Origin of the sequence: Pseudomonas sp. IT-93MI4 (assembly GCF_949767635.1) — a bacterium.
Taxonomy (GTDB): Bacteria; Pseudomonadota; Gammaproteobacteria; order Pseudomonadales; family Pseudomonadaceae; genus Aquipseudomonas; species Aquipseudomonas putida_A.
This window is the reverse complement of record NZ_CATKPP010000056.1, coordinates 1-55845: the sequence shown is the minus strand read 5'-3', so window position 1 is coordinate 55845 and position 55845 is coordinate 1. Positions and strand designations below refer to the sequence as shown.

The following is a 55845-nucleotide window of genomic DNA, read 5'->3' as shown; positions in this document are numbered from 1 at the left end:
GGTCGGCTGTGGGTCTGGTCGCGGGGTGAAGAACTGGTGACCGAGCGTTTCCCCGAGTTCGACACACTGGTCCACGCGTTACCCGACGGCACGGTAATCGACGGCGAAATCGTGGTCTGGAAAAGCACCCATCCGAGCACCGAAGACGCCTTCGATCCGCAATCGAGCGCACCGCCGGCGGTGCAACCGTTCGCGCTGCTGCAGCAGCGCATCGGGCGCAAAACCCTCGACAAGAAAATCCTTGAAGAAGTGCCGGTGGTGGTGCTCGCCTACGATTTGCTGGAGTGGCAGGGCGAAGACTGGCGCAACCGTCCGCAGGCCGAACGACGCGCACAACTGGAGCAGGTCATCGCTCACGGTAACAACCCGGTGTTACTGGCCTCGCCGATTCTCACTGGCAGTGACTGGTTCGACCTCGCCCAGCAGCGCGAAGCCTCACGGCGCCTCGGTGTCGAGGGCATGATGCTCAAGGCCCGCGACGCCCTGTATGGCGTAGGCCGGACCAAGGACATGGGCGTGTGGTGGAAGTGGAAGGTCGACCCATTCAGCGTCGATGCGGTGTTGATTTATGCCCAGCGCGGACATGGCCGGCGCGCCAGTCTGTACAGCGATTACACCTTCGCCGTGTGGGACGGCCCGCCCGAGTCCAGCCAACGAGCGCTGGTGCCGTTCGCCAAGGCCTATTCGGGGCTGACCGACGAGGAAATGCGCCAGGTCGACAGCATCGTGCGCAAGACCACCGTGGCAAAGTTCGGCCCGGTCAGCAGCGTCAAGCCGAGTCTGGTGTTCGAACTGGGTTTCGAAGGCATCGCCCTGTCGCGGCGACACAAGAGCGGCATCGCCGTGCGTTTTCCAAGGATGCTGCGCTGGCGGCAGGACAAGACGGTGGATGAGGCCGACAGCCTGGCGACGCTGCAGGATTTGCTGGCCTGACCCGGTTTCCGGGGACACCGATCACATTTAACTGGATGAACGCCCTGTGGCGAGGGAGCTTGCTCCCGCTCGACTGCGCAGCAGTCGCAAAACGATGGTCTATTTGAAAAATCCAGGGGAGTGCTTCGCCCTCCAGCGGGAGCAAGCTCCCTCGCCACAACGGCTCATCCCAGCACCTAAAAATGCGTGCATCGACCCAAGTTGGTGCAGCCTTCAACAGCCGCCCATTCCCGTGCACCAATCCCTCTCCCTCCTCCCTCCCCCAACCTTTTAAAACACTTGTTCGGGACTCTGGTTCGGAAATTGCTACTTTCTATAGGTCGTACGCGTTCCAGTAACAATAATTCTGCGCCACAAGCGCTCATATTGGTTCTTAGGGATTGAATAATGAAAAAAGCATTGCTGACCCTTTCTGCACTGGCGTTGTGCATGGCTGCCGGCTCCGCGCTGGCGAAGGAATACAAAGAGCTGCGTTTTGGCGTTGATCCTTCCTACGCACCGTTCGAGTCGAAAGCGGCCGACGGCAGCCTGGTGGGCTTCGACATCGACCTGGGCAACGCGATCTGCGCCGAGCTGAAGGTCAAGTGCAAATGGGTTGAAAGCGACTTCGACGGCATGATTCCGGGCCTCAACGCCAACAAATTCGACGGTGTGATCTCGTCGATGACCGTGACCCCGGCCCGTGAAAAGGCGATCGACTTCTCCAGCGAGCTGTTCTCCGGCCCGACTTCCTACGTGTTCAAGAAGGGTTCCGGCCTGAGCGATGACGTCGCGTCCCTCAAGGGCAAGTCCGTCGGTTACGAGCAAGGCACCATCCAGGAAGCCTACGCCAAGGCCGTACTGGAGAAGGCCGGGGTGAAAATCCAGGCGTACGCCAACCAGGATCAGGTCTACGCCGACCTGAAAAACGGCCGTCTCGATGCCTCGATCCAGGACATGCTGCAAGCCGAACTGGGCTTTTTGAAGTCGCCTGATGGCGCCAACTACGAAGTCAGCAAGCCGGTCGACAGTGAATTGCTGCCAGCCAAAACCGCTGTCGGTATTAAGAAAGGTAACAAAGAGCTGAAGGCACTTTTAGATAAAGGTATCAAAGCGTTACACGATGACGGCAAATACGCCGAGATTCAAAAGAAACACTTTGGCGATCTGAATCTGTACAGCGGTAAATAATGCCCTGGCGCCCATCACTCGATGGGCGCCTTTTCCATCCGCTCAGGTTGCTGATTTATGTTCGAAAACCTCTTACAAAATCTGGGGCTCTCCGCCTTCAGCCTCAAGGGCTTCGGTCCGTTGCTGTTGGAAGGCACCTGGATGACCATCAAATTGTCCGCGTTATCGCTGCTGGTGGCCGTGTTGCTCGGTCTCTTGGGCGCCAGTGCCAAACTGTCGAAATCCAAACTGCTGCGCCTGCCTGCCCAGCTTTACACCACGCTGATTCGCGGGGTGCCGGATCTGGTGCTGATGCTGCTGATTTTCTACAGCCTGCAGACCTGGCTGACCGCCCTGACCGACGTCATGGAGTGGGACTACATCGAGATCGACTCTTTCACCGCCGGGGTGATCACTCTGGGCTTCATCTATGGCGCGTATTTCACCGAAACCTTCCGTGGGGCAATCCTCGCCGTACCACGCGGTCAGGTCGAAGCGGCCACCGCTTATGGCCTCAAGCGCGGCCAGCGTTTTCGCTTCGTGGTGTTCCCGCAAATGATGCGCTTCGCCCTGCCGGGCATCGGCAACAACTGGATGGTGATGCTCAAGGCCACCGCGCTGGTGTCGATCATCGGCTTGGCCGATCTGGTCAAAGCCGCGCAGGACGCCGGTAAAAGCACCTATCAACTGTTCTACTTCCTGGTACTCGCCGCCTTGATCTATCTGCTGATCACCAGTGCATCCAACGTCATCCTGCGCTGGCTTGAGCGTCGCTACGCCGCCGGTGCCCGGGAGGCCGTACGATGATCGAACTCCTGCAGGAATACTGGAAACCCTTCCTTTATACCGACGGTACCAACATCACCGGTCTGGCGATGACCCTGTGGCTGCTCAGCGCCTCGATCTTCATTGGCTTTCTGGTGTCGATCCCGTTGTCGATCGCCCGTGTGTCTTCGCATTTCTATGTGCGCTGGCCGGTGCAGTTCTACACCTACCTGTTCCGTGGCACGCCGCTCTACATCCAGTTGCTGATCTGCTACACCGGGATCTACAGCCTGGCCGCCGTGCGCGCGCAGCCGTTGCTCGACAGTTTCTTTCGCGATGCGATGAACTGCACGATCCTCGCGTTCGCCCTGAACACCTGCGCCTACACCACGGAGATTTTCGCCGGGGCGATCCGCAGCATGAACCATGGCGAAGTCGAAGCGGCCAAGGCCTACGGCCTGACCGGCTGGAAGCTGTACGCCTACGTGATCATGCCCTCGGCGCTGCGTCGCTCGTTGCCGTATTACAGCAACGAAGTGATCCTGATGCTGCACTCGACCACCGTGGCCTTCACCGCGACCATCCCCGACATCCTGAAAGTTGCGCGGGACGCCAACTCGGCGACCTACCTGACCTTCCAGTCGTTCGGCATCGCCGCGCTGATCTACCTGACCATCACCTTCGCGCTGGTCGGCCTGTTCCGCCTCGCCGAACGCCGATGGCTGGCATTCCTCGGGCCGACCCACTAGGAAAACCTGTAATGCGACACCAGATCCATGACCTGTTGGCCCCGGTGCCGGGGACCGCACGACAGATCCACAGCTTCCACTTCGGCCCGGAGCAGGCCCAAGGCAAGATCTACATCCAGTCCTCGCTGCATGCCGACGAAATGCCCGGCATGCTCGTGGCCTGGCACCTCAAGCAGCGACTGGCGGAGCTGGAAGCCGCCGGGCGCCTGCGCAGCCAGATTGTGCTGGTGCCGGTGGCCAACCCGGTCGGCCTCGAACAAGTGCTGATGGACGTGCCGCTGGGCCGGTACGAGATGGAGAGCGGGCAGAATTTCAATCGCTGGTTCGTCGACCTCAGCGAAGAAATCGGCAACGACATCGAGGGCAAACTGGGCGACGACCCGCAGCGTAACCTTGAGCTGATCCGCGCCAGCCTGCGCAACGCCCTCGCCCGTCAAACGCCCGGCACACAACTGCAATCCCAGCGCCTGACCTTGCAACGGCTAGCGTGCGATGCCGACATGGTGCTGGATCTGCACTGCGATTTCGAATCCGTGGTTCATCTCTACACCACGCCCGAAGCGTGGCCGCAGGTCGAGCCGCTGGCGCGTTACATCGAAGCTCAGGCCAGTCTGCTGGCCACCGATTCCGGCGGCCAGTCATTCGACGAATGCTTCACCCTGTTGTGGTGGCAACTGCAGGAGCGCTTTGGCGAACACTTCGAGATTCCGCTGGGCAGCTTTTCGGTGACCGTGGAATTGCGCGGCCAGGGTGACGTCAATCACCCAATGGCCAGTCGTGACTGCCAGGCCTTGATCGATTACCTGATCCAGTTCGACGCGATCGTCGGCGAGACCAAGCCGCAGCCGCCCCTGCCGTTCCCCGCCACGCCGCTGGCCGGCGTCGAACCGGTGACCACGCCGGTGGGCGGCTTGCTGGTGTACACCGCCACGGCCGGGCAATACCTGCAAGCCGGGCAACAGATTGCCGAAATCATCGACCCGATCCACGACCGGGTCACCCCCATTCATTGCACTGCCGCCGGCCTGCTGTACGCCCGCTCGCTGCGGCGCATGGCTACTGCCGGCATGGTGATCGCCCACGTGGCGGGCGCCGAAGCCTATCGCAGCGGCTATCTACTTTCGCCTTGAGGATGTCTGTCCCATGTACAAATTGACTGTTGAAGGTCTGCACAAAAGCTATGGCGACCATCAGGTACTCAAAGGCGTTTCGCTCAAGGCCAAAACCGGCGACGTGATCAGCCTGATCGGCGCCAGCGGCTCGGGTAAAAGCACCTTTTTGCGCTGCATCAACTTCCTCGAACAACCCAACGACGGCGCCATGAGCCTCGATGGCCAAGCGATCCGCATGGTCACCGACCGCCACGGCATGCACGTCGCCGACCCGAATGAACTGCAACGCCTGCGCACGCGACTGGCCATGGTGTTCCAGCATTTCAACCTGTGGAGCCACATGACCGTGCTGGAAAACATCACCATGGCCCCGCGCCGGGTGCTGGGTTGCAGCAAGCAGGAAGCTGAAGACCGCGCCCGCCGCTACCTGGACAAGGTCGGCCTGCCGGCGCGTGTTGCCGATCAGTACCCGGCGTTTCTCTCTGGCGGCCAGCAACAGCGGGTGGCGATTGCCCGGGCGCTGGCGATGGAGCCGGAAGTGATGCTGTTCGACGAACCGACCTCGGCACTCGACCCGGAGCTGGTGGGTGAGGTGTTGCGGGTGATTCAGGGTCTGGCTGAAGAAGGTCGGACGATGATCATGGTGACCCATGAAATGAGCTTCGCCCGCAAAGTCTCCAGCCAGGTGTTGTTTTTGCATCAAGGGCTGGTGGAAGAAGAAGGCGCGCCGGAAGACGTGCTGGGCAATCCGCGCAGCGAACGGCTGAAGCAGTTCCTCAGCGGGAACCTCAAGTAACAGACGCAGATAATAACCTGTGGGAGCGGGCTTGCTCGCGAAAGCGGTGTGTCAGTCAAAACTGTTCTAACTGGCACACCGCTTTCGCGAGCAAGCCCGCTCCCACAATGGTGTAGGTAATCGCACAAAATTAAACTTGTCCCGCAACGGCGCGGTCACTGAAGGAACACTTTCAGAGCGCACGCCGCCGGTATGCCCACCTCCACCGACTTCGCAAAACTCTGGTTCAGCGCACGCAACTGGAAGCCGTTCGCCTTTCAAAAGCAGGTGTGGGCCGCCGTCAAACAAGGTCAGTCGGGGTTGCTCCATGCCAGCACCGGCGCCGGTAAAACCTATGCGGTGTGGTTCGCCGCGCTCAACCGCTTCGCCCGCATCAAACCCAGCGTTGCAGACAGCAAAAAACGCAAAACGCCAGCCGAACCACTGACCGTGCTGTGGATCACGCCGATGCGCGCTCTCGCGGCCGACACCGCGCGCGCCTTGCAAGCGCCGGTCAGCGATTTGCAGATTCCGTGGAGCATCGGTCTGCGCACCGGCGACACCAGCAGCGCCGAACGTGCGCGTCAGGGCCGGCGCCTGCCGACCACGCTGATCACCACCCCGGAAAGCCTGACCCTGCTGCTTGCCCGAGCCGACGCCAGGACTGCGTTGTCGAGCCTGCGGATGATCGTTGTCGATGAATGGCACGAACTGCTCGGCAACAAACGCGGCGTGCAGCTGCAACTGGCCCTCGCCCGTCTGCGCCATTGGCAACCCGAGCTGATCGTCTGGGGCGTTTCTGCCACCCTCGGTAATCAGGCCCACGCCGAACAGGTGCTGATCCCACAGGGCGGCGGGATCAGCGTGCAGGGCCAGAGCGAAAAATCACTCAAGGTCGACACCTTGATCCCTCCGGCCATCGAGCGGTTTCCGTGGGCCGGGCACATCGGTCTGAAGATGCTGCCGCAGGTTGTTGCCGAACTGGACGCCTGCGCCAGCAGCCTGGTCTTCACCAACACCCGCGCGCAGTCGGAAATCTGGTATCAGGCGTTGCTCGAAGCGCGGCCGGACTGGGCCGGGCTGATCGCGCTGCACCACAGTTCACTGTCCCGCGAGACCCGCGACTGGGTCGAGCAAGCGTTGAAGGACGGCAAGCTGAAAGCCGTGGTCTGCACCTCGAGCCTGGATCTGGGCGTGGACTTTTTACCGGTGGAACGGGTGCTGCAAATCGGCTCGGCCAAAGGCGTAGCGCGGCTGATGCAACGCGCCGGGCGCTCCGGTCACGCGCCGGGGCGCACCTCGCGAGTGACGCTGGTGCCGACCCACAGCCTGGAACTGATCGAAGCCGCCGCCGCAGGCGATGCCGTGGCGCAACGACTCATCGAACCGCGCCTGTCGCCGCACAAACCGCTGGATGTGCTGGTGCAGCATCTGGTCAGCATGGCGCTGGGCGGTGGCTTTATTCCCGAAGAGCTGTACGAAGAAGTGCGTGGTGCCTGGGCTTATCGTGATCTGACACGGGCAGATTGGGCCTGGGCGCTGGCTTTCGTACGTCATGGCGGGCTTTCTCTGACGGCCTATCCGGATTACCGCCGGGTCGAACCGGATGAACACGGCGTCTGGCGCGTGCCCGATGCGCGATTGGCGCGCCGTCATCGCATGAGCATCGGCACCATCGTCAGCGACGCGAGCATTAATCTGAAATTCTGGAGCAAGGGTGGCGGCGGCAAGCAGTTAGGCAGTGTCGAGGAAGGCTTTATCGCGCGGCTGAAACCGGGCGATGGCTTTCTGTTTGCTGGGCGCCTGCTGGAGTTGGTGCGCGTGGAAAACATGACCGCGTACGTCAAACGCAGCACCGCGAAAAAAGCCGCCGTGCCGCGCTGGAATGGCGGGCGGATGCCGCTTTCCAACGAACTGGCCGCCGCCGTGGTCAGCCGCTTCACGGCGGCAGCACGGGGCGAGTTCGTCGGCCCGGAAATGCAGGCGCTGCAACCGTTGCTGCAAACCCAGGCGCACTGGTCGGGTCTGCCCACCTCCAACAGTCTGTTGGCCGAAGCGCTGAAATCCCGTGAAGGCTGGCACCTTTTCCTTTATCCGTTTGCCGGGCGCCAGGTGCATCTGGGGCTCGCCAGCCTGTTGGCGTGGCGCGTCAGTCAGCGCCAGCCACTGACGTTCTCGATTGCGGTGAATGATTACGGGCTGGAGTTGCTCAGCGCCACGCCGGTCGATTGGTTCGAACAATTCGATACGGCGCTGCTCAGCCCCGAGCATCTGATGCGCGACGTGCTGGCCAGCCTCAATGCCGGGGAGTTGGCGTTGCGGCGTTTTCGCGAGATCGCGCGGATCGCCGGGCTGGTGTTCGCCGGTTATCCCGGCGCGCCAAAAAGTACCCGTCAGGTGCAGGCCTCCAGCGGATTGTTCTTCGAGGTGTTCAAGCAATACGACGCCGACAATCTGCTGCTGGCCCAGGCCGGGGAAGAAGTCCTGCGCGAAGAATTGGATATTCGTCGTCTGGAACAGACATTGGAGCGGATCAACCGGATGAAACTGGACATGCACCTGATCAAACGTCCTACACCGCTAGGCTTTCCGTTGCTGGTGGAGCGCATGCGCGAAAGCATGAGTTCGGAAAAACTCGCTGACCGCATCCGGCGCATGGTCGGCGATCTGGAGAAATCCGCCGACAAGGGTCACGCCTCATGAGTGCAGCGTATCCAGTGCGCCTGGCCGGTGAAGAACTCTGGCTGCTGCCGGAAAAGGCCCTGTATTGGCCGGCGCAGCAAGCACTGCTGATCGCCGATGTGCATTTCGGCAAGGCCGCGGCCTATCGCAGCCTCGGCCAGCCGGTGCCACAGGGCACCACGACGGCGAACATCGAAGTGCTCGACCGCTTGCTGGCCAGACTGCCCTGTCGGCAATTGATTTTCCTCGGTGACTTTCTGCACGGCCCCGGTTCGCATGCGGCGGGCACGCTGAATGCATTGGCCGAATGGCGTGCACGGCACGCGGATCTGCCGATGACGCTGATTCGCGGCAACCACGACAAACGTGCCGGGGATCCACCGACGGCGCTGAATATCCGCGTGGTTCCGGAACCGATGCTGCTCGGGCCGTTTGCCCTGCAACACGAACCCGACCCCCATCCCGAACGACACGTGCTGGCCGGGCATGTGCATCCGGTCTATCGGCTCAACGGCAAGGGGCGGCAGCGTTTGCGGCTGGCATGTTTTCGACTGGGTGAGCGATTGAGCCTGCTGCCGGCCTTTGGTGCCTTTACCGGTGGTTATCAGGTCGAGAAAGACGCTCAGTGCAGGATTTTCGTCATCGGCGACAACGAAATATGGCCCGTCAGTTGAGGTCTTGGGCAAACCTCAGCTGACTGGCCATTCATAGAGTAGCGACTCAGGCCACTGGCGCGGGTGGCGGCTCGTCCGGCAGCGTCGGCTCGCCGGGTTCGGTCGGTTGTTCGTTAGGGGTGTCGGGATCAGGCTGACCGGGAATGCCGCCTGCCATATGGAAAGCCGGGTGTGCCAACAATGACCAGGCCAAAACGCCAACCTGATTGGGCTCAAGCCTTGCCAGTTGGGCGGTGATATGCGGATCGATCTTCATGCAACCTCCTCGGCGAAGGCCCGCTTTGCCAGAAGCAAAAACGGGCAGTACACCCCATAGAGTGTCTGCCCGCCAAAGAATTCCCGCGAACTGCCGGATGGATCAGGTACGCGGCAGGGTCACGCCACGCTGGCCCTGATATTTGCCGCCGCGATCCTTGTACGAAACTTCGCATTGCTCGTCGGATTCGAGGAACAGCATCTGCGCCACGCCTTCGTTGGCGTAGATTTTCGCCGGCAGGTTGGTGGTGTTGGAGAATTCCAGGGTCACGTGGCCTTCCCACTCAGGCTCGAGCGGGGTGACGTTGACGATGATGCCGCAACGCGCGTAGGTGCTTTTGCCCAGGCAGATGGTCAATACATTGCGCGGAATGCGGAAGTATTCGACGGTGCTGGCCAAGGCGAAGGAGTTCGGCGGGATGATGCAGACGTCGCTGTGGATGTCGACAAAGCTGCCGGCGTCGAAGTTTTTCGGATCGACGATCGCCGAATTGATGTTGGTGAACACCTTGAAATGGTTGGTGCAGCGCACATCATAGCCGTAGCTCGACACACCGTAGGAGATCACACGGCTGTCGTCGCTGCCGCGCACCTGGCGCTCGACGAAAGGCTCGATCATGCCGTGTTCCTGCGCCATGCGGCGAATCCACTTGTCCGATTTGATGCTCATGGCGGGTGTCCTGAATAGCGAGGTGGAAAAAATCTGTCCGGCATCTTACCGGGCGCGCCGCCGGGTTCAAAGTCCGCGCTGCAATTCTCGCCGAACACCCTGGAAATACAGGCCCTGGCGACGAACCGTCACACCGTCGATCCCTAAAACAGAGAAACCTTCGCAAGAAACATTGGCACGTTCCGGAAAAAGGGTTAAGGTGGCGCCACTGTGTTGCTTGTGTCACTGAGAATCTCTACACGATATGTTGAATTTCGATCCAACCATCTACAAGAATTTTTCCTGCTCTTTGCACTCAGTCTCGGCCAGGGTTCTTCCTGAGTCGCAGTTATCTTTGTTCAAGGAGTTACACCATGTCTAATCGCCAAACCGGTACCGTTAAGTGGTTCAACGATGAAAAAGGCTTCGGCTTCATCACTCCACAATCCGGTGACGACCTGTTCGTTCACTTCAAAGCTATCCAATCCGACGGCTTCAAAAGCCTGAAAGAAGGCCAACAGGTTTCTTTCATCGCTACCCGCGGTCAGAAAGGCATGCAAGCTGAAGAAGTACAAGTTATCTAACTTGTAGCTTCTTTAGAAAAGAGCCCCGCCCTCAAAGCGGGGCTTTTTTGTGGGCGTGTGTTTTTTAACGGCCACAAAAAAGCAGCCCTCACGGCTGCTTTTTTTCGACTTGCTTTACCAGGCCACGCCAAACCCTGCGGTGTAGCGGGTTTTGTTCAAGTCCGCATCCTTGGTACCACTGATGATGTCGCGTTCAGCCTTGAGGTTGAGCGAGGCCCAGTCGGTGACCTTGTAGCGCAAGCCCATCTCGGCATCGAGCGCATAGTTGGCTACGTCAGACAGCGGCTTGCCCAGTTCGCCATTGGTGAAGAACTCGACTTTTTTGCCGATCAGGTAACGGTTGTAATCCCACTTCATGGCGACCGAATAGAAGTTGTCCTTGCCGCCATCGCTGTACTCGTAATCGGTGCGGTTGAGCAGCGAACCGAGCGAGAACGCGCCCAGCTCGTCGTCCCAGAACTGGTAACCCGGACCGGTACCGACCACACGCTGACGCGACAGCTCTTCAACGTAGTCGCGCTTGTAGTTCAGGCGCCCCTGCCAGAACCATTTGTCGGTGAGGAAGCGGTCAAGTGCGTATTCGGCGCGCCAGTTATTGGTGGTGACCTGCTCGTCCTGCACTTCGCGGTTGTATTCGCCCTCGGCGGTGTGCCGCCAGCGGCCATGACGCGCGGTGGTCTTGAAGTCGATGTCGTAATCGTCGGTGTCCTTTTCCGCCCGTTGATAATCCATCGCCAGGCCTATATTGCCTTTCCATACCAGATCCTCGACCACCGGTTTGGGTTTGAGAATCTGCTGAATGCTCGCCAGCTCGACGGTCTTCGGCGCCTCACCGTTGGCCAGGGTGACCTTGCCGTCATCGGCAGCGGTCAGCGACTTGGCTTTTTCACCGTTGTAGGCGTCCTGTTTGACCAGCAGTTCCTGATCGCTTTGCAGGGTCTTGACCTCTTTCCAGTCGATGCTGACCGCACCCGCATACTGGGTCTGAATCAGCAATTTGCCGCCATCGAAAACGGAGATCTTACCGCTCAGCTTGTCACCGTTCTTTAACCAGACGGTATCGGCAAGCAGCGGCGTGGAGGCACTGAAGACAGCAAGGCACAGCAGGGTTCTGGACAACATAAGCGGATCAAGGGCTCAAGTTTGCGAAAAAAGGTCGGCATTATCCGTAGGAATAAGACCCTGACAAGGACTGACCGAGCGATTTCCATTGAGTTCATTTCTCATCTGGCCAACGAGCGATTACGCTTGAGCCCATCGATACGACTATTGTTCAGGAACCGCGCAGGTGAAAGAGCCGAATCATCCCGAGGAAAGCGAAGCGCAAATCCGACGCACGGCGCTTTATTCCACCCTTGCCCAAGTGCCTGAGGGCAAGGTGGTCAGCTATGGTCAGTTAGCTGAACTCGCAGGGTTGGGGCGCGCCGCCCGCTGGGTCGGTCGGACCCTGAGCCAATTGCCCGGCGATACCAAACTGCCGTGGCACCGGGTATTGGGTGCCGGCGGTCGGATCAGCCTGCCGCCGGGCAGCCCTTCGGGGGACGAACAACGGGCACGATTGCGTTCTGAAGGCGTCACCGTCCTGAACAATCGTGTGGATATTCAGCGCCATGGCTGGCGTCCGGTAGAGCACAGCGGTTAGAGTGCGCGCTTTGTTTTCGCAATCTTGAGGCAGACTTCAGCCCATGCCCCGTAAAACCTGGCGCGCCGCGCTCGCCGCCTATGCCAGTCCCTCGACGCTCGTGCTGTTGTTGCTCGGTTTTGCTGCCGGCCTGCCGTACATGCTGGTGTTTTCGACGCTTTCCGTCTGGCTGCGTGAGGCCGGCGTTGCCCGTGAAACCATCGGCTACGCCAGCCTGATCGGTCTGGCGTACGCCTTCAAATGGGTCTGGTCACCGCTGCTCGACCAATGGCGCCTGCCTTTATTGGGCAAGCTGGGCCGCCGCCGTTCGTGGCTGGTGCTCTCGCAGACGCTGGTGATTCTGGGCCTGATCGGCATGGGCTTCTGTGATCCACAGAAACACCTGTCCTGGCTGATCGCCATTGCCGTTATCGTCGCTTTCGCTTCCGCCACCCAGGACATTGCGGTAGACGCCTATCGCCTGGAAATCGCCGACGACAGCCGCCAGGCCGCGCTGGCCGCCAGTTACATGTCCGGCTATCGCGTCGCCGCCCTGCTGGCCACCGCGGGCGCACTGTTCTTCGCCGAAGGCTTCGGCTCCACCGGCTTCAACTATCAACATTCGGCCTGGACCGGCACCTACGCGCTGTTCGGCGTGTTGATGGTGCCTGCCCTGCTGACTTCGCTGCTGATGCGCGAGCCGCCAGTGCCACTGCGCACGCAGCTGCAGGCCGGCCGCTACAGCTTCGCGCATCAACTGGCCTCGGTATTCGTACTGATCGTGTTGCTGGTGTCGGTTCCGGCGATGTTCACCCAGCTCTACAACACCGATTTCGCCAGCGTATTGTTCGGCCAGATGAGTCCGCTCGACCTGCTGCTCGAAGACCGCGCTTTCCTGCGCGCGATCCTCTATACCCTGCTCACCGGCCTGTGCCTGTCGACCATGGGCCGTCGCGGCCTGGCGCCGGTGCTGACCCCGGTCAACGACTTCATCCTGCGCTACCGCTGGCAGGCGTTGCTGCTGCTCGGACTGATCGCCACCTACCGGATGTCCGACACGGTGATGGGCGTAATGGCCAACGTGTTCTACATCGACCAGGGCTTCACCAAGGATCAGATCGCCAGCGTCAGCAAGATCTTTGGCCTGATCATGACCCTGGTCGGCGCCGGTATGGGCGGCCTGCTGATTGTGCGCTTCGGTATCCTGCCGATCCTGTTCATCGGTGGCGCGGCTTCGGCGGCAACCAATCTGCTGTTCGTGATGCTCGCCGACATGGGGCCGAACCTGAAGATGCTGGTGGTCACCATTTCCCTCGACAACTTCAGTTCAGGGCTTGCGACCTCGGCGTTCGTCGCCTACCTGTCGAGCCTGACCAACCTCAAGTTTTCGGCCACCCAGTACGCCCTGCTCAGTTCGATCATGCTGTTGCTGCCGCGGCTGATGGGCGGCTATTCCGGGGTAATGGTCGAGAAGTTCGGTTACCACAGCTTCTTCATGATCACCGCACTGCTCGGCGTGCCGACCCTCCTGTTGATCGCCCTGCACTGGTTCCAGGAAAATCGCCGTGCGGGCCCGACGCCAACGCCCGAGCCTGCACCGACCTCCGTCGTCGAAGAGTCGTAGGACATTTCAGCTGCGGCGGGAGGATTCCCGCCGTTGCGCCTCACCGCCGAGCGCAATCCTGTACGTCGGCAAATCTCGCCGGTACACTGCTCCGTCATTTCCAGTCATAGCAACCGACAACGGCCAACCATGCGCACCAGTCAATTTTTGCTCGCCACACAGAAAGAAACGCCTTCCGATGCGGTCGTCGTCAGCCACCAGCTGATGCTGCGCGCCGGCATGATTCGCAAACTCGCCTCGGGCCTGTACACCTGGCTGCCGATGGGCTTACGGGTAATGCGCAAGGTTGAAGCCATCGTTCGCGAAGAAATGAACGCTGCCGGTTCTCTCGAAGTGTTGATGCCGAGCACCCAACCGGCCGAGCTGTGGCAGGAATCGGGGCGCTGGGAAGAATACGGCCCTGAGCTGCTGCGCATCAAAGACCGCCACGGTCGCGACTTCTGCGCGGGCCCGACCCACGAAGAAGTGATCACCGATCTGATGCGCAACGAGTTGAGCAGCTACAAGCAGCTGCCGATCAACCTGTACCAGATCCAGACCAAATTCCGTGACGAAATCCGCCCACGCTTCGGCTTGATGCGCGGCCGTGAATTCATCATGAAGGACGCCTACTCGTTCCACGCCGATCAGGCTTCGCTGCAGGTCACCTACGACCGCATGCATCAGGCGTACTGCAACGTGTTCACCCGTCTGGGCCTGAAATTCCGTCCGGTTGAAGCCGACAACGGCTCGATCGGTGGCGCTGGCTCCCACGAGTTCCACGTACTGGCCGAGTCCGGCGAAGACGATATCGTCTTCAGCAACGGCTCCGACTACGCGGCGAACATCGAGAAAGCCGAAGCCGTGCCACGGGAAACCTCGCGTCCAGCGCCGGCCGAAGAGCTGCGCCTGGTCGACACTCCAGACACCAAGACCATTGCCGCGCTGGTGGAAAAATTCAATCTGCCGATTGAAAAGACCATCAAGACCCTGATCGTCCATGCCGAAGAGCCAGGCAAGCTGATTGCCCTGATCATCCGTGGCGACCACGAGCTGAACGAAATCAAGGCTGCCAACCAGCCAGGCGTGGCCAGCCCGCTGGTCATGGCTTCCGATGCCGAGCTGCGTGACGCCATTGGCGCCGGCGCCGGTTCCCTCGGCCCGCTGAACCTGCCGCTGCCGATCATCATCGACCGCTCGGTCGAACTGATGAGCGACTTCGGCATCGGTGCGAACATCGACGACAAGCACTACTTCGGCGTGAACTGGGAGCGCGATCTGCCGGTTCCAACCGTTGCCGACCTGCGTAACGTCGTGGCCGGTGACCCAAGCCCGGACGGCAAAGGCACCCTCGAAATCAAGCGCGGCATCGAAGTCGGGCACATCTTCCAGTTGGGCAACAAGTACAGCAAGGCGATGAAGTGCGAAGTGCTGGGCGAGAACGGCAAACCGGTTACCCTGGAAATGGGTTGCTACGGTATCGGCGTATCCCGCGTGGTCGCTGCCGCCATCGAGCAGAACAACGACGACAAAGGCATCATCTGGAGCGACACCCTGGCGCCGTTCCAGATCGCTCTGGTACCGCTGCGTTATGAAACCGAGCAGGTGCGCGAAGCCACTGACAAGCTGTATGCAGAACTGACTGCAGCCGGTTTCGAAGTGTTGCTGGACGATCGCGACAAGAAAACCAGCCCGGGCATCAAGTTCGCGGACATGGAGCTGATCGGCATTCCTCACCGGATCGTGGTCAGTGACCGCGGCCTCGCCGAAGGCAACCTGGAATACAAGAGCCGCACCGAAGCCGAAGCGCAAGCGCTGCCGGTTGCCGATGTGCTGTCCTTCCTTCAGGCCCGTATCCGCCGCTGAATCCAGATAGAGACCTCATGTTCAAGCGAAACACCTTGGGCCTCGGTGGTGCCGCCTTGTGCGGCGCCCTGCTGGTCAGCGGCTGTGCCAATCAGATGTCACAGCGCAGCGAGCACGAAGAGCGGGTCGAGCGCAAACTGCTCGATCACAGCCTGCAGATCGATGTCGGTGAGCCTAAGGTGCTCGAACTGCCGCAGCGTCGCGTGAAAATCAACGAACAGAAGACCTTCGAAGTCACCGAGTTTGAGGTCACCCGTCGTTACGACCGCTACACGCCTTATCAGCCCTGGCGCGAAATCTACGAGATTCCGCTGGGTGCAGTGGCCGTGGTCGCCGGTATCGGCGCCAATGTGGTCAACGTGTTCGCCCTGGGCAATCTGCCGGACAGCGTGACCAAGGACTGGCTGAACTACGGCATCGCCGGGGTCAACCCGTTCATGAACGTGCAGTCCCACGGTCGTGCGCAACAGAACCTGGCCGGTATCGATGAAGTCCAGCGCGACAAGCGCACGGAGTATTCGAGCCTGCCGTGGAGCGAGCGTCCGGTGCAGGTCAAGGCCGGCAAGCAGACCTTCGACATGACCACTGACCGCAACGGCGTGCTGCGCCTGAACCTGCTGGACAGTCCGTTCGCCGAAAATGACCTGAATCATATCGGCAAGCTGCAGATCAGCGTCGAAGACGGCAAGGATGACGTGCACAGCGACTCATCCCTGGCGATCAGCAGCCATTTGCGCAGCAAGTTGCTCGAAGCGCACGGGTTGATTTACGACGATCTGGAAGACGACGAAGTGAGCCAGTGGGTTCACCGGGTCAAACGTCTGTCGGAACTGGGTCTGGAAGAAGAAGCCAGCGAGCTGGAGCAAAGCCTGATCGAACTGACGCGCAACGATCCTGAGTTGCAGGCGGAATTTCTCAAGTCGCTGACCAAGGATGCGGGGCGTCTGGTCGCTGATCCTGGACCGAATTAAGCCTGAAAAGCTTCGCGAGCAAGCCCGCTCCCACATTTGATCGAGTTCCTTCAGATGGAATGCAATCAAATGTGGGAGCGGGCTTGCTCGCGAAAGCGGCATCAGCAACACCACAGGCATTAGCGCTCAAACAACTCCATCTGCTCAAACCCGCCGCGCAAATCCTCCAGCCTCACCCCTACCCCCAACAACCGCACCGGTTTCCCACCCCGGTTGAACGCCTGCGTCAGCATCAACTGATAACTGCCCAGATCGCGCCCTGCCCCGGCTTGCTCCAGTGTGGTCTGGGTAAAGTCATGGAACTTCACTTTGACGAACGGCTTGCCCGGGCGATAACTGCTGTCGATCCGCTCCATGCGGGTTTTCAGGGTTTCCAGCAGCTCCGGCAGCTTGTCGAGGCAACTGCGCAGATCCGGCAGATCGACGTCGTAGGTGTTTTCCACACTGATTGACTGACGGCGGCTGTCGTTGTGCACCAACCGGTCATCAATCCCACGGGCCAGACTCCAGAGTCGCTCACCGAAACTGCCGAATTCGCGCACCAGCGCCAACTTGTCCCACTCGCGCAGTTGCAGGCAATCGACGATGCCGAGCTTGCCCAGTTTGTCGGCAGTGACCTTGCCGACGCCGTGCAACTTGCTCACCGGCAAGCCACTGACGAAATCCTCGACCTGGTCCGGAGTAATCACGAACAACCCGTTGGGCTTCTTCCAGTCGCTGGCGATTTTGGCCAGAAACTTGTTCGGGGCCACGCCTGCAGACACGGTGATGTGCAACTGATTGGAGACCCGCCGGCGGATATCCTGCGCGATGCGCGTGGCGCTGCCTCCAAAATGCGCGCTGTCGGAGACGTCGAGGTAGGCCTCGTCCAGCGACAGCGGTTCGATCAGGTCGGTGTAATCGCGAAAGATGGTGTGGATTTCCTTCGAGGCTTCGCGATAGGCATCCATGCGCGGCTTGACGATGGTCAGGTCGGGGCACAGCTTCAAGGCATGCCCGGACGACATTGCCGAACGCACGCCGTACGCCCGCGCTTCATAGTTGCAGGTGGCGATCACCCCCCGCCGATCCGCCGACCCGCCCACCGCCAGCGGTTTGCCGGCCAGGTTCGGGTCGTCGCGCATCTCGATGGCGGCGTAGAAACAGTCACAGTCGACGTGGATGATTTTTCGCTGGGTCATGACAGAAAAGGAAACATGGCGAGCCGGAAACGCAGTATCTCACTGACACCTGTATATAGCACCAGTGGTCTGAATGTTCTTTTCAGCCTGTGGGAAAACCACGATGAATTTATTTTCTCAATCGAGAATCACCGACCGATAGAGCTGAAAGCCTTGCCCCGCCTGCCCTGCGCGCCCGTCTCCTGCACTGGAAAAAGCGCTAACCGATTGAACAGGAACAGATTTATCCAGATTCAAGGTTGACACCCCGGCGATCCTCTGTAGAATGCCGACACACAGACGCGGGATGGAGCAGTCTGGTAGCTCGTCGGGCTCATAACCCGAAGGTCGTCGGTTCAAATCCGGCTCCCGCAACCAAACATCAAAAAAGGCTACTCGAAAGAGTGGCCTTTTTTGTGTCTGTCTGTTTTTCAGACCAGCCTCTGCATCACGCACATCGGGGCGAACAGGAATTCGTTGCATTTCCGAAACTTACCGCGCCGCTGCGACCGTTTGACGCAAATTCACACTTATTTGACCCTTTACGGGATTAGCGGTTGACACCTCGCCGTTCGCCTGTAGAATGCCGCCACACAGACGCGGGATGGAGCAGTCTGGTAGCTCGTCGGGCTCATAACCCGAAGGTCGTCGGTTCAAATCCGGCTCCCGCAACCAAACATCAAAAAAGGCTGCTCGAAAGAGTGGCCTTTTTTGTATCTGTGGAAAAAGTCCTTTCGCAACAATGATCTGTCACGCTGCAGTGAAACGCTCAGGATCATCAGACCGACCGAGTTGCGACTATGCTTGAGTCGCAGGCAAGACGTCTGCAATCCATGACCCGCCCTCGCCGATCCCGGATGAGAGGCGTAGTATTTTGTGATTATTTTTTTCTACAGGGATTGGTAACTTGGCTGGATACCTCCATCCTGTCGCGCACAATCCAAGAGGTGATTGATGCGCGCCAACTCGTCTGATTCACAAGACACCGTCACAGCAGAACATCCGATCAAACCCGAGCGCCTGCGCTTGCTGGATCGGTTGAGCAAATATCGCCAGCCGATCGGTCTGGCGGTCACGTTGCTGCTGTTTGCCATTGCGCTGATTGCCTGTCGCCACCTGCTGAGCGAGCTCGATCTGTATGCCCTGCATGACTCGATCCTGGCGGTGCCGAAACCGGCCCTGCTCGGCGCAGTGGCTGCTACGGTGGTCGGCTTCATCATATTGCTGGGCTATGAATGGTCGGCCAGCCGCTATGCCGGCGTGACACTGCCGCCGCGCACTTTGGCGCTGGGCGGCTTCACCGCATTTGCGATTGGCAACGCCATCGGCCTGTCGCTGCTGTCCGGCGGCTCGGTGCGCTACCGTTTATATGCACGCCACGGGCTGGGCGCCTCCGAAGTCGCGCACATGACGCTGTTCGCCAGCCTGTCGCTGGGTTGCGCCCTGCCACCGCTGGCGGCTCTCGCGACCCTGAGCGACCTGCCCGCCGCCTCCGCCGCACTGGGCCTGTCAGAAGGCCTGCTCGGCACGATCGCCATGGTGGTGCTGGGTCTGGGCGCGATTCTGGCGATCGGCATCTATCGCCGCCGTCTGCCGGAGCAACCGTACCGCGACAACCTGCTGGTCAGGGCCGGTCGCCGGACGCTGCGCCTGCCGGGCCGACGCCTGACCTTCCTGCAACTGATCATCACCGCCCTCGACGTCGCCGCAGCGGCCACCGTGCTTTATCTGCTGCTGCCGGAAGCCCCGCCGTTCGGCGCCTTCCTGCTGGTGTACCTGCTGGCCCTGGCCGCCGGCGTCCTCAGCCACGTACCGGGGGGTGTCGGGGTCTTCGAAGCGATCCTGCTCGCCGCGTTTGCAGACACTCTCGGTGCCGCACCGCTGGCCGCCGCCCTGCTGCTTTATCGTCTGATCTACGTCGTGCTACCGCTGCTGGTGGCCTGCCTGTTTTTGCTGATCAACGAAGGCCAGCGCCTGTTCCAGACCCAGACCATGCGCGCCGCATCCGGTCTGGCCGCGCCGATTCTGGCGGTGCTGGTGTTTCTGTCCGGCGTGGTGCTGCTGTTTTCCGGCGCGACCCCGGAGATCGACACCCGTCTCGAACACATCGGTTTTCTGATTCCGCATCGTCTGGTTGACGCCTCGCACTTCGGCGCCAGCCTGATCGGCGTACTGTGCCTGATGCTGGCGCAGGGCCTGCGCCGGCGCCTGTCGGCGGCGTGGATGCTGACCACCATTCTGTTGCTGGTCGGCGCCCTGCTCTCGCTGCTCAAAGGCTTCGACTGGGAAGAAGCCACGCTGATGACACTCACCGCCGCGTTGCTGGGAGTGTTCCGTCGTTCGTTCTATCGCCCGAGCCGCCTGACCGAACTGCCGTTCTCGCCGCTGTATCTGGTGGCCAGCCTCTGCGTCCTCGGCGCCTCGACCTGGTTGCTGCTGTTCGCCTATCAGGACGTGCCTTACAGCCATCAACTGTGGTGGCAGTTCACCCTCGACGCAGACGCCCCGCGCGGCTTGCGTTCGTTGCTCGGCGCCGCCGTGCTGTTACTGGTGATCGCGCTGACCTGGCTGCTGCGCACCGCGCGCCCGGTGATCCACCTGCCGACCCCGGACGAACTGGATCGCGCCGCGAAAATCCTGATGGCTTCGTCGCAACCCGATGGCGGCCTCGCGCTGACCGGTGACAAGGCGTTGCTGTTTCACCAGAACGACGAAGCCTTCCTGATGTACGCCCGCCGTGGCCGCAGCCTGGTGGCGCTGTACGACCCGATCGGCCCCGGCCAGCAACGCGCCGAGATGATCTGGCAGTTCCGCGACCTGTGCGACATCCATCACGCTCGCCCGGTGTTCTATCAGGTACGTGCGGAAAACCTGCCGTACTACATGGACATCGGCCTGACCGCGATCAAGCTCGGCGAAGAGGCCCGGGTCGATCTGCAGCGCTTTGACCTGGAAGCCAAGGGCAAAGAGATGAAGGACCTGCGCTACACCTGGAACCGTGGTACCCGCGATGGTCTGTCGCTGGAAATCCATGAGCCGGGCCAGGCGCCGATGGACGAGTTGAAAGTGATTTCCGATGCGTGGCTGACCGGCAAGAATGTGCGCGAGAAAGGTTTCTCCCTCGGTCGGTTCAGCGACGATTACCTGAAGCATTTCCGTATTGCGGTGATTCGCTTTGAAGGTCGCCCGGTGGCGTTCGCCAACCTGCTCGAGACTTTCAGCCATGACCTGGCCAGTCTGGACCTGATGCGCTCGCACCCGGACGCCCCCAAGCTGACCATGGAATTCCTGATGGTCGGCCTGATTCAACACTATAAGAGTCACGGATACGCGCGCTTCAGCCTGGGCATGGTGCCGTTGTCGGGGTTGCAACCCCGGCGTGGTGCACCGCTGACCCAGCGTCTGGGTTCGATGGTCTTCCGCCGTGGTGAGCAGCTGTACAACTTCCAAGGCTTGCGCCGCTTCAAAGACAAGTTCCAGCCTGACTGGGAACCCCGTTATATGGCAGTGCCCGCCGGACTCGATCCGCTGGTGGCGCTGGCCGATACTGCTGCCCTGATCGCGGGCGGCTTGACTGGATTGGTGAAACGCTGATGATTCAACGCTCCCTGAAGTACATCCTGGCCGCACTGATCGTGCTGGCCGTGATTGCCGGCGGCGGTTACTGGTACCTCAAACGCCCGGCACCGCAACCGACTCTGCAACCACTGACGGCCGCCGACGGCACGGTAATGACCCGCGTCATTCCCGGCACCCAGCCCAAGGCTCAGGTGCTGGTCGCGGTCAATGACGACCAGAAGCTGACCGACAACCAACTGAGCACCCTGAGCCGCAGCGCCTCGGCGCAGATCGTTCAAGTGATTCTGCCCAAGGACTGCCTGCAACAGAGCCGCGCCCTGCAGACCGGCCTGCGCGAACTGAACGGCCCGGCCACGCTGGTCAGCGGTATCGGCCCTGGCGCCGTGCTGGCCTGGCGCTGGTTGTCCGAGCAGAAGGACGACAAGGCCCAGGCGATCTCGGTTGACCTGGCGCTGGAAAAACCCGGTTGCACTCACCTGCTGCCGAAAGCCGCGGCTCATGGCCACTGGCTGGTGGCATGGAACGACAACCCGGACGACACCAGCGCCGGTTTCGTGCGCGATCAACCGAACGCCGAAACCAGCATCAGCGACTACGACATCAACCTGCCGCAAGTGCTGAACAACGAGCTGCGCAAGATCCTCGTCGGCGGCGACAAGGCCAACGGCGGTCTGGCAATCCCGGTGGTGGAAGTGCCGGCCGGTCAGGCCAAGGACACCGTGACCCTGTTCCTCTCCGGTGACGGCGGCTGGCGCGACCTCGACCGCGACGTAGCGGGCGAGATGGCCAAGATTGGCTACCCGGTGGTCGGCATCGACACCCTGCGCTACTACTGGCAGCACAAGAGCCCCGAGCAAAGCGCGCTGGACCTGACCGAACTGATGCAACACTACCGGCAGAAATGGGGCACCAAACGCTTCATCCTGACCGGTTACTCGTTCGGTGCCGACGTCCTGCCAGCGATCTACAACCGCCTGCCGGACACCGAGCAGCAACGCGTCGACGCCATCATCCTGCTGGCCTTCGCCCGCACCGGCAGCTTCGAAATCGAAGTCGAAGGCTGGCTCGGCAACGCCGGCAAAGAAGCCGCCACCGGCCCGGAAATGGCCAAGCTGCCAGCGGCCAAAGTAGTGTGCATCTACGGCGCCGAAGAAACCGACGAAAGCGGCTGCACCGACAAGACGGCAGTCGGCGAAGCAGTGAAACTGCCTGGCGGCCACCACTTCGACGAGAACTACCCGGCGCTGGCCAAGCGTCTGGTGGACTTGATCGAGAAGCGTCAGAGCAAGGATCAGCCGGCAGAGTGATCTGAGCCGGCCAAACAAAAAGCCCCCGCAGCCTTACGCTTGCGGGGGCTTTTTACATTCCAGCCGCCACCAAAATCCCCTGTGGGAGCGAGCCTGCTCGCGAAGCGATGAGTCATTTAACAGACTCGTCGACTGACACTACGCCTTCGCGAGCAGGCTCGCTCCCACAGGGAATCTTGTGCCAGATGTTTAGTTTCGTTTACTTCCAGTTTCGCAATATCAGATGACGCCCACAGACCTTGTAGGCAAACTCCGAAACTCGTGTTCGGGCGCTTTGCGGCTCTATTGCGCTGTTTTTTGACGAGATACTCTCCGGACGTCGCTGACCCATTCAGCGATCGGGTGTGGTAACCCGGAGAACCCAGCGCAAGAGCCCGCTCATCGAGTAATGGCGGCTGTGCGTGGGACGCTTTCGAGCGTGCCGGTTTCCTTGGTTCCCGGTTTACCACCCTGCGTACAGTTGCCTCCCTTTCGTGTGGTAACGAAAGTCGCGGCACTTCGAACCAAGGAGTAACACGATGACCGAAACTGATCTGCACGGACCCGCAAACGTTAAAACCATTGGCTGCACCCCCTTCCTCTACCACTCGGATCAAGCGCTCTTCAATGTCCGCTCTGGCATCCCGATTCTCGATGCATTGTCCCAATCTTCCGACCTGTTATCCCTCGCAAAATCCTTCACCGAAGACGCTGTCTTCACCAGAAACACTGACCGCCACGCCTGGGCTGCGCATTACCTGACGGTGATGGGCAAAGCCTTGATTGATGACGTGATACAGACACTGATGCCGCGAACTGCGCGCACGAAGACCGAGTCTGAAGCAGAGATACCTGAATGCTCGTAGAGGTTTGAAGATCAAAAGATCGCAGCCTTCGGCAGCTCCTACATGGAATGCGAAACCTGTAGGAGCTGCCGAAGGCTGCGATCTTTTGATCTGAAGTTGCCGCCCACAAAAAAGCCCCCGCCAGCCACAAGGCTGACGGGGGCTTTCCAGTTAGGGCGCAGCTACATCTCCACCTGAGTCCCCAGTTCAATCACCCGGTTCAGCGGCAGATTGAAGAACCGCAAGTTGCCGTTGGCATTCTTCAACATGAACGCAAACAGCGCCTCGCGCCAGCGGGCCATGCCTTCGAGTTTCGAGGCGATCACCGTTTCGCGGCTGAGGAAGTAAGTGGTGCGCATCGGGCTGAAGTCCAGTTCATCCAGATGGCACAGTTTCAGCGCCTGAGGCACATCCGGCTCGTCGGTAAAGCCGAAGTGCAGGATCACCCGGAAGAAGCCTTCGCCGTGGGCCTCGACTTCGAAGCGGCGCGATGGCGGTACGCGCGGGATGTCTTCGTAGACCACGGTCAGGAGCACCACTTGCTCATGCAGTACCTGGTTGTGCAGCAGGTTGTGCAACAGCGCGTGCGGCACGGCGTCGGAGCGCGCAGTGAGGAACACCGCGGTGCCCTGCACGCGGTGCGGTGGTTGCACGCGGATGCTGCTGATGAAGATCGGCAGCGGCAACGCGCCTTCGTCGAGGCGTTCGACCAGCAATTGCTTGCCGCGCTTCCAGGTGGTCATCAGCACGAACAGCGCAATACCGGCGATCACCGGAAATGCACCGCCCTGCACGATCTTCGGCACGTTGGCGGCGAAATACAGACCGTCCACCAGCAGGAAACCGATCAGCACCGGCACCGCGAGGACCGGCGGCCATTTCCACAGCAGCAGCATGACGGCCGACACCAGAATGGTGGTCATCAGCATCGTACCGGTCACTGCCACGCCGTAGGCCGAAGCCAGGGCGCCAGAGGATTCAAAGCCGAGTACCAGCAGCACTACGCCAACCATCAGCGCCCAGTTCACCGCGCCAATGTAAATCTGGCCCTGCTCATCGCTGGAAGTGTGCTGGATGTACATACGCGGGATGTAGCCGAGCTGGATCGCCTGACGGGTCAGGGAGAACGCGCCGGAAATCACCGCTTGCGAGGCGATTACCGTGGCCAGGGTCGACAGCCCCACCAGCGGAATCAGCGCCCAGCTCGGCGCCAGCAGGTAGAACGGGTTACGTGCCGCTTCCGGGTTTTCCAGCAGCAGTGCGCCCTGACCGAAGTAGTTCAGCACCAGCGCCGGCAGCACCAGCAGGAACCACGCACGGGCAATCGGCTTGCGCCCGAAGTGGCCCATGTCGGCGTACAGCGCTTCGGCACCGGTCAGCGCCAGTACCACCGCGCCGAGGATCGCCACGCCCATGCCGGCGTGCACCATGAAGAAACGCACCGCCCAGACCGGATTCAACGCATGCAGCACTTCCGGGTAATGGCTGATGCCATACACCCCGAGGGCGCCGAGCACCAGGAACCAGGTGACCATGATCGGCCCGAACAGAATGCCGATCCGCGCCGTACCGTGGCTCTGGATCAGAAACAAGCCGACCAGAACCACCAGCGACAGCGGCACCACCCAGTGGTCGATGCCGTCGAACGCCAGGCCCAGGCCTTCGATCGCCGACAGCACGGAAATCGCTGGGGTGATCATGCTGTCGCCGTAAAACAACGCCGCGCCGATCAGTCCGCAAACCACCAGCAACGAACGCAACCTCTTGCGCTTGCCCGCCGCACGGCGTGCCAGTGCGGTGAGCGCCATGATGCCACCCTCGCCCTGGTTGTCGGCGCGCAGGACGAACATCATGTATTTGATCGAAACGACCCAGATCAGCGACCAGAAGATCAACGACAGAATACCCAGTACCCCATCGTGATTGACGGGCACGCCATACGCGCCGGAAAACACTTCTTTGAGGGTGTACAACGGGCTCGTGCCGATGTCGCCGTAAACTACCCCGACTGCCGCGACCAGCATGCTCAGCGGTTTTGCAGCCGAATGCTCGGCGCCCGCCGCCTGACTACTTGCCTGACCCATCCAACACTCCTGATTCTCGAACCGGCTTCTTTGAATGAAGCACTATGCTTTGTGGTGCAGCATGCGCTGTTTTACCTGTTGTTACAGACGTTTTGTTGACTGTAAAAAATTGGTAAAGCTCAACGGCGCGAAGCATAGCGCAGCACTCGTCGTATTTCCCTGCATAAAGCTGGTCAAGTGCGTTGCTCATCGCTAGAATTGCGCACTTTTTGATCAGAGGCGCACCCTAAGCGCCCATCCGTCGGCTTTCCCACACGGCAAGCGACGTCACAAAACACCGAGGTTAGACATGTCCACCACTCCTGCGCCGGCCAATCCAAAGGTTGGCTTCGTATCTCTGGGTTGCCCGAAAGCACTGGTCGACTCCGAGCGCATCCTGACCCAGCTGCGCATGGAAGGCTATGACGTGGTGTCCACCTACCAGGACGCCGACGTGGTGGTGGTCAACACCTGCGGTTTCATCGACTCGGCCAAAGCTGAATCGCTGGAAGTGATCGGTGAAGCGATCAAGGAAAACGGCAAGGTGATCGTCACCGGTTGCATGGGCGTGGAAGAAGGCAACATCCGCGACGTACACCCGAGCGTGCTGGCCGTGACCGGTCCGCAGCAGTACGAGCAAGTGGTCAACGCGGTGCACGAAGTGGTGCCGCCGCGTCAGGATCACAACCCGCTGATCGACCTGGTGCCGCCGCAAGGCATCAAGCTGACTCCGCGTCACTACGCCTACCTGAAGATTTCCGAAGGCTGCAACCACAGCTGCAGCTTCTGCATCATCCCGTCGATGCGCGGCAAACTGGTCAGCCGTCCGGTGGGTGATGTACTCGACGAAGCCCAGCGTCTGGTCAAATCCGGCGTCAAAGAGCTGCTGGTGATCTCGCAAGACACCAGCGCCTACGGCGTCGACGTGAAATACCGCACCGGCTTCTGGAACGGCGCGCCGGTGAAAACCCGCATGACCGAACTCTGCGAGGCGCTGAGCACCTTGGGCGTGTGGGTGCGTCTGCACTACGTTTACCCGTACCCGCACGTTGACGAGCTGATCCCGCTGATGGCCGCCGGCAAGATCCTGCCGTACCTGGACATTCCGTTCCAGCACGCCAGCCCGAAAGTGCTGAAGGCGATGAAACGCCCGGCGTTCGAAGACAAGACCCTGGCGCGGATCAAGAACTGGCGCGAGATCTGCCCGGATCTGATCATCCGTTCGACCTTCATCGTCGGCTTCCCGGGCGAAACCGAAGAAGACTTCCAGTACCTGCTGAACTGGCTGACCGAAGCCCAGCTCGACCGCGTCGGCTGCTTCCAGTATTCGCCGGTCGATGGCGCCCCTGCCAATGATCTGGACCTTGAAGTGGTACCGGACGACGTCAAGCAGGACCGTTGGGAGCGCTTCATGGCGCACCAGCAGGCGATCAGCTCGGCCCGTTTGCAAATGCGCATCGGCCGCGAGATCGAAGTGCTGGTGGACGAAGTCGACGAACAAGGCGCCGTCGGCCGCTGCTTCTTCGATGCCCCGGAAATCGACGGTAACGTATTCATCGACAACGGCAGCAACCTCAAGCCGGGCGACAAGGTCTGGTGCAAGGTGACTGACGCTGACGAATACGACCTGTGGGCTGAGCAGATCTAAGCACCACAAAATACCTGTGGGAGCGGGCTTGCTCGCGAAGGCGGTGTATCAGTCAATGGATATGCCGACGGATACACTGCTTTCGCGAGCAAGCCCGCTCCCACAGGGGATAGTCGTGTCATCAAAAGCCTCGCTCTTTTTTACGAGATGCGGGGCTTTTTTACGGCTATCGTTTACCGGGGGAAGGACTCCCTTGAAACGAACAAGAGGCCATCGGGCATGCGTCAGCATTCGGTCATTCACACGCCGAAACTCAGCGATTATCAGGAACTGACCCGGGTCTGGGAGGCCTCGGTTCGCGCGACCCATGATTTTCTGCCGGACAGCTACATCGAGTTGCTGCGCAATCTGGTGCTCACCCGTTATCTGGACGCGGTGATGCTGATTTGCACCAGGGATCATCAGCAACGCATCACCGGATTCGCCGGGGTGGCGGCGGGCAAGATCGAAATGCTGTTCATCGATCCCGAGTATCGTGGCCAAGGCTTGGGCAAGAAACTGCTCAACTACGCCATGCAACATTTGAATGCCGATGAACTCGACGTCAACGAACAGAACCCGCAGGCGCTGGGGTTTTACTTCAAGCAGGGTTTTGAAGTGATCGGCCGCTCGGAGGTGGATGGCATGGGCCAGCCGTACCCGTTGCTGCATATGCGCCTGCGGCAGACCCAGCAGCGCTCAAGTAACGGCTGACACATCGTAGAACCCTGTGGGAGCTGGCTTGCCAGCGATGCAGGCGACTCGGTCTGACAGATGCACCGAGGTGATGCCATCGCTGGCAAGCCAGCTCCCACAGGAATTGCGAACCCCTGCAAATGGAACCGGGCTTAACCGGCGCCAGGCAGGTACAATGCCCACCCCTTTTTTGTTACGGCCCTGTCATGACTGACCCGATTCGCCTCTCCAAACGCCTCATCGAACTGGTCGGTTGCTCCCGCCGGGAGGCCGAGCTGTTCATTGAGGGCGGCTGGGTCACCGTGGACGGCGAAGTGATCGACGAACCGCAATTCAAGGTCGGCGACCAAAAGGTCGAGCTCGACAAGGACGCTCAGGCCACCGCGCCGGAGCCGGTCACGATTCTGCTCAACGTGCCGGCCGGCATGGATATCGACACCGCCATGCAGTCGCTCAGCGCCGACACCCTCAGCGACGAGCACCGCTACGGCAAACGCCCGCTGCGCGGGCACTTCCTGCGCCTGACGGCCAGCGCCGATTTGCAACCCAAGGCCAGCGGCCTGCTGGTGTTTACGCAGGACTGGAAAGTGCTGCGCAAACTGACTGCCGATGCCGCCAAGATCGAGCAGGAATACGTGGTCGAAGTCGAAGGCGACATGGTTGCCCACGGCCTCAATCGCCTGCAGCACGGCCTGACTCACAAGGGCAAGGAGCTGCCGCCGGTCAAGGCCAGCTGGCAGAACGAAAACCGCCTGCGCTTCGCCATGAAGAACCCGCAGCCGGGGATCATCGCGCAGTTCTGCGAAGCGGTTGGCCTGAAGGTCGTCGGCATCCGTCGCATCCGCATCGGCGGCGTGTCGATTGGCAAGGTTCCGGTGGGCCAATGGCGCTACCTGTCCGGCAAAGAGAAGTTCTAAGGCTTCCACTGCTGCCACACATTCCGGCAGCGCGCCTGCGTGCTGCCCACAACGATTATCAGGATTACCCACATGATTCATAACGACGTACTGCGCAGCGTGCGCTACATGCTCGACATCAGCGACAAGAAAGTCATCGAGATCATCAAGCTCGGCGGTCTGGACGTGGAGCTCAAAGACGTCGTCGCGTACCTCGACAAGAAAGAAGAAGACGAAGAAGGCTTCGTGCGCTGCCCGGACGAAGTCATGGCGCACTTCCTCGACGGTCTGGTGGTGTTCAAGCGCGGCAAGGACGAAAGCCGTCCGCCGCAGCCGATCGAAGTGCCAGTGACCAACAACATCATCCTGAAGAAGCTGCGCGTGGCCTTCGAACTCAAGGAAGACGACATGCACGCGATACTCAAGGCTGCCGAGTTCCCGGTGTCCAAGCCTGAGCTGAGCGCACTGTTCCGCAAGGTCGGCCACACCAACTACCGCGCGTGCGGCGACCAGTTGCTGCGCAACTTCCTCAAGGGCCTGACCCTGCGCGTTCGCGGCTGATAACTAAACGTGACTTACAGCATCTCACCCATCGGCTTCGTGCGCTCCTGTTTCAAGGAGAAGTTCGCCATCCCGCGCCAGCCGCAACTGGCTCCCGCCGCCCGTGGCGTGCTGGAACTGGTGGCGCCGTTCGATCAGGGAGACGCCGTGCAAGGGCTGGAGCAGGTCAGCCACGTCTGGCTGTTGTTCCTGTTTCATCAGGCGCTGGAAGAAAAGCCGCGTCTGAAGGTGCGGCCACCGCGTCTGGGCGGCAACAAGTCGATGGGCGTGTTCGCCACCCGGGCAACGCACCGGCCCAATGGCATCGGGCAGTCAGTGGTGAAGCTGGACAAGGTCGAGGCCAATCGCCTGTTTATCTCGGGGATCGACTTGCTCGATGGCACACCGATTCTCGACATCAAACCCTATGTACCTTACGCCGACATCATCGCTGACGCCTCCAACAGCATCGCCAGCGCCGCGCCACAGCTGATTGACGTGCGGTGGACGGACGCCGCACTGCAACAGGCGCACGGCCATGCTCAGCGCCTCGGCGAGCCTTTGGTCGAGTTGATCGAGCAGTGTCTGGCGCAAAATCCGCGTCCGGCGTATCAGACGCCGACACCAGAGCGCGAATACGGTGCGCAGTTCTGGGATCTGGACGTGCGCTGGCATTACCCGACGCCGGAGCAGATCCGGGTACTGGAAGTCATCCCCGCCAACACCTGAACCCCGGAAACGCAAAAGCCCGCGCTGCCTTCTCAGGCAACGCGGGCTTTTCTGTGTAGCACGAAACCATTGTGGGAGCGGGCTTGCTCGCGAAAGCGGTGCGCCATTCAACATTGACGTCGACTGACAGCCCCCCTTCGCGAGCAAGCCCGCTCCCACAGGTATTACGGGTTACTTCTCGACGAACGCACGCTCGATCAAGTAGTCACCCGGCTCGCGCATACGTGCTGAGATCTTCAGGCCGAAGCTGTCGAGCACTTCGCTGGTCTCGTCGAGCATGCTCGGGCTGCCGCAGATCATCGCGCGGTCGTCCTGCGGGTTGATCGGTGGCAGACCGATGTCGCTGAACAGCTTGCCGCTACGCATCAGGTCGGTAAGACGACCCTGGTTCTCGAACGGCTCGCGGGTCACGGTCGGGTAGTAGATCAGCTTGTCACGCAGCGCTTCACCGAAGAACTCGTTCTGCGGCAGGTGCTCGGTGATGAATTCGCGGTAGGCGACTTCGTTGACGTAACGCACGCCGTGCACCAGGATCACTTTTTCAAAGCGCTCGTAGGTTTCCGGGTCCTGGATCACGCTCATGAACGGCGCCAGACCGGTGCCGGTGCTCAGCAGATACAGATGCTTGCCCGGGTTCAGGTCGTCGAGCACCAGGGTGCCGGTAGGCTTCTTCGAGATGATGATCTCGTCGCCTTCCTTGAGGTGCTGCAACTGCGAGGTCAGCGGACCATCCTGCACCTTGATGCTGAAGAACTCGAGATGCTCTTCCCAGTTCGGGCTGGCGATCGAGTAAGCGCGCATAAGCGGGCGGCCGTTGGGCTGTTGCAGGCCGATCATCACGAACTGACCGTTCTCGAAGCGCAGGCCCGGATCACGGGTGCACTTAAAGCTGAACAGAGTGTCGTTCCAGTGATGAACACTGAGGACACGCTCGTGGTTCATGTTGCTCATGTACGTGGGACTCCTGGATATTGGGTCTGCGCTCGCCTTTGCGGCCAACAGTGCGCAATTGCATCGCATTCTAATAGCGACGACAATATCTGTTAACTGGATTATTAAGATAAGGGTTATCGGTTATATCGATATGCGATTTACTCTTCGTCAACTGCAAGTCTTCGTCGCCGTCGCCCAGCAGGAGAGCGTATCCCGTGCTGCGGGTCTGCTCAACCTCTCGCAATCGGCGGCAAGCACCTCGATCACCGAACTGGAGCGCCAGTCCAGCTGCCAGCTGTTCGATCGCGCCGGCAAACGGCTGAGCCTCAACGCCCTCGGCAAACAGCTGCTGCCGCAAGCGGTGGCCCTGCTTGATCAATCCAAGGAAATCGAAGACCTGCTCAACGGCAAATCCGGTTTCGGCTCACTGTCGGTGGGTGCCACCCTGACCATCGGCAATTACCTGGCGACCCTGTTGATCGGCGGTTTCATGCAACGCCATCCGGAGAGCCAAGTGAAGCTGCATGTACAGAACACTGCCAATATCGTGCATCAAGTCGCTCATTACGAAATTGATCTGGGTCTAATCGAAGGCGACTGCAGCCATCCGGACATCGAAGTGCAGAGCTGGGTGGAAGATGAACTGGTGGTGTTTTGCGCGCCGCAGCACCCACTGGCCAAACGTGGCAGCGCGACCATGGAAGAGTTGACGCACGAGGCGTGGATCCTGCGTGAACAGGGTTCCGGCACGCGCCTGACCTTTGATCAGGCCATGCGTCACCATCGCAGTGCGCTGAATATCCGCCTGGAGCTGGAGCACACCGAAGCGATCAAACGCGCGGTGGAATCAGGGTTGGGGATTGGCTGTATTTCGCGGCTGGCGCTGCGTGATGCGTTTCGACGCGGCAGCCTGGTGGCTGTGGAAACCCCGGATCTGGATCTGGCCCGGCAGTTCTACTTCATCTGGCACAAGCAGAAATACCAGACCTCTGCCATGCGCGAGTTTCTCGAGCTGTGCCGCGCTTTCACCGCCGGGGTGCAGCGCAGCGACGAGATCGTCTTGCCGAGTATCGCTTAAAGCAGAATCACCGCCCACACCAGGGCAATCATGCTCAGGGCCACGAATTGCGCGGCACTGCCCATGTCTTTGGCGTTCTTCGACAGCGGGTGCAGTTCCAGAGAGATGCGATCGATGGCCGCTTCCACCGCCGAATTCAGCAACTCGACGATCAGCGCCAGCAGGCACACAGCGATCAGCAGTGCCTGTTCGACGCGACTGACATTCAGGAAGAACGTCAGCGGAATCAGCACCACATTGAGCAGCACCAGTTGGCGAAATGCGGCTTCGCCGGTGAAGGCTGCGCGCAGGCCGTCCAGCGAGTAACCGGAAGCGTTGAGGATGCGTTTCAGGCCGGTCTGGCCCTTGAAAGGTGACATAACGTAAAAACCAACCAGAAAGGAGTGGGAAAGCTAGAGCAACAAAAGTCAAAAAAGCGTGAAGGCGCCAGCTTTTACTGGCTCGGAATTGACTCAAGTTGTTGCAGAAGTAATGCCGCCTGCGTCCGGGTGCGCACATTCAACTTGCGAAAGATCGCCGTGACGTGGGCCTTGATGGTCGCTTCGGACACGCTCAACTCGTAGGCAATCTGCTTGTTCAGCAGGCCTTCACAGACCATGGTCAGTACGCGGAACTGCTGCGGGGTGAGACTGGCCAGGCCGTCGCTGGCGGCTTTGGCTTCATCGGAGACACTGACGGCTTCGAACGCCTGCGGGGGCCAGAACACATCGCCATCGAGCACCTTGCGCACGGCTTGCTGAATCACGTTCAGGTCGCTGGACTTGGGAATGAAGCCGCTGGCGCCAAACTCGCGGGACTTGACCATGACCGAAGCTTCTTCCTGCGCCGAAACCATGACCACCGGAATCTGCGGGTACTGCCCGCGCAGCATGACCAGACCGGAAAAACCGAAAGCGCCGGGCATGTTCAGGTCCAGCAGGACCAGATCCCAGTCGGATTTTTCGGTCAGGCGCGCTTCCAGCTCGGCGATGCTCGCCACCTCCACCAGTCGCACATCCGGGCCAAGGCCCAGGGTCACCGCTTGATGCAGCGCGCTACGAAACAGAGGGTGATCATCGGCAATCAGGATGTCGTATGTGGCCATTGTTCAAATGATCCTGTTTTTTGATGGCAGACCCGACGCATTCGGGCCTCGCCAAAGCAACTCGAGATACCGCCGCACAGCGCTATCCACAGGGGCACGTTCAACGCCAATCACGAGCAAACACGGCGTTTCAAACCCTGGCCGCACCCCAATCGGCGCCAAGCATGCCCAGCGTAGCCGGGGTGGTCAAGCAGCACGGCCGCCGCTGGGTGAAGTATGGGCCACTATCGGGCCAACACGGCTTGCGGCTTTCGTATATAAGGCAACAGCTCGGCGTGGGCCGGGGTCGACTCGTTGAGCGGCAACTGTTGTTTGGCGCCCAGATAATGCTGGCTGAACACGTCGAAGTAAGCGTCCAGTGCCGACGCTGCGTCGCTGTCCCCGGCCAGTTCCAGGCACAACGCCGCGACTTCGGCGGTGCACAGGTGTTCGCTGCGGGTGGAACGGCGCAGGCGATAGCGCGAGAGTCTGTCGGGCAGCAGGCTGAGAATCGGCAAGCGGTCAAAATACGGACTCTTGCGGAAGATCTTGCGCGCTTCGGTCCAGGTCGCATCCAGCAGAATGAACAGCGGACGTTTGCCGTTATCGAGAGCGACAGTGTTGGTCACCCGTGCCGGTTCGACGTATTCGCCGGGAAATACCAGATACGGCTGCCATTGCGGATCATTGAGCAGCGCCAGCATCTGCGGGTCGGGTTCGGTGCGCGACCAGATGAAGGCATGGTTGTCACGCACCACATCGGCAATCAGCCAGCCGGTGTTGCTGGGTTTGAAGACTTCCTTGCCGGTCATGATCAGACACACGCCGGAGCGGGTTTCGACGGTCGGCCGCCAGGCGCACAGGCAGTGGCTGATGATCACCCGGCAGTCGCGGCAACGCTCGGAGCGAAAACCACGGGCCTGAATCGGCTTGATACCTTCGTCCTCGCGCTGGTCACGCAAGCGGGCTACGGCGTTGGGGGCATGATGGATCACGGGCAACGCCTTATGGCAGGAAAACTCGACACACACAGCACTCGGCAAGGCAATAAAGGCCGGCAGTTTACCAGAGCGACGAGCGCAAACCTGTACCGTCCCGACCGGCTCCCCTATAATCCGGCGCCACTGAACGCACAGCCACGGGGCTGGTCGAACCACCAGTCACTGAATCAGGAGAGTTTCATGCTGCGCCTTATCGTTCCTACCGCGGCCATCGCACTGGCGTTGTCCTTCAGCGCACAAGCGGCGTCCTTGAAAGAGCAGAATCTGAACCGCGAACTGCGCAACATCGCTGAACAAAGCAGCGTCGGCACGCCGCGGGCGATCAATGAAGACATTCTCGATCAGGGCTACACCGTTGAGGGCGTTACCCTGATCAACCACCTGAGCGTCCAGGCCAGCCACGCCGAAAAGATGCGCGCTGACCCAAAAGCCGTGTATTTCCAGCTGGGTGCTTCGGTGTGCAATAACCCGTCGTACCGCAAGCTGATGGCCAAGGGTGCGATCATGCGTTACGACTTCAGTGAATATAAAACCAACAAGGCCATCGGCTCGGCCAGCTACCAGGATTCCGATTGCCCGAAAGCTGCCCCGGCGAAGAAGAAGTAATCATCGGGTATTGGCGCGCCGTTGTTCATCTTCGGCGCGCAATTCGGCCACCAGGGCCTGCAAGTAGCGAGAACGTCGTTCTCCACCTGCCAACCGACGGCAGCACTCCTCTTCGAGACTTACTTGATTGGTCTCGGCTGATGCTTTCAGCATCCGATACAACTGCGTATCGATTTCCAGAACCACTCTGGCCATCTCTCCCGCCTCCATGCCTGCTACCCGCGAATCCTTGAAAAGCGCGCACCCTGCGTACGGTTGCCGACTCAAAGCTGTCGTACAGTGCCTGTAGGTTAGTAAATCAGAGTGATTGCTCTACGGCGTACGTTCGGACGAGTGGTGAATATTCATTGCCAGCCAGCCCGCAACGGTTGCCAGGAAAGCCTGCGCGGCGTAAAGATCAACTCAGCGCAATGGCTCGCAAGGGTCTAGATTCAAAGTATTCCCGATCACCTGTTCACGGCAGAAAAAGGAGCTGCCGAGTGTGTGTGTTTTTGCAGCGCGGCACTGACGCCGCACGTCAGGGCCACCCGCTCTGTGCAGAAGGAGACGTTGAATGCCTTACCAACCGAATGACCTGCTCAGCCGACATTTTCAGGAAAGCGGCCCCGACCTCATCAGCAAGGTCGAAGAACAGCTCAAGCAGATTTCCTCCGACAGCCCGAACCTGCCGATTTATCGCGACATGATCCTGACCGTGCTGCGCATGGCCCAAGAGGATCACAACCGCTGGAACGCCAAGATCACCCTGCAGGCCCTGCGTGAACTGGAGCAGGCGTTCCGGGTGCTGGAACAATTCAAGGGACGACGCAAAGTCACGGTATTCGGCTCGGCGCGCACGCCGGTCGAGCACCCCCTGTATGCAATGGCGCGTGAACTCGGCGCGGCCCTGACGCGATCAGACATGATGGTCATCACCGGTGCGGGTGGCGGGATCATGGCCGCCGCGCACGAAGGCGCCGGGCGTGACCACAGCCTCGGGTTCAACATCACCCTGCCCTTCGAGCAGCATGCCAACCCGACTGTGGACGGCACCGGCAATCTGCTGCCGTTCCATTTTTTCTTCACCCGCAAACTGTTCTTCGTCAAGGAAGCCGATGCGCTGGTGCTGTGCCCTGGCGGGTTCGGCACCCTGGACGAGGCACTGGAAGTACTGACGCTGATCCAGACCGGCAAAAGCCCGTTGGTGCCAGTGGTGCTGCTCGATGTGCCGGGCGGAACATTCTGGCAAGGCGCCCTGGATTTCATTCGCCAGCAACTCGAAGAAAACCACTACATCCTGCCCACCGACCTGAAACTGATGCGTCTGGTCTATAACGTCGATGAGGCGGTGGAGCAGATCAACCAGTTCTACAGCAACTTCCACTCCAGTCGCTGGCTCAAGCGTCAGTTCGTGATTCGTATGCATCACAAGCTCAGTGACGTGGCGATGGCGCATATGCAGGAGGCTTTCGCCGATCTGTGCCTGAGTGACCAGTTCCATCAACACGCTTACAGCGGCGAGGAACATGACGAAGCGCAGTACAGCCACCTGGTGCGGTTGGCTTTCGCGTTCAATGCCCGAAATCATGGCCGTCTCAGGGAACTGGTGGATTACATCAACCTCCCCGAAAACTGGGCTCACACCCAACCCCAGACCGCCCAACGTGCACGTGAGCCATCAAAGGTAATTTGAAGGCAAAAAAAAACGGCCCGCTATTTTCATAGCGGGCCGTTTCTATTTAAACCGATTTAATCGTCCATCCCTCTGCCGCTGAACAAGCGGTTGATCATCTCCATCGAAAAACCCCGATAGGCGAGGAAGCGGCCTTGTTTGGCGCGCTCCTTGGCGTCAATCGGCAAGTGTCCCGAGAACTTGCGTTGCCACGTCTCGCGAAGCTGCTCCTGCCAGTCGATACCGCTTTCACGCAGGGCGAGTTCGATATCGGCGCGTTGCAAACCACGCTGACCCAGCTCTTCGCGAATGCGCAAGGGGCCATAGCCGGAGCGGGCACGGTAGGAAACAAAGCTTTCAAGGTAACGGGCTTCGGAAAGCAGTCCCTCTTCCGTCAACCGGTCGAGGGCTGTTTCGATCATTTCCGCCTCAGCGCCGCGCTGACGCAGTTTACGCGTCAGTTCGACTCGACCGTGCTCGCGTCGAGCGAGCAGGTCCATGGCGGTTCGCCGCACCGCGACGAGGGTATCGAGTACAGCGGTGGTCATCGCTGCGATCAGATATCAGCGTCAGCCAGGTCGTCTTCGGTCTCTTTGACCGCAGAAGCCTTGGAGTCGGCGATCACCGCTGGCGACAGCAGTTTGTCACGCAGCTGCTTCTCGAGCTTGGCAGCGACTTCCGGGTTGTCTGCCAGGAACTTGGCCGAGTTGGCCTTGCCCTGACCGATCTTGGTGCCTTCATAGGCATACCAGGCGCCGGATTTCTCGACGAAACCATGCAGCACGCCCAGGTCGATCATCTCGCCATTGAGGTAGATGCCCTTGCCGTAAAGAATCTGGAACTCAGCCTGACGGAACGGCGAAGCCACCTTGTTCTTCACAACCTTGACGCGGGTTTCGCTGCCGACCACTTCGTCGCCTTCCTTCACCGCGCCGGTACGGCGGATGTCGAGACGAACCGAGGCGTAGAACTTCAGCGCGTTACCACCGGTGGTGGTTTCCGGGCTGCCGAACATCACGCCGATCTTCATGCGGATCTGGTTGATGAAGATCACCAGGCAGTTGGCGTTCTTGATGTTACCGGTGATTTTACGCAGCGCCTGGGACATCAGACGGGCTTGCAGGCCCACGTGCATGTCACCCATTTCGCCTTCGATTTCAGCCTTCGGTACCAGTGCCGCCACGGAGTCGACGATGATCACGTCAACCGCGTTGGAACGCACCAGCATGTCGGTGATTTCCAGTGCCTGTTCGCCAGTGTCCGGCTGGGACACCAGCAGGTCGTCGACGTTGACGCCCAGCTTGCCGGCGTATTCAGGGTCGAGGGCGTGTTCGGCGTCGACGAAAGCGCAGGTCGCGCCGGCTTTTTGAGCCTGGGCGATCACGGACAGTGTCAGTGTGGTTTTACCGGAAGATTCAGGACCGTAGATTTCAACGATACGGCCTTTTGGCAGACCGCCGATGCCGAGTGCGATGTCCAGACCCAGAGAGCCGGTGGAGATAGCCGGGATCGCCTGACGGTCCTGATCGCCCATACGCATTACGGCACCCTTGCCGAATTGACGTTCGATCTGACCCAGGGCCGCAGCCAAGGCTTTCTTCTTGTTGTCGTCCATTAAAGTCCTCACGTAATCAATAAGGCCTGACGGCCAACACCTGTATAAGTAGCCAGTATTATTCCACAGCGTTCGCGGATCGCCTACCCCTGATTTTCGATTTCTCGTGCCGCTAGTCGCAACAGCCCCTCTAGCGCGGCCTTCACCGTTTGTCGGCGGACTTCATCGCGGTTGCCGGGGAAGTGCTGAACCTCACTGGAAACCGCATCGCCCACGCCCCAGGCCAGCCACACCGTGCCCACCGGTTTGTTCGGTGTACCGCCATCGGGCCCCGCCACGCCGCTGACCGCCACGGCAAACCGCGCCAGACTGTGCTTCTGCGCACCACGCACCATCGCCTCGACGACTTCGCGACTGACCGCACCCACCGTGCCGAACAATTCGGTGGGGACATTCAGCTGCCGGGTCTTCTGCCGGTTGGAGTAGGTCACGTAACCGGCCTCGAACCACGCCGAGCTCCCCGGAATCCGCGTGATCGCTTCAGCAATCCCGCCACCGGTACACGACTCGGCCGTGGTGACGTGGGCGTTGAGCAACTGCAAACGTCGGCCGAGCTCGGCAGCCAGTTGAGTGATCTCTTTCACGGTGCGCTCCGGATCGGATGGAATGACTACCACCGTACACGACCCGGTTGCGCTTTCAATACACAGACTCATTCAAAATGTTCGGGCGCCAGCGCTCTGACATAGGCCTGACAGGCCTGCAAGGCAATCAGTCCGCGGTCGCCGGTGTCGGTGATGGCGATAATTCGTTGAGCATGCGCCGGGTCAAGTCGGGCGCGTACGGCTGCATGATCCACGCCGCCGGCGCCGGCGGTGGCTGGCACCCCGCAGCCTTGGGCAGCATCGCCGGCGTCGATGAGGACTGACAGGCGCAGATCAGCAGTGGCAAGACGATCGCGCAGGCGATCCTGATCACGTTGGGCATCACTGAGTGCTCGATAGTGGGTTTGTTCACTGGTCGCGAGGCGTTGCTCAAGGGCCAGACGCTTATCCTGCTCGATCTGCTGCGCGCTGGCTGCGGCCACATTCAGCTGATTGAGAGTGTCGGCGTTTAACCGCGCCTGCTCCGCGAGTTGTCGCCCGTAACGCCAGTCCTGAAACTGCCAGGCCAGCGCAGCGCCTCCCAAGGTCAGCAACAAAAAGCCGGTTAAACGCCAGGCGACGGACATAGCACCGCCCTCGCCCGCGCCCAGATGTCGAGCCGATCCTGCAGGCCATTCAACCCGCCGTTGATTCGGCGGGTGATGCTGTTGAACTGGTCGCGATCGGCCAGATCGTTCAGGCCGTTCTGTTCCCAGAACCATGCCGCCGATTCCGCTGCCCATTGCGGTTGCTCAAGCAATTCCGGCAAGGACAGCAAGCGCTCGTCGCCAAACAGGCCGAGGCTGCACTGCCGATAGTTGCTGCGCCCGGTGATCTGGATCAGCCCGCGACCGCGGTACTTCTGCCCGTCGCCGTCGGCCTCGGGCGTGTTGCCCAGACGTAACGCCAGCGTGCCGGTGTCATATTTGCTCAGGTACTGGTTGTTGCCCAGTTCGCGCACGTATTGCAGTTGCCCCGACTCATGGCCGACTTGCGCCAGGAACGCGGCGATGCGTTTGGGCGAGTCGATATGGCGGCGAGTCATTGCGTTGTTGAGTGCAGAAACAAAAACGCCCGCTTGGCTGCGGGCGTTGGGCATGATGGTTTTAAGGTTGTCTTCAGTTATTTGCATGATGCGTGATCCTCCCTGGAAGCTCCGATTGAATCATGGTTGGCGGACAACGCCCCCCAGCCATTTTTTTGCCAGAGTTGTCAGGGTGTTGTTCGGGGCCGCGACCTCGGGGGCCGTGAACACCCAGCCGAGAGTGCCGAAGTTGGCGTTCCAGTCGATTTGCGGTGTCGGTGTCACGTCGGTGATGTCGACCCACAGCAGTTCCGGATGGAACATATCGGCCATGTTGCCGTCAGTCGAGAACAGTTCGGCCACAGTGTTGTTGACGATGCGTGCGTAGGTTTTCATCAGGCGTACTCATAGATAATCACTGCACCGGGGGCACCGGAAGCCCCCGGTCTGCCAGATTGACTGGGGGCGTTGGCAATGCCGCCCGCCCCGGAACCGAACCCGGAACCAGGGGCCGCGATTGCTCCCTGCGCACTGCTGGCAACACCACCATTGCCCAAGGGCGAGTTGGCACCATGTCCGGCCAGGGTCGACGCATTGATGGAAATACCTGTCGAACCGGCAGAACCCGCCATGCTGACGATGTTCCCGCCTTTCGCAGCTTGGCCGGGATACCCACCAACATACAGACCGGTCCCTGGGAAGCTGGTGTAACCCAACGAGGTCGAACCAGCACCGCCAGGCGCTGAAACCAACGATCCCAAGGAGCTGGTTCCGCCCGTTCCAGCGTCGGATGCGATCAAACCTGCGGCGCCACCAACGCCCACCGTGACGATCTGACTGGCTCCAACCGTTGCGGCCGAAAGCCAGGCTTCCGCGTAACTACCAGAGGCCCCTCCACCTGCAAGCGAATACTGGGAAGCAGTTGTCCCAACAATGCCTGCACTCCCGCCCCCTCCGCCGACAACTTTCACCAACACATTCTTCATCCCCACCGTCGGCACATAAGTGCCAGACGAGGTGAACGTCCTCACACTCAACAACCGCCCACTGGCACCACTGCCACCGCCGGCATACACCAGCACCCAACTTTCCAACGCCGCGCTGTACACCACCGAACAAACACTGCCGCCGACAATCTCGGCAGGCCGCAATGCACTCGATGCAAGATTTACCAGCGGCTTGGGCATCAACCCGTTCGGTGCAAAGGTACTCGCTCCGGTATTGGCATTACCGGCGGTAAAGCGCAGCGCCAAGCCGTCCTTCAATGCGGTGACGGGAGGCACATAATTGGCCATGTATAGATTGGCGGCGCCGATGTCAGTGGCATGTTTGTCTTCACCTGCCTGACTGAGTTTTTGCACCGCTTGCAACAATTGGGTTGCATCGGCTTCGCTTGGCTCAAGGCCGGCGGATTTGACGACGTTCAACAACTCATCGGTGACGCTGTTGCCCCAGGTCGCCGGGATCAACGATCCGGGCAATCCCGCGACAACATCTTCATTGACGAACTTGCCGTTCACCAGCCCGACGCTGGGAACACTTTTTGGATAATCCATGTATGTTTCCTCTACGGCTCAAACCGCATTTGCCAACCAACGCGGCGCTACAGGCCGATGCTCACTGAAAGGAAAAAAAGAACCCTGCGGCCAATCGCGCAATTCGCGGCGATAGGTTTGCAGCTCGGCATATTGCTCGCTGGTCAGCGTCGTGCCACCACCGTCTTCAAGCTCATCACGATCACGTGCAACCAGACCATCGGTGGCAGCCAGTTGTGCTGTACGCCAGCTACGTTCAGCATCTGCCGCTTCTTCTGCCGAATAAGGTGGTGGATCAACCAGAGTCGGATAACCGTTATCCGCGTGCACACCGACCACTTTTGCACTCACCGCCAGTTGCTGCAGCAGTGAGATCCAATAGGTCTGGGGAATTTCAATGACGTCATCCGGAATATCCGATGAGTTGATAGCGGGAACATAAACCCCACGGGTGCTGGCGCTGAACAAGACATTGAACGGATTCATTTAATAACCCTTTGCGAAGAAGTTGATACCCCAGCCTGCAGACACTTCGCCGCTGTAGCTTCGAACTTTCAGACGGCACCCCTGCTTCGACGCAGAGTTCGCGTACATGACGACCATCGCTCCATCGCCTCCTACGTGCATGGCGATGATCGAAGAAAACGCGGTAGGGAAAGAGATCGGAAAGACGACGTTGACATCGCCATTGGCATCCGTCGTGCCAACACCCCATTGATCGATATTGCCGCTGGCATAACGCTGGTAGCCAATGTTGCCGTACACACCGGAGTGCGCCGACGCATATCGATCACTCACCGAGCCGCCATAGAGGCGCCACTGTCCCGTGAGTTTGATCAGGTAGGCAGTGTCACCAATACCCAACTTGAGCGGGCCGGATGTGCCATTACAGGTGAGAAGCCCATCGTTACCGGAAGGATTAACGGTCAACACGCCGGTACCTGCGTTGATTACGTGAATGGTGCTCGCATGGGCCACACCATTGGTAGACGGCAGCGTCGCAGTCAGCGCACTGGCACTGGAGAAACTCGCGACACCGCCAATATTCGCAGCGTTCAATACCGTGCTGGCGGCGTAAGAAGCAAAACCGGAGAACTGTAGTCCCGCCCGCGTAACAAACTCGGTGGTCGCCATCGACTGATCATTGGAGAACTGCGGTGCAGTCAAAAACAACTTGTTGCTGCGCAATGCGGTTAACACCTGATCATCTTTCGCTTCCGTCGGAGCGGTGCCGCCAGCATTGATGACGTTCAACAACTCTTGGGTAACGCTGTTGCCCCATTTCGCCGGAATCAACGAGCCCGGCTTGCCGGTCAGCGGGTCTTCATCGACAAACCGGCCGTTGACCAAGCCGGCACTCGGGACACTGTTTGGGTAGTCCACGGTACTTCTCCTTGTGTGTGAATCAGGTGTTTACTGCTGATCCGGGCGCAACCGGCCAGGTGATTTCATCGGGAAAACCCGCCTGTTTTTCGATGCGGTTCAGCTCTACGCTGTAAAGCTTCCACTCGATCAGCAGCAGTTGTTCGTCATGGCTGGCATCGCCGATGTCTTCGGCGTATTGCAGCGGCGCGATGCGCAGGACGGCGTCGCGCAGCAGTGCGTCGCGCTGGTCGAGGCATTGTTGTCTGACGCTCGCCAAACGAGCCTGCTCATCCAGCACCCAGGCGTTGTCGCGCCAGATGTGGAATTCACCTGGCCATGGTTGCGCGGTCAGGGTTTCAGGCAACTCACCCAGCTCGGTCCAGATCTGTTGCGCGCCGCCGTCCTTGCAATAAACCATGCCACGGCGGTCTATCAACTCACGGGGAACACTGTTAACCAAGGTCCACACTCGGCCGCTCTCAGGCGCCGGCAACTGGAAAGAAAGTTGAATCGCATTACTCGGCAGTTGAACACCAAGACCCGGTGTGACATCGAACTCGACAGGGCCTGTCAAACAGCCCAAGTGATCAATCAGATAATTAAACATGGGCACCTCAGATAAGTTTGATCCGACCCGGATAGGCAATATTTCGAGGGCGCGTGATACCGCCATGGTTCAGCAAATCAGCGTCCGAGATTGGCGTAACCGGCGCTGCAGGTGTGATGTATTTAACAGTGGAGCCCACGTAATCGGTGTAGTTACCCATATCAAAGCCCAACTGAGGTTTTTGGGAGTTGATATGTGTTGCGAACAAAATGTTGTCGCCCATTCCATTGTCGCCCTGAACTAAAGAGCCTTTTTGCCAAGAGCCAGGTGCACGTCCCGGGTCGATCAATCCGCCTTCAGCGAGTACCCGTAAAAATTCACCGCGAGCCTCTGGTAAACGGAAGTTCGTGGCACCATCTCCAGGCGTCCACGCACCACCACGATCAGCTTCGGAACGCAGCATTCCGGACTGTTGCGCGTGATCCCAAAGCCACGGCCACTCTGCGCGACTGAGTAACGAACCGTTCAAAGCGGCATAGCCACCCGGTAATACTGCCAGCGCAGTTTCAAAGACAATGTGCCCCAGTGAAGAGCCGTCGAAACGACCGACCGGCCACCAGTTACCCGCGCCATCACTGCGCAGATGCCACCAGTCACCTGCGCCCATCAACACCAGAAATGGATACCCCGAGGTGTTCAGGTGGGTATGGAATTTGATTGAGTCACCACTTGAAACTTGAACAACCAGACGACTACCGCTGTTATCCAGCCGCCGGACAATAACGTCTCGCACCCCCAGACCCGCATTGGCTGACGGCAGGCTGACACTGAGTGCGCCAGCACCGGCATCAATGAGGACCAGGCCTAGCTCTTCGCTGGTCAACAACCGGGATGAGTTGACCCGTGTGATGGACGAACGCATGGGGCTGGCCTTGCCGATAATCGACTGAATTGCCTTGAACAGCTGCCCGGTATCCGCCTCGGACGGCACCAACCCGCCACCGTAAATCACACTCAGGATCTCCTGAGTCACGCTGTTGCCCCACACCGCCGGAATCAACGACCCCGGTGTGCCGGCGACCGGGTTTTCATCTACGAAGCGGCCATCGACCAGGCCAACGCTGGGGACGCTTTTTGGATAATCCATAGGTTTCTCGTTCCTCTGAAATAACAAATGAACCGCGTCGTGGCGATCGCGAGTACGAGCCAGCGGCGGTCTGTTTTCTGAAAATAAAAAGCCCACGGTGAAGTGGGCTTGGGTGAAGCAGAACGAAAGCGTTACGACTAGAGATTCTGGCTGCTGAGCAGTTCGCGAATCGCCGCCAACGCGTCATCGCTCGCACTTCGCGCCAGATCGAGATTGCCTTTGGCCGCATGCGCGCGGATCTGGCTTTTGGCCTTCAGGCGCAAGGTGCGCAGGGTCAGCAGATGATCGGTGAGTTGGTCGGCCTTGCTCAGGATCTGCTCGGCTGCCTGTTTGGCAGTTCGACCTTTGACTACCCACGCAGCGACCGACAATGGCACCTCTTTTTTCGGATAGCCGGCGTCTTGATAAACCTGAGCGTCGGCAGCAGCCTGGGCGTACTCCATGGCTTTGAGCGGGTCGCCGGCCAAAACGGTGCGGGCACTGTCGGCGGCCGCGTCGACCTTGGAACACAGCTGTTCGGCTACCTGAAGTTCCAGCTCGGCAACTCTGGACGGATTCAGCTGCCATTTTTCTCCATCCCAATCATGGGCACTGGACGGCTGGGCCGGGCGCAAGCCTTCCTCGAACTGATGCAGCTCTTGAATGATGATCATCGGATCAGCTCCCAGGAAAGATTGATATTCACCGCCGCTGAAAAATTGATCGCAACACCGTTGGCGTAGTCGCTTGGGAGGAGATTTTTGATGCCCATGCTGAACAGCAATTCGTCACTTGAACCGTTATCGGCACCAAAAGCGTGTTCGGCTTGATAGGTCTGCCACAAGGAACGCAACATGCTGTGGTCGAAGCTGGCGGTCAGTGTCGACACGGTTGTGTCACTCACCTCGTTGTTGGTAATAACCCGTACCGTCTCACCCGCAATGGCCCAACCATCCCAATTGCTCGACGCGGCAGCCTTTGGATTGAGAAAACAGTAGTTGGCACCCAGCCATCCGGGTGTAGCAAAATTCACGGCTGTGACGAGCGTCGGATGCGGCGTCGCATTGCCCACCACCAGCCGCGCGGCACGGGCATGCGGGTCAAGTGGCAGGTACACCACGCCATTACCGCTGATTGTTTGCGTCCACGACAAACGACCGCGGTTATAAATCGGTCGGACAATCGGCACCGAGCCAGGGCCTGCTGTCACCACCCATGCCAGACAAATATCCAGCGGCGTCGACTGAAAACCGCCTCCCGCCGCACCATTGATCGTGCCCTTCAAGCCTTCGGGCGTAGCGTCATAGATGATGCCGCGCTGCGTGTAAAAGGTCAGCACGCCGGCAACCACTTGCGCACGCAAAAAGTAATTAGAGTTAGGCAACAGATCAACACTGCTCCAGGCTTGTGTCGTAAATGTGCGCGGACGAGCCAACTGACCAGTCAGCACTTCCTGACCGAGGCTGATCAGCACACCCGCCGGAATCGAGATCCGTCCGCCACTGGTGGCAACCGCTGCCGGAGTGATCGCCAGACGACCGTCCGGCGTCGCCACCGTCGCGGTCGGCAACGACCCGATCGGCAACGCCGAATCCAGATTCCAGCCCTTGGCCGAAACGTTCTGAATCGCTTGCAACAACTGATCGTATTTCTTCTCGTCCGGGGTCAGATCCCCGGCCTTGATCACGTTGAGAATCTCCTGCGTGACTCCGTTACCCCAGTCAGCTGGGATCAGCGATCCCGGTGTCCCCGTCAGCGGGTTTTCATCAATAAACTTGCCATTCACCAGACCGGCGCTAGGCACACTTTTCGGATAATCCATCCCGTCATTCCTCCCTAGTCATAATTGATGTGCACTTTGGTATGCGCCGGCGCACTGCGGTGGATCAGGCACTCCAGCGCCGAGCCCGGGTTGACGCCGAAGCGCTCGCCCCAGTAACTCGCGCCATAGCGGCGACCAAGCAGCAGGCGGCCGCCGGTGTTGAGGGTCCACATGAATTGCGCTTCCCAGGTGCCCCAGTGTGCCGCGCCGAAACGCGCGCGGCCCATGCGCGGGGCTTCGTGTTCGGTGATGCTGGCGTTGGGGTAGCCCTGGCTTTTGGCGATGTCGAGGTAGTAACCGACAGCCTGACTGCCGACCGCGAGCAAGCGTCGGCGCACGGCGAGGCGGCGGTCGTCGAACAGCGGTGTGGCGCCCAGGCACGGGTCGGGCAGCTCCATCACCCGTTCCCAGTCCGGCACCAATTCGCTGACGCCCGCCGGGTCCATCTCGTTGAGCAGGTCGGCGGCGCGGGCGTCGAGGCGCGCCAGCTCGACGGCGACGCCTTGCAGCACTTCCTCGAGTTCCGGGACGCGTTCCGGGTCCCACGCCGGGCCGCTCGGCAGCAAGGCGCGCAGCTGCGCCTGATATTGCGCGGCGGTTCTTATGCCCCCCATACGCAACCTCCGAAGGTCAGCAGTTCGCTTTGCCCGGCAGGCACGTCAGCGGCCGGCGCGGTCAGCGTGTGGTCGTACTCACCGCCAGCGCTGCTGATGGCTTCGCGGATATGGCTGATCAGCAGCGGCACACCCAGATCGGCCTCGCGGTTGTGCAGGTCGCGCAGTTGCGCTTCAACGGCGGCGCGCACAGCAGTGGTGTCCGGGTTGACGCTCTTGAAGCGATACACCACCGGCACCTGAATCGGCCGCTGCACGTGTACTTCCGCCGTCACCGGGCGCAGCGGCTCGATGTACTCCTGAACCTCCGCCAATTGCTCATCGTTGGGCACCGGTTGCGGGTCTTCGTCACGCATGATGAACACCGTCACTGTGCCTGGCCCGAGCAGGCCGCCACGGCACCAGGCCCGCGTCACACCCGGCACTTCCAGCGCCCAGGTCTCGTAGTCGCTGGCGGAACCGCCGTGCGGAATGACCCGATAAGAACGGATCACCCGCGAGCGCAACGACTCCAGGCTTTCTCGCGCCACGCCACCACTGAGGCCGGGCGCGAGCACCACAAAACTGTTGCCGACTACACCGGCGATCGGCTGCACCGGGTTCAGCGCCAGACCGGCGTCGGCATTACCGAGGCTGCCAGCGTCGAGCGCAGCAATCGTGGTGGTGTTGCTGCCATTGACGGTGGTGCGCGCGGTGGTGACTTTATAGGTACGGCCATCGCTCGCTTGCAGCAGCGTGTCGACATCCAGCACCGCACCGGCGGTCGCGGTAAAACTGACGCTGCCGGTGGCGACTTGCGCCGGTTTGCGTGGCTGGTTCAGGCGCAGCGCGGCGATGCGTTCCAGGGTCGATTCGTCGGCTTTGTCCGGCAGGATCTGCTCGGCAATCCAGTCGAGATAACCGTACAGACCATAAGCCGCGCCACCAAGTGTGCGGGCCAGCACTTGCGCATCGGACTGGCGCAGCGAATCGCCGGCCAGGTCGCTTTGGGTGCGCTTGATCAGCACCGGCAGCGAAGGGGTTTCAAACGGCATAGATCACCTGCCAACTGTTATCGGGGTTGATGTCCAGACGTTCGCCATCGGCCAGGGTCAGGACCGTGCGCAGGCTCAGGCGCTGGGCGTCGAGGCGTTCGCTGATGATGTCGATGGCGCTGCAGTGGCCGTCGTCCATCAGCCATTGCAAGGCTTCGCGGGCATAGAACTCGGCGTCCATCTGGGTCTGTCGGGTCAGCTTGACCCGACGCAACAGCCACAGCCGCGAACCGATGCGATCGTCGGCGACGGTGGGAAAGCTGTCGCCCCACCAGCCGAAGCGCTCCTCGTCGTCGAGGGCGTCGTCATCGGCGGCGCGGCGCCAGGTGAACAGGCTGATGAGCACGGCGCGGGTCAGTGCGGCGTGGAGGTTCTGGCTGACAAGCATTATTTGCCTCCTGCCGGCGCACCGGTCTGGCCGCTGCCGGCCTGCACGCCGACGTGCACGTGTTTGATCTGGCTGATGCCGCCAGCGAGTTGGTCGCCGGTGGAAACGATCTTGCCGGTCTGGTTGATCACCGGCGTGTCGAAGTTCACCGCGCTGCTGGCGCGGATGTTCAGGGTGGCGGTTTCGATGTCGATGATCCGCCCGCGCTTGAAGTGAATTTTGTCGCCCTCGTCGGTGTAGATCGCCACTTCGCCAGAGGCCAGTGACTGCAAGCGATAGCGGCGGTCGGCGACCACCAGGGCGATGGCGTGAGACCGGTCACCGCCGAGAAACGTGACGATGCCTTCGGCGCCGGCCAGCGGGTTGCTGGTGAAACCGTAGGGTTCGAAATGCTCCAGGTCGTCGTTCACTTCACCGGCGGTGAGGCGCATTTGCAGCGATTGCAGCTTGGATGCCGAATGGGCGAGCACGACAGTGCCGCGCGCCAGCAGGCGTGTCAGTAGGCTCATGAATTGTCCTTCAAAAGATGGGCACGACGCGGTCAACTGTAGGAGTGAGCCTGCTCGCGATGGCGTCAGTGCAGTCGACCTTTCAGTGGCCGGTCTACCGCTATCGCGAGCAGGCTCACTCCTACAGGGGCGGTGTCAGGCCTAAGATTTTTTCGGGGGGATGGGGTCGGGATCGAAGGTATGCGGTGGCGCCACTTGCAGCGTGGTCACCGAGCCCTGCGCCGAGAGCGAATACGTGACTTTGGAGATCAGCATGTCGCCGTCAAAGCCGAGCACCGGATCCGTGACCTTCACCAGCGTATTGTGACGCCACAGATCGCCATTGGACTGACGCCAGCCCTGCACCTGATAGGTGGTGGTCTGCGCCCGGCCCATGCGGGTGGCGCTTTCCCATTGGGCGCGTTGCTGGGCCAACTCGAACGTCAGCGCGGTGCCCTCGTTGATGATCGTGGTGCGGCGGCGCTTGAAGCTCAGATCAGCCGCGCTGGATTGAACCTCGCTGACGGCCGCCCCGCTCTTCTTGTCCGAGCCTTTCTGCTGACCGATCACTCGGTATTCAGAAAACACCTGGCTCTGATCCATCGGCGCGTTCGCCGACAGAATGTTCTTGCCCAACTCCAGCGCGTCACTGGCCCGACCACCACTACCGGGCTTGGCCAGCACCAGCCGGCCCTGCTCGTCATCGGTGGAAAACACCCGGAACAGCGAGAGCAATCGGTCGATCGACTGGAACACCGTTTCGCCCGGCACGATGGTGTGTTTGGCGAGCCGCGCGGTCTCGGGAATTTCGTTGACCACGTACAGCGAGTATTCCGCCGCCAGAGCCTGGACGATGCTCAGCAGCGGTTGCTCCTGCCATTGGTTCGGCCGGTTGGTGGCTGCGCAATCGACCAGATCCTGAGTCTTGGAGCTACCCTCGATGCTCAGGCTGATCTGGCGTCCGTCGTAACTGATCGGGGCCTTGAACACGTAGCCAGTGAGCACCAGGTCCTGGCCAATTTTCACTTCGCACGGGTCACCCGGTTTAATCCGTTGATCCACCGTCTGCCCCGGCCACTGCCAGGTGATGTCGAGTTTGAAGGTGCGAAACTGGCGCTCAAGATCGGCGGTGATTTCCACGCTTTTCCAGCCGCCGTATTCCATGTTGTTGACGGTCAGCGTGACATGGTTATCCATCTCGCTCATGGCTCACTCCCTGGACACTTTTACGTCGTTGGGAGAAAAGCCCGGATGGTTCATCGCGTTGCTCTGCGTCACTTGAGTCACCCGTGTGGCATCGGCAAATTGCTTGTAGGCCACCACCAGCGCCGGCAGGCTTTCCTGAAACGATTTGGTGACCTGGCGCACACCGGATGACGCCACTGCCTTGAGATGCGCAATCAGCGCTTCCTTCACATCGTTAATTGCCTGGTGATGTTTGGGATCGGCCTTGTCCAGCATCGGGTCAATTGCCACCCCGACCGCCTTCTGCAGTGCTTTCATTTCTTCGGTCACCGGCACTTCCTGACGAGTCACCGGTTGATCCGCCTGATGCGCCACCGAAGGTGTCGACGACAGCTTCACCGCCGGAGTCGCCACCGGCATCGACGCTACCCACTGCGCCACTTTCACCAGCATGGTGTCCTGCACCAGATCGGCCATGGCTTGTGCCGCCGCGTTGGTGTCCTTGCCGGTGGTGATCTTCGGCGCATCGGCCTTGCGGATGGCTTCGAGTTGTTGGGACACGTCGGCAATCACGCCACGGTAGCCCTCCTTCGCGAATTCCTTGAGCTCCTTGATATCGCCGAGCAAGCCCTTGAACTCCGCCGCCACTTCCTTGGGCAACTCCTTGACCGCTTTGACCAGTTCGGTGATCTGCCGATACTGCTCGATCAGCGGTTTGAGCTGCTCTTTGATCACCTCATACACGCCGGTCAGGCTGTTGCGCAGATTGGCGATGCCGATCCGCGCAGCCTTGATCAACGTCATCGCCTGCTCGAAGCGCGCCACCGCCGAACCCAACAGTGTGTCAGCCTTGGCCAACAGAACTTTTTGCGTACTGACCGTGGCGGTCGGAAACGGCAACGGCCGGTCGGGATAGAACTTCAGACTGAATGTCACCAGCCCGCCGTCCTGGCGGGTGTGGGTCATGTCGCATTCGCCGACCTTGACTTGCAGGCGTCCGAGCCACGGATGCACCAGTTCACCACTGCCCGCCTCCAAGGCCTTGAGCAGCTTGTCGCGCTGCTCCAGGCAATCGGCGCCGATGATGAACGCCGTGATGTCGTGGGTCTTGGCCTGCTGGCCGAGATCCTCGAAATACGGCAGGTCGCGTTGCGGGTATTCGTGCAACTGACCTTTGCGACCGACCGGAGTTTTCGCCTGATCGATCCAGAATCCGACACCGCGAAACGATGCCGGCAACAAGCGGTCACGCCAGTTCATTGGAACCTCCTGCCGACAGCGAGCGATAGCCGATGCGCGAAGACAGCGCCAGGCCCGGTTGATTGGTTTGTGGTTGATCGGTGCGCAGCCCCGCCGGTGCATTTTCGAAGCGCACGGTCAGGCCGCCTTCGAGTTGCGTACGGTTGTTGGCCGCGCTTTGCTGGATCAGGGCGCTGGAGGTTTGTGGCAGCGAACTGCTTAACTTCGGGGCACCGGCAGGCGCTGCCGGGGCGGTACCGGTGAGGGTTGCAAAGACACCGGAGAAATTGCCACCGAACAGTTCTTTAAGCTGCCCGAAAATCCCTTGCAGGTTTTTCCACATGTCGCTGAACCAGGTCAGTACCGGCTGCCATTTCTGCTGGATCGACTCCAGCGGCGACTGGCTGAACAGATCGCCGAAGATGCTCTTCACCACTTGTGCATCCGTGGTCAACGATGCCCACAGACCGGAGAAGTACGCGCTCACGCCACTCCACTTCGCCATGACCGCTTCCACAGGCGCGCTGCCAAACAGGTTTTGAAACTCGTCTTTCAACGGCTGGGCTCCAGCCCTGAGTACGTCCCACAGCGCGGAAAAAACCGGCGCCACGGGTTGCCAAGCCGATTCAATCATCGCTACCGGCGATTGCGTGAAGATCGATTTGACCTGCTCCCACTGCGCTGCGGCGTTATCGGCAACACCGCCAACAAGATTGCCAAACACATTGTTCAGCGAACCCCAGGCTTCAGTAATCGTCTGCACTGGCGACCAACTGAACTTCGCCTTGAGCGCGTCCACACCGGCAGCAGCTTTGGCCTGTGCGCCAGCGAAGAAATCACTGACGACATTGCTCGCGGTTGCAAAAGCCTTGCTCATCACTTCACTCGGCGAGAAATCGAATTTCGCCCTGAGCCTGTCGATACCCGCTTGCGCATCCGCCATGGTGCCAGCGAAGAAATCACTGACAACGCTACTGGCCTTCGCCAACGCCTTGTTCCACACCTCACGCGGCGAGAAATCGAACTTCGCCCTGAGCTTGTCGATCCCTGCTTGTGCATCCGCCATGGTGCTGGCGAAGAAATCACTGACAACGCTGCTGGCTTTCGCCAACGCCTTGTTCCACAGCTCACTCGGCGAGAAGTCGAAAGCCGCCACGAGCTTGTCAGTGCCTGCCTGCGCTTTCGATACCAAGCCGTTGTAAATATTGACGACGCTGTCGACGCCGGCAAAAAATTCCGCGCTGATCTCCCCCCACGTTTTGCTGATCAATGCGCCCATCGATTCGATTGCCTGCGTGGTCGCCGCAACTCCAGCGTTGAATTTCGTCGAAACGTAGTCCCACATCCTGCCGAAGAATCCGGAAATCGACGCCCAGTTATTGGTAATCAACCGTGCGCCAATCACGATGATGGCCACCGCTGCCGCGATAGCTGCCGCAATCAGCCCGATGGGCGAGGTCAGAATCCCCAGCACCGCGACCAGCCCCATCGCACCGACCGTGACCACCGTAAACGCTACGGCAGCGGCCGCCAGCCCTTCGACCAGATACGGATTGTTGGCGACAAACTGGCCAATCGAAGTCATCACCGGTGTCAGCGCCGTGACGATGCCGTTAACCGCCGGCAACAACGCCTGACCGATTTTCAGCGAGATGTTATCCAGCGCCTTGTTGAATTTTTCCAGGTTGGCCGAGGTTTCGCCCTGGACCACCTTCGGAACTTTAAGGCCCTTGAGTGCCCTGGCTTTCTTCGCCAACGCATCCTGCGCTTCGATGGCTTTTTTGATGCCGTCCTGAAACGGCTTGAGCAAACCACCTTCAGCAATGAAGCCGGCCACGTCCAGCGGCTCGAGGCCGCTGTCTTCCATGCTTTTCTTGAATGCTGCGACCTTGCCGCGCAGCCCCTTCATCTCGGTCTCCATTTTCTCGGCGCCCTTGAGCACCACGAGCATGTTGACCGTGACGGGAAAGTTCTGCGGGATCAGGCTCAAATTTGTATTCGCCATCACTGCACCTGCTGCATCGCATTGATCCGTTGCGCGTGCTCCAGCGATTCGCGGAGCACATCCAGTGGCCTGGCCATCATCTGTTCGGGGTCAACCTTCCAGAACCAGGCCAGGTCATAGGCGACTGCGATCAGGTCGGTGATGGCTCCGACGCCGCACTCATGAAAAAACTCGCAACGGCCCAGCTCAGCGCGTTGAGGTCAGCCAGATCGAGCTGGTTGACCGACGACGGTGGAATACCGGCGCACACGGCGATGTATTTGGCCGCCACGTCCATGTCGAGGCTGACTTCTTCGCTTTTGTCGATCTTGTACGGCAGCGCCTTGATCGCTCGCACTTCCTGCACCGTCGGACGGCGCAGGACGAGTTCGGTCAGGGGCTCGCCGTGAGCTTCGATCGCAACCTGAAGCTTCACGGCGCCGCTCATTGCCAGGTCCCCTTGATGCCTTCGAATTTCAGTTCGATGGTGGCGTCATCGCCCTTGGAAACCGGCTCTTCGACCAGGTAGGCACCGGCCAGCACGTAGACCTTGCCGTTGCTGAATTCGCAGGTGACGGTGATGTCGGTGCCTTCGATCAGCTTCTTCAGCGGGAAGTCGGCGGTGTGCAGCGCGGTCACTTTGAACGACGGCGCGACGTCGGTTTCCTTGTAGAAACCCGGTACGACGGTTTCGCGTTTGACGGCCATCAGCGGGGCTTCGCAGCCGCCGTTGATAGTCAGTTGTGCACCGTCGACTTTGACGTAGCAGGTGCCTGCAATCACTTGACCCATGGTGTTACTCCCTTCAAATAAAAAAGCCCACCGGAGTGGGCTGAATGCTTACGGCCAAACGCGGCGATCAGGCCGCGTCGTCGTATTGCAGACGGAATTGGTTGAGCAGTGCGAACACGCGCAGACCGTTGATGTAATCCGGCGGGAACAGCACGTTCACGCGGCTCGGGTCCTGCACGTCGCGCTCGACGATCAGGTGCTCGGCGAACAGTTCGGCGTTCTCCACGTGGCCTTCCAGTTCCAGCTTGGCGTACTGCGCGATCAGCTCGCCGCGAATGGTCGCCGGAGTGACGATCGGCTGGCCGGCGCCGAAACGGGTGCCGTCGGAAGCCAGTTTGTGCCGGCCGTACTTGCTGGTGATCACGCTTTGCAGACGACGCACGATGAACGCCGACTGGTGCATGGTTTCGCTGTCCAGGTAGGAGTTGTCGGCCTGACCGTAAGCGTTCTTCTGGTAGGTGGTGATCGAACGCTGAATGCGAACGTAACCGCCTTCGTAGTACGCGGTGGCAATGCCGTAGTTGAGCAGCGACTGACGCTCGGTCAGGGTGAATCGCTCGCTGGCCGGCGCCGGATCAACACCCGGCAGGCTGCCGCTTTGGGTCGGACGGCTGGCGTCGGCGGAGATGAACACCGCGGTGCGCGCAGCCAGTGCGGCAGCTTGTACCCAGAACGGTTGCGGTACGCCCGGCTCCAGCGCCTGGATGGTCATGTGCTGATCGTTACGTGCCTGGCCAGCAGCAACCAGGGTGCCGACGGTACCGCGCTTGGCGCTGTAGACGTGACCGAACAGTTGCTTGGCCCAGGACCAGCGACCGGTGCTGTCATCCATCACTGCTTGCCAGGTATTGAGGGTCGACAGATCCGACCACGGCAGAGCGATGAACTCGAACGGCTCGTCACCCAGTGCAGCCACGGCTGCGACCTGGTCCGGCACACCGGCGCCGCCAGTCATGGCGGTGACTGCGGTGGTCAGGCCAGCCGGGGTTTCTTCGCCGTTGCTCTTGCCCAGACGATTGAACTGCAGGCTGATGTCGTTAGCGCTGTCGCCGGTCCATTTGGCGGTCAGGGTGACCACACCTTCGGCAGCCGCAGCGCTGACCGGCAGATCGGCGGTGGCGTTGATTTTCTGTGCCAGTGCGGTGGCCGCCTGAGCAGCGGTGGCACCGTTGACCACGGTGGCCTGCACCCGCACACCAGCGACGTACAGGTTGAGCACGCCAGCCTGAGTCGCAGTGCCAGTCAGGGTCAGCACGCCTTTGGCGATGGCGCCTTCAGTGTTGTGCAGCGGCAGGCACCAGATCTCGCCGATCGGGTCGGCCTTGCGGAAGGTCTCGTACATCGAGGCGAGCATCGAGCCCTGACCGCCGATGCTTTTTGCCAGCGCGACGCTGGAGACCAGCACCAGTTTGCCGACTTCAGTCGGAGCGATGTTGTCGTTGACCTGAGCGACGATCAGACGGCGCATGGCCGAAGTCGCGCTATTGGCGGCCGAGTTGTCCATTTCGGCATAGAACAGCGGTACACGAATGTCCGCAGGGATGTTGCTGAATCCGATCGCCATTATTTGGCTCCCTGTGCTTTGACTTTTACGGTTTTGAGAGTGATATCGCCGTCGGCCAGACGTCGGCGCCACCAGGCGCTGTCCAGCACTTCACGGCCTTCTTTGGGCAGCAGATCGCCCGCTTCCGGGTCAGGCACGGCACGGCCAGCGGCCGGCAGTACGGTGATGCGATTGCTCATGGGGTTACGTCTCCAGAGAAAGTCAGTTCCACGCGCCCGTCAGGGCCCGGGTGTTTCAGATTGGGGTCGGCCGGGTCGATCGCATCGACCCGCACGGTGACCCCGGTAAAGGACGACAAACCGTCCAGTTCACGTTCGTGCCAACTCTCCGCAGGCTGACTCGGCAGATTGCGGCCGAGCTGGAACTCGGTAAAAAAGCGCAGCCGATAGAAGGCCCGGCTGCTGTTGATCGAGACCATCTCGCCGCCGTCGTAGACGATGGCGCTGTAGTCATTGCCCGGTTTGAATCCCACCAGCGCGCGCCACAGTTCGGCGCGCAGGTCGTGCAACAGATCCAGCGCTTTTGTGCCGTCCGTAGCGTCAAGCGCCAGGATGATTTCGAAGCGGTCGCGGATCGGTTGCGCGGTGAGGTTTTGTTCGGTGCTGGTGCTGGCGAGATCCGCCAGGGGCAGAACATGAGCCGAGGGTGTCGGCAGATCAGCGTTGCCTTGCAGCAACGCCAGATCGACACCCACCGCAATGTGATCGGCAAGGCTTGGGCATTGCCCACGCAGCTGCGTGAGGATCGGGGTGATCTTCATGGTGGTGTTCCAGAGTGTGGGGGAGTTACCGCAGGACC

Annotated in this window: 59 protein-coding genes and 2 tRNA genes (1 of these 61 only partly in view); 26 read left to right on the top strand and 35 right to left on the bottom strand. The window is 60.3% G+C overall.

What is annotated here, in order from left to right; translation table 11 throughout:
• The 8 genes from ACM6I7_RS23005 to pdeM form a co-directional block, all read left to right on the top strand.
• On the top strand, positions 1-933 hold the 3' portion of the coding sequence (locus ACM6I7_RS23005) for an ATP-dependent DNA ligase (protein WP_414889342.1). Its footprint begins 756 nt before the window's first position; the window shows 933 of its 1689 coding nt (coding positions 757-1689); its start codon lies beyond the left edge, outside the window; it ends in the stop codon at positions 931-933.
• Positions 934-1320: 387 nt separating this feature from the next.
• Positions 1321-2103 carry a transporter substrate-binding domain-containing protein gene (locus ACM6I7_RS23000; protein ID WP_003222321.1) on the top strand — a complete coding sequence of 261 codons (783 nt, stop codon included), beginning with the start codon at positions 1321-1323 and terminating at the stop codon, positions 2101-2103.
• 57 nt (positions 2104-2160) lie between these two features.
• Positions 2161-2889 (top strand): ABC transporter permease, encoded by a 729-nt coding sequence (locus tag ACM6I7_RS22995; protein ID WP_003222319.1) that lies wholly within the window; start codon positions 2161-2163, stop codon positions 2887-2889.
• Positions 2886-3596 (top strand): ABC transporter permease, encoded by a 711-nt coding sequence (locus tag ACM6I7_RS22990; RefSeq protein WP_097086541.1) that lies wholly within the window; start codon positions 2886-2888, stop codon positions 3594-3596. Before ACM6I7_RS22995 ends, ACM6I7_RS22990 begins: the two co-directional genes overlap by 4 nt.
• Positions 3597-3607: 11 nt before the next feature.
• Entirely contained in the window at positions 3608-4726 is a 1119-nt protein-coding gene (locus tag ACM6I7_RS22985) for a succinylglutamate desuccinylase/aspartoacylase family protein (protein WP_097086538.1), read from the top strand.
• Between the two features lie 13 nt (positions 4727-4739).
• Positions 4740-5504 (top strand): ABC transporter ATP-binding protein, encoded by a 765-nt coding sequence (locus tag ACM6I7_RS22980; RefSeq protein WP_123586990.1) that lies wholly within the window; start codon positions 4740-4742, stop codon positions 5502-5504.
• Positions 5505-5696: 192 nt separating this feature from the next.
• On the top strand, positions 5697-8186 hold the full coding sequence (locus ACM6I7_RS22975; protein ID WP_414889341.1) for a ligase-associated DNA damage response DEXH box helicase: 2490 nt from the start codon (positions 5697-5699) through the stop codon (positions 8184-8186).
• The gene (gene pdeM, locus ACM6I7_RS22970; protein WP_414889340.1) at positions 8183-8839 is read left to right on the top strand and encodes a ligase-associated DNA damage response endonuclease PdeM; all 657 of its coding nucleotides are present in this window, start codon (positions 8183-8185) and stop codon (positions 8837-8839) included. The genes ACM6I7_RS22975 and pdeM overlap by 4 nt, the downstream gene beginning before the upstream one ends.
• A 46-nt stretch (positions 8840-8885) precedes the next feature.
• Here the strand turns inward: pdeM and ACM6I7_RS22965 are convergent, their stop codons facing one another.
• Complete coding sequence (locus tag ACM6I7_RS22965) at positions 8886-9095, bottom strand: hypothetical protein (RefSeq protein ID WP_027614346.1); 210 nt, start codon at positions 9093-9095, stop codon at positions 8886-8888.
• Between the two features lie 102 nt (positions 9096-9197).
• Positions 9198-9764, bottom strand: coding sequence for a dCTP deaminase (gene dcd / locus ACM6I7_RS22960; RefSeq protein ID WP_003222308.1), 567 nt, complete (start codon positions 9762-9764; stop codon positions 9198-9200).
• A 353-nt stretch (positions 9765-10117) separates the two neighbouring features.
• On the opposite strand from dcd, the gene ACM6I7_RS22955 reads away from it, so the two are divergent.
• Positions 10118-10327 carry a cold-shock protein gene (locus tag ACM6I7_RS22955; RefSeq protein ID WP_002554837.1) on the top strand — a complete coding sequence of 70 codons (210 nt, stop codon included), beginning with the start codon at positions 10118-10120 and terminating at the stop codon, positions 10325-10327.
• A 114-nt stretch (positions 10328-10441) separates the two neighbouring features.
• Here the strand turns inward: ACM6I7_RS22955 and ACM6I7_RS22950 are convergent, their stop codons facing one another.
• Positions 10442-11449 carry a DUF481 domain-containing protein gene (locus tag ACM6I7_RS22950; protein WP_027614345.1) on the bottom strand — a complete coding sequence of 336 codons (1008 nt, stop codon included), beginning with the start codon at positions 11447-11449 and terminating at the stop codon, positions 10442-10444.
• A 166-nt stretch (positions 11450-11615) separates the two neighbouring features.
• Here ACM6I7_RS22950 and ACM6I7_RS22945 point away from each other — a divergent pair, with 166 nt between their 5' ends.
• The 4 genes from ACM6I7_RS22945 to ACM6I7_RS22930 all read left to right on the top strand — a co-directional run bounded on the left by ACM6I7_RS22945 (position 11616) and on the right by ACM6I7_RS22930 (position 16388).
• Positions 11616-11969 (top strand): MGMT family protein, encoded by a 354-nt coding sequence (locus ACM6I7_RS22945; RefSeq protein ID WP_027614344.1) that lies wholly within the window; start codon positions 11616-11618, stop codon positions 11967-11969.
• Positions 11970-12012: 43 nt separating this feature from the next.
• Complete coding sequence (locus ACM6I7_RS22940; protein WP_027614343.1) at positions 12013-13572, top strand: AmpG family muropeptide MFS transporter; 1560 nt, start codon at positions 12013-12015, stop codon at positions 13570-13572.
• A 129-nt stretch (positions 13573-13701) separates the two neighbouring features.
• Positions 13702-15417 carry a proline--tRNA ligase gene (locus tag ACM6I7_RS22935; protein ID WP_041070725.1) on the top strand — a complete coding sequence of 572 codons (1716 nt, stop codon included), beginning with the start codon at positions 13702-13704 and terminating at the stop codon, positions 15415-15417.
• A 17-nt stretch (positions 15418-15434) separates the two neighbouring features.
• Entirely contained in the window at positions 15435-16388 is a 954-nt protein-coding gene (locus ACM6I7_RS22930; RefSeq protein WP_027614341.1) for a hypothetical protein, read from the top strand.
• A 119-nt stretch (positions 16389-16507) separates the two neighbouring features.
• On the opposite strand, the gene dinB is transcribed toward ACM6I7_RS22930, so the two are convergent.
• Positions 16508-17569, bottom strand: a complete 1062-nt coding sequence (dinB, locus tag ACM6I7_RS22925) for a DNA polymerase IV (protein ID WP_003222295.1) — start codon at positions 17567-17569, stop codon at positions 16508-16510.
• Positions 17570-17849: 280 nt separating this feature from the next.
• Here dinB and ACM6I7_RS22920 point away from each other — a divergent pair.
• From ACM6I7_RS22920 to ACM6I7_RS22900, 5 genes are all read left to right on the top strand, one after another.
• Positions 17850-17926, top strand: a tRNA-Met gene (locus tag ACM6I7_RS22920).
• 220 nt (positions 17927-18146) lie between these two features.
• A tRNA-Met gene (locus tag ACM6I7_RS22915) sits at positions 18147-18223 on the top strand.
• Positions 18224-18502: 279 nt separating this feature from the next.
• Positions 18503-21142: a bifunctional lysylphosphatidylglycerol flippase/synthetase MprF gene (gene mprF / locus ACM6I7_RS22910; protein ID WP_007964392.1), complete on the top strand. Its 2640-nt coding sequence runs from the start codon at positions 18503-18505 to the stop codon at positions 21140-21142.
• Positions 21142-22434 carry a virulence factor family protein gene (locus ACM6I7_RS22905; protein WP_103367813.1) on the top strand — a complete coding sequence of 431 codons (1293 nt, stop codon included), beginning with the start codon at positions 21142-21144 and terminating at the stop codon, positions 22432-22434. The genes mprF and ACM6I7_RS22905 overlap by 1 nt, the downstream gene beginning before the upstream one ends.
• Positions 22435-22952: 518 nt before the next feature.
• Complete coding sequence (locus ACM6I7_RS22900) at positions 22953-23279, top strand: DUF3077 domain-containing protein (RefSeq protein ID WP_414889339.1); 327 nt, start codon at positions 22953-22955, stop codon at positions 23277-23279.
• Between the two features lie 161 nt (positions 23280-23440).
• Here the strand turns inward: ACM6I7_RS22900 and ACM6I7_RS22895 are convergent, their stop codons facing one another.
• A complete protein-coding gene (locus ACM6I7_RS22895) occupies positions 23441-25282 on the bottom strand; it encodes a potassium transporter Kup (protein WP_414889425.1) in 1842 nt (613 codons plus the stop codon).
• A gap of 349 nt (positions 25283-25631) precedes the next feature.
• Here ACM6I7_RS22895 and rimO point away from each other — a divergent pair, with 349 nt between their 5' ends.
• The 5 genes from rimO (at position 25632) to tsaA (ending at position 29809) form a co-directional block, all read left to right on the top strand.
• Positions 25632-26969: a 30S ribosomal protein S12 methylthiotransferase RimO gene (gene rimO / locus ACM6I7_RS22890; RefSeq protein WP_003222282.1), complete on the top strand. Its 1338-nt coding sequence runs from the start codon at positions 25632-25634 to the stop codon at positions 26967-26969.
• 219 nt (positions 26970-27188) lie between these two features.
• A complete protein-coding gene (locus ACM6I7_RS22885) occupies positions 27189-27662 on the top strand; it encodes a GNAT family N-acetyltransferase (protein WP_115988087.1) in 474 nt (157 codons plus the stop codon).
• A 188-nt stretch (positions 27663-27850) separates the two neighbouring features.
• On the top strand, positions 27851-28561 hold the full coding sequence (locus ACM6I7_RS22880; protein ID WP_115988089.1) for an rRNA pseudouridine synthase: 711 nt from the start codon (positions 27851-27853) through the stop codon (positions 28559-28561).
• Positions 28562-28633: 72 nt separating this feature from the next.
• Positions 28634-29101: a DUF1456 family protein gene (locus tag ACM6I7_RS22875; RefSeq protein WP_027611093.1), complete on the top strand. Its 468-nt coding sequence runs from the start codon at positions 28634-28636 to the stop codon at positions 29099-29101.
• Positions 29102-29110: 9 nt separating this feature from the next.
• Positions 29111-29809, top strand: a complete 699-nt coding sequence (gene tsaA / locus ACM6I7_RS22870) for a tRNA (N6-threonylcarbamoyladenosine(37)-N6)-methyltransferase TrmO (protein WP_414889338.1) — start codon at positions 29111-29113, stop codon at positions 29807-29809.
• Positions 29810-29980: 171 nt separating this feature from the next.
• Here tsaA and fpr read toward each other — a convergent pair whose 3' ends face one another.
• Complete coding sequence (gene fpr, locus ACM6I7_RS22865; protein WP_007908723.1) at positions 29981-30760, bottom strand: ferredoxin-NADP reductase; 780 nt, start codon at positions 30758-30760, stop codon at positions 29981-29983.
• Positions 30761-30893: 133 nt separating this feature from the next.
• Here fpr and ACM6I7_RS22860 point away from each other — a divergent pair, with 133 nt between their 5' ends.
• On the top strand, positions 30894-31820 hold the full coding sequence (locus ACM6I7_RS22860) for a LysR family transcriptional regulator (protein ID WP_027611091.1): 927 nt from the start codon (positions 30894-30896) through the stop codon (positions 31818-31820).
• Here ACM6I7_RS22860 and ACM6I7_RS22855 read toward each other — a convergent pair.
• The 3 genes from ACM6I7_RS22855 to ACM6I7_RS22845 form a co-directional block, all read right to left on the bottom strand.
• Entirely contained in the window at positions 31817-32179 is a 363-nt protein-coding gene (locus tag ACM6I7_RS22855) for a diacylglycerol kinase (RefSeq protein ID WP_003222276.1), read from the bottom strand. The two genes, ACM6I7_RS22860 and ACM6I7_RS22855, sit on opposite strands and share 4 nt — an antisense overlap.
• A 74-nt stretch (positions 32180-32253) precedes the next feature.
• The gene (gene erdR, locus ACM6I7_RS22850) at positions 32254-32904 is read right to left on the bottom strand and encodes a response regulator transcription factor ErdR (protein ID WP_027611090.1); all 651 of its coding nucleotides are present in this window, start codon (positions 32902-32904) and stop codon (positions 32254-32256) included.
• A gap of 224 nt (positions 32905-33128) precedes the next feature.
• On the bottom strand, positions 33129-33875 hold the full coding sequence (locus ACM6I7_RS22845) for a tRNA-uridine aminocarboxypropyltransferase (RefSeq protein ID WP_178083321.1): 747 nt from the start codon (positions 33873-33875) through the stop codon (positions 33129-33131).
• Positions 33876-34064: 189 nt separating this feature from the next.
• On the opposite strand from ACM6I7_RS22845, the gene ACM6I7_RS22840 reads away from it, so the two are divergent.
• A complete protein-coding gene (locus ACM6I7_RS22840; protein ID WP_047601217.1) occupies positions 34065-34490 on the top strand; it encodes a PA3611 family quorum-sensing-regulated virulence factor in 426 nt (141 codons plus the stop codon).
• Here the strand turns inward: ACM6I7_RS22840 and ACM6I7_RS22835 are convergent, their stop codons facing one another.
• Positions 34491-34685, bottom strand: a complete 195-nt coding sequence (locus ACM6I7_RS22835; RefSeq protein ID WP_027611087.1) for a hypothetical protein — start codon at positions 34683-34685, stop codon at positions 34491-34493.
• Between the two features lie 358 nt (positions 34686-35043).
• On the opposite strand from ACM6I7_RS22835, the gene ACM6I7_RS22830 reads away from it, so the two are divergent.
• Positions 35044-36162: a TIGR00730 family Rossman fold protein gene (locus ACM6I7_RS22830; protein WP_414889337.1), complete on the top strand. Its 1119-nt coding sequence runs from the start codon at positions 35044-35046 to the stop codon at positions 36160-36162.
• A 56-nt stretch (positions 36163-36218) separates the two neighbouring features.
• Here the strand turns inward: ACM6I7_RS22830 and recX are convergent, their stop codons facing one another.
• The 25 genes from recX to ACM6I7_RS22705 all read right to left on the bottom strand — a co-directional run bounded on the left by recX (position 36219) and on the right by ACM6I7_RS22705 (position 55807).
• Positions 36219-36689, bottom strand: coding sequence for a recombination regulator RecX (gene recX, locus ACM6I7_RS22825; protein WP_003222270.1), 471 nt, complete (start codon positions 36687-36689; stop codon positions 36219-36221).
• Between the two features lie 8 nt (positions 36690-36697).
• A complete protein-coding gene (recA, locus tag ACM6I7_RS22820) occupies positions 36698-37756 on the bottom strand; it encodes a recombinase RecA (RefSeq protein ID WP_003222269.1) in 1059 nt (352 codons plus the stop codon).
• Positions 37757-37839: 83 nt separating this feature from the next.
• Positions 37840-38340 carry a CinA family protein gene (locus ACM6I7_RS22815; RefSeq protein WP_096795871.1) on the bottom strand — a complete coding sequence of 167 codons (501 nt, stop codon included), beginning with the start codon at positions 38338-38340 and terminating at the stop codon, positions 37840-37842.
• 68 nt (positions 38341-38408) lie between these two features.
• The gene (locus ACM6I7_RS22810; protein WP_414889336.1) at positions 38409-38927 is read right to left on the bottom strand and encodes a lysis system i-spanin subunit Rz; all 519 of its coding nucleotides are present in this window, start codon (positions 38925-38927) and stop codon (positions 38409-38411) included.
• Complete coding sequence (locus ACM6I7_RS22805; protein WP_095138409.1) at positions 38906-39472, bottom strand: glycoside hydrolase family 19 protein; 567 nt, start codon at positions 39470-39472, stop codon at positions 38906-38908. The genes ACM6I7_RS22810 and ACM6I7_RS22805 overlap by 22 nt, the downstream gene beginning before the upstream one ends.
• A gap of 33 nt (positions 39473-39505) precedes the next feature.
• A complete protein-coding gene (locus ACM6I7_RS22800) occupies positions 39506-39760 on the bottom strand; it encodes a hypothetical protein (protein WP_414889335.1) in 255 nt (84 codons plus the stop codon).
• The gene (locus tag ACM6I7_RS22795; protein WP_346651740.1) at positions 39760-40920 is read right to left on the bottom strand and encodes a hypothetical protein; all 1161 of its coding nucleotides are present in this window, start codon (positions 40918-40920) and stop codon (positions 39760-39762) included. The genes ACM6I7_RS22800 and ACM6I7_RS22795 overlap by 1 nt, the downstream gene beginning before the upstream one ends.
• A gap of 18 nt (positions 40921-40938) precedes the next feature.
• Complete coding sequence (locus ACM6I7_RS22790; RefSeq protein WP_097086504.1) at positions 40939-41385, bottom strand: phage tail assembly chaperone; 447 nt, start codon at positions 41383-41385, stop codon at positions 40939-40941.
• Positions 41386-42282, bottom strand: a complete 897-nt coding sequence (locus ACM6I7_RS22785; RefSeq protein ID WP_103367823.1) for a phage tail protein — start codon at positions 42280-42282, stop codon at positions 41386-41388.
• Between the two features lie 22 nt (positions 42283-42304).
• Entirely contained in the window at positions 42305-42871 is a 567-nt protein-coding gene (locus tag ACM6I7_RS22780) for a tail fiber assembly protein (protein WP_414889334.1), read from the bottom strand.
• Between the two features lie 7 nt (positions 42872-42878).
• Complete coding sequence (locus ACM6I7_RS22775) at positions 42879-43958, bottom strand: tail fiber protein (RefSeq protein ID WP_183781442.1); 1080 nt, start codon at positions 43956-43958, stop codon at positions 42879-42881.
• 137 nt (positions 43959-44095) lie between these two features.
• Positions 44096-44611 (bottom strand): phage tail protein, encoded by a 516-nt coding sequence (locus ACM6I7_RS22770; protein ID WP_183781439.1) that lies wholly within the window; start codon positions 44609-44611, stop codon positions 44096-44098.
• Positions 44608-45759 (bottom strand): phage tail protein, encoded by a 1152-nt coding sequence (locus ACM6I7_RS22765; RefSeq protein WP_346651744.1) that lies wholly within the window; start codon positions 45757-45759, stop codon positions 44608-44610. The genes ACM6I7_RS22770 and ACM6I7_RS22765 overlap by 4 nt, the downstream gene beginning before the upstream one ends.
• 14 nt (positions 45760-45773) lie before the next feature.
• Positions 45774-46373 (bottom strand): YmfQ family protein, encoded by a 600-nt coding sequence (locus ACM6I7_RS22760; protein WP_003222238.1) that lies wholly within the window; start codon positions 46371-46373, stop codon positions 45774-45776.
• Positions 46361-47407: a baseplate J/gp47 family protein gene (locus ACM6I7_RS22755; protein WP_135295076.1), complete on the bottom strand. Its 1047-nt coding sequence runs from the start codon at positions 47405-47407 to the stop codon at positions 46361-46363. Before ACM6I7_RS22755 ends, ACM6I7_RS22760 begins: the two co-directional genes overlap by 13 nt.
• Positions 47397-47795, bottom strand: a complete 399-nt coding sequence (locus tag ACM6I7_RS22750; protein WP_414889333.1) for a phage GP46 family protein — start codon at positions 47793-47795, stop codon at positions 47397-47399. Before ACM6I7_RS22750 ends, ACM6I7_RS22755 begins: the two co-directional genes overlap by 11 nt.
• Entirely contained in the window at positions 47795-48304 is a 510-nt protein-coding gene (locus ACM6I7_RS22745; RefSeq protein ID WP_210558051.1) for a phage baseplate assembly protein V, read from the bottom strand. The genes ACM6I7_RS22750 and ACM6I7_RS22745 overlap by 1 nt, the downstream gene beginning before the upstream one ends.
• A gap of 141 nt (positions 48305-48445) precedes the next feature.
• Positions 48446-49489, bottom strand: coding sequence for a phage baseplate assembly protein (locus ACM6I7_RS22740; protein ID WP_414889332.1), 1044 nt, complete (start codon positions 49487-49489; stop codon positions 48446-48448).
• 3 nt (positions 49490-49492) lie between these two features.
• Positions 49493-50728: a DNA circularization protein gene (locus ACM6I7_RS22735; RefSeq protein ID WP_097086489.1), complete on the bottom strand. Its 1236-nt coding sequence runs from the start codon at positions 50726-50728 to the stop codon at positions 49493-49495.
• Positions 50715-52712 carry a hypothetical protein gene (locus ACM6I7_RS22730; RefSeq protein ID WP_414889331.1) on the bottom strand — a complete coding sequence of 666 codons (1998 nt, stop codon included), beginning with the start codon at positions 52710-52712 and terminating at the stop codon, positions 50715-50717. Before ACM6I7_RS22730 ends, ACM6I7_RS22735 begins: the two co-directional genes overlap by 14 nt.
• Positions 52713-52842: 130 nt before the next feature.
• Positions 52843-53139: a phage tail assembly protein gene (locus ACM6I7_RS22725; RefSeq protein WP_003222226.1), complete on the bottom strand. Its 297-nt coding sequence runs from the start codon at positions 53137-53139 to the stop codon at positions 52843-52845.
• Positions 53136-53483: a phage tail tube protein gene (locus ACM6I7_RS22720; RefSeq protein WP_007964335.1), complete on the bottom strand. Its 348-nt coding sequence runs from the start codon at positions 53481-53483 to the stop codon at positions 53136-53138. Before ACM6I7_RS22720 ends, ACM6I7_RS22725 begins: the two co-directional genes overlap by 4 nt.
• 67 nt (positions 53484-53550) lie before the next feature.
• On the bottom strand, positions 53551-55047 hold the full coding sequence (locus ACM6I7_RS22715) for a phage tail sheath subtilisin-like domain-containing protein (RefSeq protein WP_414889330.1): 1497 nt from the start codon (positions 55045-55047) through the stop codon (positions 53551-53553).
• On the bottom strand, positions 55047-55226 hold the full coding sequence (locus tag ACM6I7_RS22710; RefSeq protein ID WP_027611066.1) for a DUF2635 domain-containing protein: 180 nt from the start codon (positions 55224-55226) through the stop codon (positions 55047-55049). The genes ACM6I7_RS22715 and ACM6I7_RS22710 overlap by 1 nt, the downstream gene beginning before the upstream one ends.
• A complete protein-coding gene (locus tag ACM6I7_RS22705) occupies positions 55223-55807 on the bottom strand; it encodes a hypothetical protein (protein WP_414889424.1) in 585 nt (194 codons plus the stop codon). The genes ACM6I7_RS22710 and ACM6I7_RS22705 overlap by 4 nt, the downstream gene beginning before the upstream one ends.
• Between the last annotated feature and the right edge of the window lie 38 nt (positions 55808-55845).

Coding starts and splice junctions, on each gene's coding strand:
- ACM6I7_RS23000 (WP_003222321.1), top strand. CDS start 1,321: ATGAAAAAAGCATTGCTGACCCTTTCTGCACTGGCGTTGTGCATGGCT.
- ACM6I7_RS22995 (WP_003222319.1), top strand. CDS start 2,161: ATGTTCGAAAACCTCTTACAAAATCTGGGGCTCTCCGCCTTCAGCCTC.
- ACM6I7_RS22990 (WP_097086541.1), top strand. CDS start 2,886: ATGATCGAACTCCTGCAGGAATACTGGAAACCCTTCCTTTATACCGAC.
- ACM6I7_RS22985 (WP_097086538.1), top strand. CDS start 3,608: ATGCGACACCAGATCCATGACCTGTTGGCCCCGGTGCCGGGGACCGCA.
- ACM6I7_RS22980 (WP_123586990.1), top strand. CDS start 4,740: ATGTACAAATTGACTGTTGAAGGTCTGCACAAAAGCTATGGCGACCAT.
- ACM6I7_RS22975 (WP_414889341.1), top strand. CDS start 5,697: ATGCCCACCTCCACCGACTTCGCAAAACTCTGGTTCAGCGCACGCAAC.
- pdeM (WP_414889340.1), top strand. CDS start 8,183: ATGAGTGCAGCGTATCCAGTGCGCCTGGCCGGTGAAGAACTCTGGCTG.
- ACM6I7_RS22965 (WP_027614346.1), bottom strand. CDS start 9,095: ATGAAGATCGATCCGCATATCACCGCCCAACTGGCAAGGCTTGAGCCC.
- dcd (WP_003222308.1), bottom strand. CDS start 9,764: ATGAGCATCAAATCGGACAAGTGGATTCGCCGCATGGCGCAGGAACAC.
- ACM6I7_RS22955 (WP_002554837.1), top strand. CDS start 10,118: ATGTCTAATCGCCAAACCGGTACCGTTAAGTGGTTCAACGATGAAAAA.
- ACM6I7_RS22950 (WP_027614345.1), bottom strand. CDS start 11,449: ATGTTGTCCAGAACCCTGCTGTGCCTTGCTGTCTTCAGTGCCTCCACG.
- ACM6I7_RS22940 (WP_027614343.1), top strand. CDS start 12,013: ATGCCCCGTAAAACCTGGCGCGCCGCGCTCGCCGCCTATGCCAGTCCC.
- ACM6I7_RS22935 (WP_041070725.1), top strand. CDS start 13,702: ATGCGCACCAGTCAATTTTTGCTCGCCACACAGAAAGAAACGCCTTCC.
- ACM6I7_RS22930 (WP_027614341.1), top strand. CDS start 15,435: ATGTTCAAGCGAAACACCTTGGGCCTCGGTGGTGCCGCCTTGTGCGGC.
- dinB (WP_003222295.1), bottom strand. CDS start 17,569: ATGACCCAGCGAAAAATCATCCACGTCGACTGTGACTGTTTCTACGCC.
- mprF (WP_007964392.1), top strand. CDS start 18,503: ATGCGCGCCAACTCGTCTGATTCACAAGACACCGTCACAGCAGAACAT.
- ACM6I7_RS22905 (WP_103367813.1), top strand. CDS start 21,142: ATGATTCAACGCTCCCTGAAGTACATCCTGGCCGCACTGATCGTGCTG.
- ACM6I7_RS22900 (WP_414889339.1), top strand. CDS start 22,953: ATGACCGAAACTGATCTGCACGGACCCGCAAACGTTAAAACCATTGGC.
- ACM6I7_RS22895 (WP_414889425.1), bottom strand. CDS start 25,282: ATGCTGGTCGCGGCAGTCGGGGTAGTTTACGGCGACATCGGCACGAGC.
- rimO (WP_003222282.1), top strand. CDS start 25,632: ATGTCCACCACTCCTGCGCCGGCCAATCCAAAGGTTGGCTTCGTATCT.
- ACM6I7_RS22885 (WP_115988087.1), top strand. CDS start 27,189: ATGCGTCAGCATTCGGTCATTCACACGCCGAAACTCAGCGATTATCAG.
- ACM6I7_RS22880 (WP_115988089.1), top strand. CDS start 27,851: ATGACTGACCCGATTCGCCTCTCCAAACGCCTCATCGAACTGGTCGGT.
- ACM6I7_RS22875 (WP_027611093.1), top strand. CDS start 28,634: ATGATTCATAACGACGTACTGCGCAGCGTGCGCTACATGCTCGACATC.
- fpr (WP_007908723.1), bottom strand. CDS start 30,760: ATGAGCAACATGAACCACGAGCGTGTCCTCAGTGTTCATCACTGGAAC.
- ACM6I7_RS22860 (WP_027611091.1), top strand. CDS start 30,894: ATGCGATTTACTCTTCGTCAACTGCAAGTCTTCGTCGCCGTCGCCCAG.
- ACM6I7_RS22855 (WP_003222276.1), bottom strand. CDS start 32,179: ATGTCACCTTTCAAGGGCCAGACCGGCCTGAAACGCATCCTCAACGCT.
- erdR (WP_027611090.1), bottom strand. CDS start 32,904: ATGGCCACATACGACATCCTGATTGCCGATGATCACCCTCTGTTTCGT.
- ACM6I7_RS22840 (WP_047601217.1), top strand. CDS start 34,065: ATGCTGCGCCTTATCGTTCCTACCGCGGCCATCGCACTGGCGTTGTCC.
- ACM6I7_RS22835 (WP_027611087.1), bottom strand. CDS start 34,685: ATGGCCAGAGTGGTTCTGGAAATCGATACGCAGTTGTATCGGATGCTG.
- ACM6I7_RS22830 (WP_414889337.1), top strand. CDS start 35,044: ATGCCTTACCAACCGAATGACCTGCTCAGCCGACATTTTCAGGAAAGC.
- recX (WP_003222270.1), bottom strand. CDS start 36,689: ATGACCACCGCTGTACTCGATACCCTCGTCGCGGTGCGGCGAACCGCC.
- recA (WP_003222269.1), bottom strand. CDS start 37,756: ATGGACGACAACAAGAAGAAAGCCTTGGCTGCGGCCCTGGGTCAGATC.
- ACM6I7_RS22810 (WP_414889336.1), bottom strand. CDS start 38,927: ATGTCCGTCGCCTGGCGTTTAACCGGCTTTTTGTTGCTGACCTTGGGA.
- ACM6I7_RS22805 (WP_095138409.1), bottom strand. CDS start 39,472: ATGCAAATAACTGAAGACAACCTTAAAACCATCATGCCCAACGCCCGC.
- ACM6I7_RS22800 (WP_414889335.1), bottom strand. CDS start 39,760: ATGAAAACCTACGCACGCATCGTCAACAACACTGTGGCCGAACTGTTC.
- ACM6I7_RS22795 (WP_346651740.1), bottom strand. CDS start 40,920: ATGGATTATCCAAAAAGTGTTCCCAGCGTCGGGCTGGTGAACGGCAAG.
- ACM6I7_RS22790 (WP_097086504.1), bottom strand. CDS start 41,385: ATGAATCCGTTCAATGTCTTGTTCAGCGCCAGCACCCGTGGGGTTTAT.
- ACM6I7_RS22780 (WP_414889334.1), bottom strand. CDS start 42,871: ATGTTTAATTATCTGATTGATCACTTGGGCTGTTTGACAGGCCCTGTC.
- ACM6I7_RS22775 (WP_183781442.1), bottom strand. CDS start 43,958: ATGGATTATCCAAAAAGCGTCCCCAGCGTTGGCCTGGTCGATGGCCGC.
- ACM6I7_RS22770 (WP_183781439.1), bottom strand. CDS start 44,611: ATGATCATCATTCAAGAGCTGCATCAGTTCGAGGAAGGCTTGCGCCCG.
- ACM6I7_RS22765 (WP_346651744.1), bottom strand. CDS start 45,759: ATGGATTATCCGAAAAGTGTGCCTAGCGCCGGTCTGGTGAATGGCAAG.
- ACM6I7_RS22760 (WP_003222238.1), bottom strand. CDS start 46,373: ATGGGGGGCATAAGAACCGCCGCGCAATATCAGGCGCAGCTGCGCGCC.
- ACM6I7_RS22755 (WP_135295076.1), bottom strand. CDS start 47,407: ATGCCGTTTGAAACCCCTTCGCTGCCGGTGCTGATCAAGCGCACCCAA.
- ACM6I7_RS22750 (WP_414889333.1), bottom strand. CDS start 47,795: ATGCTTGTCAGCCAGAACCTCCACGCCGCACTGACCCGCGCCGTGCTC.
- ACM6I7_RS22745 (WP_210558051.1), bottom strand. CDS start 48,304: ATGAGCCTACTGACACGCCTGCTGGCGCGCGGCACTGTCGTGCTCGCC.
- ACM6I7_RS22740 (WP_414889332.1), bottom strand. CDS start 49,489: ATGAGCGAGATGGATAACCATGTCACGCTGACCGTCAACAACATGGAA.
- ACM6I7_RS22735 (WP_097086489.1), bottom strand. CDS start 50,728: ATGAACTGGCGTGACCGCTTGTTGCCGGCATCGTTTCGCGGTGTCGGA.
- ACM6I7_RS22730 (WP_414889331.1), bottom strand. CDS start 52,712: ATGGCGAATACAAATTTGAGCCTGATCCCGCAGAACTTTCCCGTCACG.
- ACM6I7_RS22725 (WP_003222226.1), bottom strand. CDS start 53,139: ATGAGCGGCGCCGTGAAGCTTCAGGTTGCGATCGAAGCTCACGGCGAG.
- ACM6I7_RS22720 (WP_007964335.1), bottom strand. CDS start 53,483: ATGGGTCAAGTGATTGCAGGCACCTGCTACGTCAAAGTCGACGGTGCA.
- ACM6I7_RS22715 (WP_414889330.1), bottom strand. CDS start 55,047: ATGGCGATCGGATTCAGCAACATCCCTGCGGACATTCGTGTACCGCTG.
- ACM6I7_RS22710 (WP_027611066.1), bottom strand. CDS start 55,226: ATGAGCAATCGCATCACCGTACTGCCGGCCGCTGGCCGTGCCGTGCCT.
- ACM6I7_RS22705 (WP_414889424.1), bottom strand. CDS start 55,807: ATGAAGATCACCCCGATCCTCACGCAGCTGCGTGGGCAATGCCCAAGC.